Origin of the sequence: Nodosilinea sp. AN01ver1, assembly GCF_050565655.1 — a bacterium.
In the GTDB taxonomy this organism is placed as follows: Bacteria; Cyanobacteriota; Cyanobacteriia; order Phormidesmidales; family Phormidesmidaceae; genus Nodosilinea.
This window is the reverse complement of record NZ_JBNXVS010000001.1, coordinates 391827-449497: the sequence shown is the minus strand read 5'-3', so window position 1 is coordinate 449497 and position 57671 is coordinate 391827. Positions and strand designations below refer to the sequence as shown.

Annotated in this window: 42 protein-coding genes (1 of these 42 only partly in view); 23 read left to right on the top strand and 19 right to left on the bottom strand. The window is 60.1% G+C overall.

The window, feature by feature from the left end:
* From aroB to ACQ4N7_RS02160, 3 genes are all read right to left on the bottom strand, one after another.
* A protein-coding gene (gene aroB, locus ACQ4N7_RS02170) for a 3-dehydroquinate synthase (RefSeq protein ID WP_430709974.1) crosses the window boundary here: on the bottom strand, nucleotides 1-351 show its 5' end (the start). It extends 747 nt beyond the left edge of the window; the window shows 351 of its 1098 coding nt (coding positions 1-351); its start codon is at nucleotides 349-351; the stop codon falls past the left edge of the window.
* A 203-nt stretch (nucleotides 352-554) separates the two neighbouring features.
* Nucleotides 555-1439: a helix-turn-helix domain-containing protein gene (locus ACQ4N7_RS02165; protein WP_430709973.1), complete on the bottom strand. Its 885-nt coding sequence runs from the start codon at nucleotides 1437-1439 to the stop codon at nucleotides 555-557.
* A gap of 50 nt (nucleotides 1440-1489) precedes the next feature.
* Nucleotides 1490-2227 carry a DUF554 domain-containing protein gene (locus tag ACQ4N7_RS02160; protein WP_430709972.1) on the bottom strand — a complete coding sequence of 246 codons (738 nt, stop codon included), beginning with the start codon at nucleotides 2225-2227 and terminating at the stop codon, nucleotides 1490-1492.
* A gap of 217 nt (nucleotides 2228-2444) precedes the next feature.
* Between ACQ4N7_RS02160 and ACQ4N7_RS02155 the strand changes: the two genes are divergently transcribed.
* Nucleotides 2445-3410, top strand: a complete 966-nt coding sequence (locus ACQ4N7_RS02155; protein WP_430709971.1) for a DUF362 domain-containing protein — start codon at nucleotides 2445-2447, stop codon at nucleotides 3408-3410.
* A gap of 66 nt (nucleotides 3411-3476) precedes the next feature.
* Here ACQ4N7_RS02155 and ACQ4N7_RS02150 read toward each other — a convergent pair whose 3' ends face one another.
* Together ACQ4N7_RS02150 and hemC are read right to left on the bottom strand one after the other, a co-directional pair.
* Nucleotides 3477-4832: a S41 family peptidase gene (locus ACQ4N7_RS02150; RefSeq protein ID WP_430709970.1), complete on the bottom strand. Its 1356-nt coding sequence runs from the start codon at nucleotides 4830-4832 to the stop codon at nucleotides 3477-3479.
* Nucleotides 4833-5251: 419 nt separating this feature from the next.
* Entirely contained in the window at nucleotides 5252-6229 is a 978-nt protein-coding gene (hemC, locus tag ACQ4N7_RS02145; protein WP_430709969.1) for a hydroxymethylbilane synthase, read from the bottom strand.
* A 198-nt stretch (nucleotides 6230-6427) separates the two neighbouring features.
* Between hemC and ACQ4N7_RS02140 the strand changes: the two genes are divergently transcribed.
* The 6 genes from ACQ4N7_RS02140 to ACQ4N7_RS02115 all read left to right on the top strand — a co-directional run bounded on the left by ACQ4N7_RS02140 (nucleotide 6428) and on the right by ACQ4N7_RS02115 (nucleotide 10741).
* Complete coding sequence (locus ACQ4N7_RS02140; RefSeq protein ID WP_430709968.1) at nucleotides 6428-7690, top strand: hypothetical protein; 1263 nt, start codon at nucleotides 6428-6430, stop codon at nucleotides 7688-7690.
* Nucleotides 7690-7998, top strand: coding sequence for a TIGR03792 family protein (locus ACQ4N7_RS02135; protein ID WP_430709967.1), 309 nt, complete (start codon nucleotides 7690-7692; stop codon nucleotides 7996-7998). Before ACQ4N7_RS02140 ends, ACQ4N7_RS02135 begins: the two co-directional genes overlap by 1 nt.
* Before the next feature lie 97 nt (nucleotides 7999-8095).
* Entirely contained in the window at nucleotides 8096-8932 is an 837-nt protein-coding gene (locus ACQ4N7_RS02130; RefSeq protein WP_430709966.1) for a hypothetical protein, read from the top strand.
* 244 nt (nucleotides 8933-9176) lie between these two features.
* Nucleotides 9177-9806 (top strand): flavin reductase family protein, encoded by a 630-nt coding sequence (locus tag ACQ4N7_RS02125; RefSeq protein WP_430709965.1) that lies wholly within the window; start codon nucleotides 9177-9179, stop codon nucleotides 9804-9806.
* A gap of 36 nt (nucleotides 9807-9842) precedes the next feature.
* On the top strand, nucleotides 9843-10013 hold the full coding sequence (locus ACQ4N7_RS02120) for a hypothetical protein (RefSeq protein WP_430709964.1): 171 nt from the start codon (nucleotides 9843-9845) through the stop codon (nucleotides 10011-10013).
* Nucleotides 10014-10033: 20 nt separating this feature from the next.
* Nucleotides 10034-10741 carry a hypothetical protein gene (locus tag ACQ4N7_RS02115; protein WP_430709963.1) on the top strand — a complete coding sequence of 236 codons (708 nt, stop codon included), beginning with the start codon at nucleotides 10034-10036 and terminating at the stop codon, nucleotides 10739-10741.
* Here the strand turns inward: ACQ4N7_RS02115 and ACQ4N7_RS02110 are convergent.
* The 3 genes from ACQ4N7_RS02110 to ACQ4N7_RS02100 form a co-directional block, all read right to left on the bottom strand.
* Nucleotides 10738-11019 (bottom strand): YiaA/YiaB family inner membrane protein, encoded by a 282-nt coding sequence (locus ACQ4N7_RS02110; protein ID WP_430709962.1) that lies wholly within the window; start codon nucleotides 11017-11019, stop codon nucleotides 10738-10740. The genes ACQ4N7_RS02115 and ACQ4N7_RS02110 overlap by 4 nt on opposite strands.
* A 272-nt stretch (nucleotides 11020-11291) precedes the next feature.
* Nucleotides 11292-13523: a PhoX family protein gene (locus tag ACQ4N7_RS02105; protein WP_430709961.1), complete on the bottom strand. Its 2232-nt coding sequence runs from the start codon at nucleotides 13521-13523 to the stop codon at nucleotides 11292-11294.
* A 566-nt stretch (nucleotides 13524-14089) separates the two neighbouring features.
* The gene (locus tag ACQ4N7_RS02100; protein WP_430709960.1) at nucleotides 14090-14278 is read right to left on the bottom strand and encodes a hypothetical protein; all 189 of its coding nucleotides are present in this window, start codon (nucleotides 14276-14278) and stop codon (nucleotides 14090-14092) included.
* 8 nt (nucleotides 14279-14286) lie between these two features.
* Here ACQ4N7_RS02100 and ACQ4N7_RS02095 point away from each other — a divergent pair, with 8 nt between their 5' ends.
* The 5 genes from ACQ4N7_RS02095 (at nucleotide 14287) to bchB (ending at nucleotide 23406) form a co-directional block, all read left to right on the top strand.
* On the top strand, nucleotides 14287-17967 hold the full coding sequence (locus ACQ4N7_RS02095) for a response regulator (protein WP_430709959.1): 3681 nt from the start codon (nucleotides 14287-14289) through the stop codon (nucleotides 17965-17967).
* 142 nt (nucleotides 17968-18109) lie between these two features.
* A complete protein-coding gene (locus ACQ4N7_RS02090) occupies nucleotides 18110-18934 on the top strand; it encodes a CheR family methyltransferase (RefSeq protein ID WP_430709958.1) in 825 nt (274 codons plus the stop codon).
* Nucleotides 18934-19506: a chemotaxis protein CheB gene (locus ACQ4N7_RS02085; protein WP_430709957.1), complete on the top strand. Its 573-nt coding sequence runs from the start codon at nucleotides 18934-18936 to the stop codon at nucleotides 19504-19506. Before ACQ4N7_RS02090 ends, ACQ4N7_RS02085 begins: the two co-directional genes overlap by 1 nt.
* A gap of 2 nt (nucleotides 19507-19508) precedes the next feature.
* Nucleotides 19509-21668 carry a response regulator gene (locus tag ACQ4N7_RS02080; protein ID WP_430709956.1) on the top strand — a complete coding sequence of 720 codons (2160 nt, stop codon included), beginning with the start codon at nucleotides 19509-19511 and terminating at the stop codon, nucleotides 21666-21668.
* A 208-nt stretch (nucleotides 21669-21876) separates the two neighbouring features.
* Complete coding sequence (bchB, locus tag ACQ4N7_RS02075; RefSeq protein WP_430709955.1) at nucleotides 21877-23406, top strand: ferredoxin:protochlorophyllide reductase (ATP-dependent) subunit B; 1530 nt, start codon at nucleotides 21877-21879, stop codon at nucleotides 23404-23406.
* Nucleotides 23407-23583: 177 nt separating this feature from the next.
* On the opposite strand, the gene ACQ4N7_RS02070 is transcribed toward bchB, so the two are convergent.
* The gene (locus ACQ4N7_RS02070) at nucleotides 23584-24117 is read right to left on the bottom strand and encodes a hypothetical protein (protein WP_430709954.1); all 534 of its coding nucleotides are present in this window, start codon (nucleotides 24115-24117) and stop codon (nucleotides 23584-23586) included.
* A 298-nt stretch (nucleotides 24118-24415) separates the two neighbouring features.
* Here ACQ4N7_RS02070 and ACQ4N7_RS02065 point away from each other — a divergent pair, with 298 nt between their 5' ends.
* Complete coding sequence (locus ACQ4N7_RS02065; protein WP_430709953.1) at nucleotides 24416-25033, top strand: hypothetical protein; 618 nt, start codon at nucleotides 24416-24418, stop codon at nucleotides 25031-25033.
* Between the two features lie 89 nt (nucleotides 25034-25122).
* Here ACQ4N7_RS02065 and ACQ4N7_RS02060 read toward each other — a convergent pair whose 3' ends face one another.
* The gene (locus ACQ4N7_RS02060; protein WP_430710064.1) at nucleotides 25123-26385 is read right to left on the bottom strand and encodes a glycosyltransferase; all 1263 of its coding nucleotides are present in this window, start codon (nucleotides 26383-26385) and stop codon (nucleotides 25123-25125) included.
* A gap of 304 nt (nucleotides 26386-26689) precedes the next feature.
* On the opposite strand from ACQ4N7_RS02060, the gene ACQ4N7_RS02055 reads away from it, so the two are divergent.
* Nucleotides 26690-26821 (top strand): hypothetical protein, encoded by a 132-nt coding sequence (locus ACQ4N7_RS02055; RefSeq protein WP_430709952.1) that lies wholly within the window; start codon nucleotides 26690-26692, stop codon nucleotides 26819-26821.
* Between the two features lie 133 nt (nucleotides 26822-26954).
* Here ACQ4N7_RS02055 and ACQ4N7_RS02050 read toward each other — a convergent pair whose 3' ends face one another.
* The gene (locus ACQ4N7_RS02050; RefSeq protein ID WP_430709951.1) at nucleotides 26955-28130 is read right to left on the bottom strand and encodes a quinone-dependent dihydroorotate dehydrogenase; all 1176 of its coding nucleotides are present in this window, start codon (nucleotides 28128-28130) and stop codon (nucleotides 26955-26957) included.
* Nucleotides 28131-28605: 475 nt separating this feature from the next.
* On the opposite strand from ACQ4N7_RS02050, the gene ACQ4N7_RS02045 reads away from it, so the two are divergent.
* Nucleotides 28606-31452 (top strand): GAF domain-containing protein, encoded by a 2847-nt coding sequence (locus tag ACQ4N7_RS02045; RefSeq protein WP_430709950.1) that lies wholly within the window; start codon nucleotides 28606-28608, stop codon nucleotides 31450-31452.
* 87 nt (nucleotides 31453-31539) lie between these two features.
* Here the strand turns inward: ACQ4N7_RS02045 and ACQ4N7_RS02040 are convergent, their stop codons facing one another.
* Nucleotides 31540-33093 (bottom strand): NAD(P)H-quinone oxidoreductase subunit N, encoded by a 1554-nt coding sequence (locus ACQ4N7_RS02040; protein ID WP_430709949.1) that lies wholly within the window; start codon nucleotides 33091-33093, stop codon nucleotides 31540-31542.
* Nucleotides 33094-33552: 459 nt separating this feature from the next.
* On the opposite strand from ACQ4N7_RS02040, the gene topA reads away from it, so the two are divergent.
* Nucleotides 33553-36348, top strand: a complete 2796-nt coding sequence (gene topA / locus ACQ4N7_RS02035; protein ID WP_430709948.1) for a type I DNA topoisomerase — start codon at nucleotides 33553-33555, stop codon at nucleotides 36346-36348.
* Nucleotides 36349-36447: 99 nt separating this feature from the next.
* Here topA and ACQ4N7_RS02030 read toward each other — a convergent pair whose 3' ends face one another.
* On the bottom strand, nucleotides 36448-37251 hold the full coding sequence (locus ACQ4N7_RS02030; RefSeq protein ID WP_430709947.1) for a hypothetical protein: 804 nt from the start codon (nucleotides 37249-37251) through the stop codon (nucleotides 36448-36450).
* Nucleotides 37252-37657: 406 nt separating this feature from the next.
* Between ACQ4N7_RS02030 and ACQ4N7_RS02025 the strand changes: the two genes are divergently transcribed.
* The 4 genes from ACQ4N7_RS02025 (at nucleotide 37658) to ACQ4N7_RS02010 (ending at nucleotide 45253) form a co-directional block, all read left to right on the top strand.
* Nucleotides 37658-38461: a WecB/TagA/CpsF family glycosyltransferase gene (locus ACQ4N7_RS02025; protein WP_430709946.1), complete on the top strand. Its 804-nt coding sequence runs from the start codon at nucleotides 37658-37660 to the stop codon at nucleotides 38459-38461.
* A 130-nt stretch (nucleotides 38462-38591) separates the two neighbouring features.
* Nucleotides 38592-40058 carry a sugar transferase gene (locus ACQ4N7_RS02020; protein ID WP_430709945.1) on the top strand — a complete coding sequence of 489 codons (1467 nt, stop codon included), beginning with the start codon at nucleotides 38592-38594 and terminating at the stop codon, nucleotides 40056-40058.
* Entirely contained in the window at nucleotides 40055-42667 is a 2613-nt protein-coding gene (locus tag ACQ4N7_RS02015) for an O-antigen ligase family protein (protein ID WP_430709944.1), read from the top strand. The genes ACQ4N7_RS02020 and ACQ4N7_RS02015 overlap by 4 nt, the downstream gene beginning before the upstream one ends.
* A 27-nt stretch (nucleotides 42668-42694) precedes the next feature.
* The gene (locus ACQ4N7_RS02010; protein WP_430709943.1) at nucleotides 42695-45253 is read left to right on the top strand and encodes an O-antigen ligase family protein; all 2559 of its coding nucleotides are present in this window, start codon (nucleotides 42695-42697) and stop codon (nucleotides 45251-45253) included.
* A 131-nt stretch (nucleotides 45254-45384) separates the two neighbouring features.
* Here the strand turns inward: ACQ4N7_RS02010 and ACQ4N7_RS02005 are convergent, their stop codons facing one another.
* The 4 genes from ACQ4N7_RS02005 to ACQ4N7_RS01990 all read right to left on the bottom strand — a co-directional run bounded on the left by ACQ4N7_RS02005 (nucleotide 45385) and on the right by ACQ4N7_RS01990 (nucleotide 50809).
* Nucleotides 45385-46221, bottom strand: a complete 837-nt coding sequence (locus tag ACQ4N7_RS02005) for an ABC transporter ATP-binding protein (protein WP_430709942.1) — start codon at nucleotides 46219-46221, stop codon at nucleotides 45385-45387.
* 82 nt (nucleotides 46222-46303) lie between these two features.
* A complete protein-coding gene (locus ACQ4N7_RS02000) occupies nucleotides 46304-48304 on the bottom strand; it encodes a nitrate ABC transporter ATP-binding protein (RefSeq protein ID WP_430709941.1) in 2001 nt (666 codons plus the stop codon).
* Nucleotides 48305-48545: 241 nt separating this feature from the next.
* Nucleotides 48546-49391, bottom strand: a complete 846-nt coding sequence (gene ntrB / locus ACQ4N7_RS01995; RefSeq protein WP_430709940.1) for a nitrate ABC transporter permease — start codon at nucleotides 49389-49391, stop codon at nucleotides 48546-48548.
* A 110-nt stretch (nucleotides 49392-49501) separates the two neighbouring features.
* On the bottom strand, nucleotides 49502-50809 hold the full coding sequence (locus ACQ4N7_RS01990; protein ID WP_430709939.1) for a CmpA/NrtA family ABC transporter substrate-binding protein: 1308 nt from the start codon (nucleotides 50807-50809) through the stop codon (nucleotides 49502-49504).
* A gap of 791 nt (nucleotides 50810-51600) precedes the next feature.
* Between ACQ4N7_RS01990 and ACQ4N7_RS01985 the strand changes: the two genes are divergently transcribed.
* Nucleotides 51601-52365, top strand: coding sequence for a hypothetical protein (locus ACQ4N7_RS01985; RefSeq protein ID WP_430709938.1), 765 nt, complete (start codon nucleotides 51601-51603; stop codon nucleotides 52363-52365).
* Nucleotides 52366-52497: 132 nt separating this feature from the next.
* Here ACQ4N7_RS01985 and ACQ4N7_RS01980 read toward each other — a convergent pair whose 3' ends face one another.
* Both ACQ4N7_RS01980 and ACQ4N7_RS01975 read right to left on the bottom strand, forming a co-directional pair.
* Nucleotides 52498-52935 carry a hypothetical protein gene (locus ACQ4N7_RS01980; protein ID WP_430709937.1) on the bottom strand — a complete coding sequence of 146 codons (438 nt, stop codon included), beginning with the start codon at nucleotides 52933-52935 and terminating at the stop codon, nucleotides 52498-52500.
* 148 nt (nucleotides 52936-53083) lie between these two features.
* A complete protein-coding gene (locus ACQ4N7_RS01975; protein WP_430709936.1) occupies nucleotides 53084-54739 on the bottom strand; it encodes an FAD-binding domain-containing protein in 1656 nt (551 codons plus the stop codon).
* A 401-nt stretch (nucleotides 54740-55140) separates the two neighbouring features.
* Here ACQ4N7_RS01975 and ACQ4N7_RS01970 point away from each other — a divergent pair, with 401 nt between their 5' ends.
* Both ACQ4N7_RS01970 and ACQ4N7_RS01965 read left to right on the top strand, forming a co-directional pair.
* Entirely contained in the window at nucleotides 55141-55728 is a 588-nt protein-coding gene (locus ACQ4N7_RS01970) for a hypothetical protein (protein WP_430709935.1), read from the top strand.
* Between the two features lie 123 nt (nucleotides 55729-55851).
* Nucleotides 55852-57648, top strand: a complete 1797-nt coding sequence (locus ACQ4N7_RS01965) for a DUF3352 domain-containing protein (protein ID WP_430709934.1) — start codon at nucleotides 55852-55854, stop codon at nucleotides 57646-57648.
* The last annotated feature ends 23 nt before the right edge of the window (nucleotides 57649-57671 follow it).

Here is a 57671-nt window from a genome sequence, read left to right as displayed (position 1 = left end):
CATGTCGCCAATCACGCCGCCGCCCAGGGCCACCATGGCCGACTTGCGCTCCAGGTGAAAGCCCAGGGCCGCATCGTAGATCTTTTGAATGGTTTTCAGAGTCTTATAGCGTTCACCAGCGGGCAGCAGGCAGGTTTCGACAGCGTAGCCAGCCTGGGTGAGGGCGGCCAGGGCGCGATCGCCATACTGCTTAAAAATTGCTGGGTTCGACACCAGCAGCAGCTTCTGCCCCGGCTTGACCAGCGGCATATCGCCTCCCGCTAGCCAGCTGCCCAAATGGTCGATGCCCCCAGTGGCAACCACCACCTCGTAGGGATTGTTCGGCAGCAGCACAGGAATGACAGATTTCATGGAGATAGCCAGGCGACAGAGACTCTTGCTTTAAAACTGTAGCGGTTTGGCAGCCAGAAACGTGCAACTAGAGGAGTGAGCGCATAGATTTAATGCACTGCTTTGAGCGCTTGCAGAAATAGAGCAACCCTTGCTGGGAGTTCAAAGGCTGAGTGCCAGGGCTGAGGAACAGTTGGCCAACGTTCACCGCAGAGCATAGAGGCTCAGCGCTGTCGCCACTGACCAGGGGTGACCCCCAGCAGGCGCTTGAAATGACGATTGAGGTGACTCTGGTGGGCGAAACCGGTTTGGCAGGCAATATCGGCGATCGCCAGATCGGGTCGCGCCAGCAGCGCTTTGGCCCGCTCGACCCGGCAGCGAATGACGTACTGGTGCGGCGCAAACCCGGTGGACTGTTTGAACAGCTGAGCAAAGTAGTGGGCGCTCATGCCCGCCAGAGTAGCCAGCGTGTCAAGGCTGAGGTCGGTGTCTAGGTGGCTGTGAATGTAGTCAACGACCCGTCGCAGCTTGGCCTGAGATAGGCCATCGCCATAAGTCGTCAGCCGGGGCTGGCGGGTGGCGTAGGTTTGCAGCAGATGCACCGCCAGCGTGGTTGTCAGCGACTCGGCATAGAGGCGGTTTGGAGTGCCCATCTGCAACAGCCGCCGCAGGGCCAGGCCCAGCTGTAGCACCAGCAAATCTTGGGTAGCGAAATGCGGCACCAGTTCAAAGGTAGTGCCGTCGGCGGCCTCATCGAGCGATCGCCCCAGGGCAATCGGGTCAAATACCAGGTTCATAAACTCACCGGGCACGTTCCAGCGCGATCGCTGCCCCACCCCGGCCGGCAGCACCAAAATATCGCCCGGATGCACCCGCTCAATCTTGAACTGGCCGTCAATGCAGCGCTCGGCCACCGCCGTATCGGGCAGCTGGGTAAAAAGCACAATGGCGTGCCAGGGGGTCGCGACCTCGGTCGGGGTTTCCCCCGGCGGCTCCCAGCGGCAGTCGACATAGGTATCGCGCCAGCAAAAATCGACCGTAGACAGCAGCGGCGGGGCCGTAAACACGGCGTCTACCTGGGCTGGGGTGGAAAGCAGCTGAGGGGCCATGCTGTAGCTCGACGGGTACACGCTAACCCGGACAAGTCCAGCTTATCCTATTACAACCGCTGGGCCAGGGCGATCGCCAGCGGGCTGAGCAGCAGCGCCGGTAAAAACGAGGCCACCCGCACCTGACCAATCTCCAGCAAATTGAGGCCAAGACCTAAAATCATCAGTCCGCCCGTGCCGGTAATCAGCAAAACATGGGGGCTGGTGGTGGGGTCTGAAATGATCGACCCCGAGACGCTGGCCAGCAGCGACAGCCCCCCCTGGACCACCAGCACGCTCAGGGCCGAGAAGCCCACCCCAACCCCGTAGGTGCCGGTCAGGGCGATCGCGGCCAGCCCGTCCATCGTCGCCTTGAGCGTCAGCAGGGTATTGTCGCCGGTCAGACCATTGTTGAGGCTGCCCACAATAGCCATCGGGCCAATGCAAAACAGCAGGCTAGCCGCCACAAACCCCTCGGTAAAGCGCCCGCCACCCCTCACCCTGGCCTTGATCCAGGCGCCCAGCACCGATAGGCGCTGCTCGATCTGCCACCATTCGCCCAGCAGCCCCCCCGCCGCCAGCACCAGCAGCGCCAAAATAATCCCATCGATGGGGCCAGCGTCGATTGCAGACAGACCCGTCGCCATCGATACGCCAATCACCACCGTCATCAGCCCCACCGCCTGGGTAATGATCTGCTGCATTGACTTTGGCAGTCGGCTGCGCAGCATCAGCCCCAGAGCCGTGCCCAGCAAAACGGTAGCTACGTTAATCCAGGTGCCGCTGGTGGTCACCCACAGGTTGAGCATAGAGAGTCCTCATGACGAACTAAATAAAGTGCAAAGTGCAAAATTCAAAGTGCAAAATTTTGCACTTTGAATTTTGCACCCATCCCCATCCACCCACTCACCCACTCGCCTACCCACTCCCTTCGACTCCGCTCAGGGATCATCACTCATCCACCCTCCCACCCCACCCCCATCCGCGTTATTCTCCAAACAGACCTTATTTCCCCTGGAGACTATCATGGCGGTGCCCGTTAGCCTTGTGCGTGCCCAGTCTTACGATCGCAGCAATCTGGCGCGGTCGCTCACTCAAGTCCTAGAGCCGCTGGGGGGCATGACGGCCTATGTCAAACCGGGCGATCGCGTGCTGCTCAAGCCCAACCTGCTGACCGGCTCTCGGCCCACCCAAGAATGCACGACCCGGCCTGAGCTGGTCTACGCCGTGGCCCAGCAAGTGCAGGCCGCTGGCGGCCATCCTTTTTTGGGCGATAGCCCCGCCTTTGGCAGCGCCTATGGAGTAGCCAAGGCCAACGGTCTACTGCCCCTGGCCCAGGCACTCGACCTGCCTATCGTGGAGCTACACGGCCACCGCTACCCCACCGACAACCCTGAGTTTGACCATCTGCGCCTCTCGAAAGAAGCGATGGAGGCCGATGTGGTGATCAACCTGCCCAAAGTCAAATCTCATGTGCAGCTTACCCTGACCCTGGGGGTGAAGAATCTGTTTGGCTGCGTACCCGGCAAAATGAAGGCCTGGTGGCACATGGAGGCGGGTAAAGACGTGCAGCGCTTTGGCACCATGCTGGTCGAAACCGCCCGCCTGATCGACCCCGAACTCACGATTGTCGATGGCATTGTCGGCCACGAGGGCAATGGCCCCAGCGGCGGCGAACCAAGGGAGTTGGGGGTTCTGGGCGCTTCTGGTAACGTGTTTGCCCTCGATCGCGCCCTGGTAGCGGTGCTGGGGGTCGATCCCCTGACGGTGCCCACCGTAGCTCAGTCGCTGCGCCTACAAGCCTGCCCCCATTGGGACGAAATCACCTTTCCGCTGCTGACTCCCGACGAGGTGCGGGTGGCCGACTGGCAGCTCCCCGCCGAACTGGTGCCGATTGATTTTGGCCTGCCTCGGGTGGTGCAGTCAACCTTCAAGCACCTCTACATTCGCTTTATCAAAGAGCCTATGGCCGCCTACGCCGGACGGCTGTAGGGGCTAGGGGCATTGCATGCAATGCCCCTACAAACCGGATGTAACCAGATCGGAATTCGGTACTACCTATTCCGCTGGCTCTAGGCGGCCCAAGCGGCTGGCACCGGTAGTGGCCGGTTGCCCCTGGTTGGCCAGGATGGTTTGCTCTAGCACCTCGGCGGCGCGGAGGTACTGGGTGTCAGCCTCGGTGCCGAGCAGGGCGGGGTTGCTGAACAGCTCGCGGCGCTGGCGATCGCTCAGGCCGACCTCGACATCGGGAGTAATGCCCCGGCTGCTGATATCAGTGCCGTTGGGAGTGTAGTAGTGGGCCACGGTAACGGTGAGGCCAGAGCCATCGGTGAGACCGTGCAGCGACTGCACCAGGGCTTTGCCGTAGGTGGTGTTGCCGACGACGGTGGCGCGATTGTTGTCCCGCAGAGCACCAGTCAAAATTTCGCTGGAGCTGGCCGACCTGCCGTCTACCAGCACCGTGAGCGGCAGATCGGTCAGTGCGGTGCGGTTGGCCGAAATCGCCTCATCGTTACCGCTGCGATCGAGGGTGCGCACAATGGGGCCGTGCTGTAGCCACATACGGCTAATGTCAATGCTGGCCAGCAGTAGCCCACCGGGGTTGCCGCGCAGGTCGAGCACAAACCCTTCCACCCCGGCATCGCTCAAACTGCGAATGGCCTCAGCCATCTGCTCGGCGGCGTGGGCGTTGAACTCAATCAGGCGAATGTAGCCAATAGGGCGACCGCCAACCGTTTTTTGAGAGTATTCAACGGTGGGCAAATCCATTAGGGCGCGGGTCAAGATAACGGTGCGTTGCCCGCCGCCGTCGCGAGAGATGGTCAGCGTTACCTGAGACCCCTCGTTGCCCCGCAGCTGTTGCAGCACCCCCTCAGCGGTAAGGCGCTCGGTGCTTTGGCCATCGACCAGCAAAATGCGATCGCCCGTTACAATGCCCGACTGCTCTGCCGGTGAACCAGGAGCCACGCTGGTGACCAGCACCGCCCCGGTTTGACTGTTGCGCTCCAGCTGCACCCCAATACCCGAAACCTCCCCGGAGGTTTGGTCGGTAAGGTCGGCATACTCTACGGGCGACAAAAACCGGGTGTAGGGGTCGTTGAGTCGCCGCAGCGCCGTCCGCAGCGCACCGTAGGCGGCATCTTGAGAGGTGTACTCCCGACTTAACAAGTCCTGGCGCACGGCCTGCCAGTCGAGCTGATTAAAGCTGTTGTCGACGTATTCCCGATTGATAATCTGCCAGGCTTCATCAATGACAACCTTAGGACTGTCTTCATACTCCGTCAGCGGGGTGGCGGCTAGGCTCATCTCTGCCGCCACGGAGGCCAAAGCCAGCGGCGCTAGGGCCAGTATGGAGGGTCGTAGCAAAGACAAAAGTTGGGAAACAGGAGGCCTGGGAAAAAGGGAAGTCAACATTGTAGGAATACCAGCCTGGGCAGGGGAGGAAGGCAAGTTGAGGACCATATGCACCGGCCAACCTTGGCCTATTGTGACCGATGCTCTATTGCTTTGGACAGACACAGAGACTACTTTTGGTGATTTTAGGCTTTTCTTTAGTTCAGCTGGGTAAACAAGGCCAATTTTCAAACTGTCCCCCCGGTAGCTAGTTCAGCGTCGCCCGACCCAACCCACAGGCTTACCCAGGGCTCTCGGCACCTGCTGATCGTCCTGGCTCCAGCGCACTAGCGAGTGGCAGACCTAGAGTGCGCCATCAATGCAGGCCAAAATCCTCAGGAATCGGGCATGGCCATCCCAATTTCAAAAACCAGGCTGTGGGCTGCGGCGACTGCTTTTGGAGCCGTCACGCAGCTGATGAATAAGCGTCTCAAGCGCCCCTAGGCTCGGTTGGTGGCGTTGATTTCGTCCAGAATAGCCTGGGCTCCCTCCGCCCGCAGGTGCTGGGCCAGCTCGGTTCCGAGCGCCTCAGCCGTGGTCGTTGGCCCCTGCACGGTGTTTTTGATCACTCGCTGGCCGTCGAGACTGGCCACCAGCCCGGTCAGGGTCAGGGTATCGCCCTCCAGGGTTGTGTTGACGCCAATGGGCACCTGACAGCCCCCCTCTAGCTCGCGCAAAAAGGCGCGTTCGGCCAGACAGCGGGCGGTGGTGGGCGCATCGGAGAGGACGCTCAGCAGCTTGAGAATTTCGGCGTCGCCGGTGCGGCACTCAATGCCCAGGGCTCCCTGGCCAACGGCGTGGAGGGAGATGTCGGCGGGCAAAATTTCGTGGATGCGATCGCCCATATCCATGCGCTGGAGGCCAGCTACCGCCAGAATAATGCCGTCGTAGCCGCCCTCGTCGAGCTTACGCAGGCGAGTGTTGAGGTTGCCGCGAATGTCTTTAAAGGTCAGGTGCGGGTAGTGGTGGCGTAGCTGAGCCAGTCGCCGCAGCGACGAGGTGCCAATCACCGCGCCCTCGGGCAGGGTGGCCAGGGTTTTGTCTTTATTCTTTTCGTGCACGACCAGGGCATCGGCGGGGTCTTCGCGCTCGGTGATGCAGCCCAGCATCAGCCCCTCGGGCAGGCGGGTCGGCAGATCTTTCAACGAGTGCACGGCAAAATCGCTGTCGCCCCGCAGCATGGTGTCTTCGAGCTCTTGGGTAAACAGGCCCTTATCGCCAATTTTGGAGAGCGAGACATCGAGCACCTTGTCACCCTGAGTCTCCATGGTGACAATTTCGAAGGTGAGTTCGGGGAAGTGCCGCTGGAGTTCATCCCGTACCCAGTGGGTTTGAATCAGCGCCAGCTGGCTCTTGCGAGACACGATGCGAACGGTGCGCTGGGGGGTCGAAACAGTCGGGGATGCGGTGGAGTGCATAGTCTGAAACGAGGCTTGCAAAGGGGTTGGTGATGGCTCTAGACAGGACGATTTAACCGCCGTCGAATCTCCAGGTTACAGGATGGTGGCTACCGCTATGGTGGGTCTCTGGGAGATGTTAAGGGGTTGTCACATTAGGGCGCTGGCGGCGTTTATGATAGGTGAGCAGCTTGGGAAAGATCGTTGCCCCGTCAGTTTTTGAAACCCCAATTTTGGCTTTGCGAGGGTACGCTGCAGCGCTCCCTACGGTGCCCTCTGCAGCGCTTAGGGGGGCCGCTGATCCTAGCGATCGCGCTCACCCTCGGCACCGCGCCCCAGGCGCTGGCCCAGGCCCTGCCGCCAGCGGTGCGCTTTCCCTTTTTGGCCGACCCGCTGCAAGACGACCTCCTCGACCCGCTGCTGCCTCGGCCCACTGTGTCGCGCCCCCCCAGCCCGCTGGAGCTGTACGCTCTAGAGCAAGCGCTCGATCAGCTGGCCCTGGAGGCCGAAGCCCTGGCCGGGGCAGGGGAGCTAGAGCAGGCCCGCGACATCTGGCGGCGGGAGATTCGCCTGCGCCGACTGCTGGGGGTTGAGCCCGAGCTAGCGGCCATTAACCGGGTGGGGCAGTGGCTGCGCGACAGCACCGCCACTCAAGATCTGCAGCTCTACGCCGTGCGGCTCGACGAAATTCGCGCCGATCTGGTGCTGCCAGAAGACCGCGAGCGGCTGGAGCGCCTGGCCGAGACCTATGTCGTATTGGGCGCGATCGACGCCGCCGCCGACATTCGCCGCGACCTGGCCGATGCGGCTAGACTGGCCGACAACACCGCCGACTACCGCCGCCAGCTCGAAATCTTGGCCGCGCTGCGATCGGAGTGGTTCTACTTTCCAGCCGCCGCTGAGGCCTATGGTGAGCTGGTGGCGCTGAACCAGGTTGAGGCTAACCCCGACGACGAACGGCGCTACCTGACCCTTGAGGCCGAGAACCTGGAGCAGGCGCAGGATTTTGCCGGGGCGATCGCCCTGCAGCAGCGCCTGCTGACCCTTTACCAGAGCGACGAGAGCCTGTGGCCAGAAATTGCCCCCCTGCAGCAGCGAGTGGCCCAAAACTACCTCGCTTTGGGGGACGTAGCTACCGCCGCGCGTCAGTTTCAGGTGGCCTACACCAACGCCATCGACCTGGAGCAGTTTGAAATCGCCGCCAATGCCATCAACGACCTAGCCAACGTCTATAAAAGCCTGGGCCGCTGGGCCGATGTCGGCTACCTCTACGAACAGCTGCTGGTGGTTGCCCAGCAGTCACACAGCGCGTTTACCATGATGGCGGCCTACGACGAGCTGGGTCAGGTGCATGAGCAGCTGGGGGCAACCCCCTCAGCCCTGGCGGCCTACCGCGAGGGGCTGGTGCTGGCGCGGGTGCTGGGCACTCGTCAGGCCTACTTTGAAGCTCAAATTGCCCGCTTAACGAAGGATGCAACCTGATGGTGATTGAATGGCTGACCTTCGCGGTCGCCCCCGAAAACCGAGAAAACTTCATTCGCCTGGACAACGACATTTGGACGGCGGCCCTGAGCCAGTATCCCGGCTTTATTTCTAAGGAAGTGTGGATTTCGCCTGACTTGCACGACCAGGTGGTGTTTATGGTGCGCTGGCAAACCCGCGAGCAGTGGAAGTCGATTCCCCAGGAGGAGCTAGACGCCGTTGAGCAACAGTTTGACGAGGCGGTTGAGTTTGATTACCGCATGATCGACGCCCGCGAGTACCAGGTGCGGCGCTATCCTGCGACCTGAACAAGCGAATAGTGAGCCCAGAGCTGGATGGACGTGGGTGACGTTGGCTGCGATCGCATCCGGGCACTCTAAGCGCCATAGCATTCTGTCGCACGGCATGGTCCTAAACTTTCGACAACCGCTGCACTGGGGCACTGGGGCAATTTTGCTGGGCTTAGTTGAGGTGGGCGGGGCGATCGCGCTTCCGGCGCAGGCCCAGGTAGGCCCATCTGCTGAGCTGCCCTCCGGCTATTGGCAAGCCGTTGAGGATGCCAGAACGCCAGAACCCAACGAAGTCTTTAGCGACCTGACCGCCATTACGCGCCACAACAGCGCCCTCACCTGGAACGAGCAGGGCCATGTCCTGGTTGCGACCTGGGCTGACTGGGTGGGCTATAGCCAGAATGTGGGCAGTCAGCTAATCGTGACCCGCGATGTCTGGGTTACAGCCGTCCCCGACTTGCAGCGTTTTTGCCAAGCCTATACCCCAACGCCAGACATTCCTTTGGCGGCTCGCCTGGGCCAGGTACTCGGTTTGCCGCCCGAACCCGCCGATCGATCGGCCCAGCGCCAGGTAGTTGAGATCTGGGTCGATCCACAATTTCTTTTTCGCCCTAGCCCCGACCCCGAAATTAGCGACCATGAGGCCGAGCTGAGCTTCCGCACCGCCAGCGAATTTATCGCGGTGCCGATCGCCTACCAGCACTGGTTTTATGCCCAGTACGACCAGCGCTACCAGCACCAGGGCCAGCCGATCGCCATCGGCGCAGCCCCCAGCGCCATACCCTACCCCTGGACTCAGCTGGGCTATACCTATGACTGGGGCAGTAGCGCCGACTGGGCCACGCTTGATCGCGATCGCCCAGACGATGTTGGCCTCAGCGAATTTGTCATTCGGCAGTGGTCACCGATTGCAGTGCGGGCGGCGCACCCGACCGATGACTACTGCCGATAGGGGACAAGGCTCAAGTAGTGCCGCTGCGCGGAGTGCGCAGTGCAAAGTTCAAAATGAAAGTTCAAAATGAAAATTGTTAGCGCACCAGGGTTTCCGGGTTCCTAACGGCAGGCTTAGTTCTGCTTTGCTGTATTCGTCACCGTTAAAAGGAGGGGGGCTAACGCAAATTATGGCTCAGCCTCGGCCACACTCGGCGAAACGTGGCAGAATTCGTGGCATTGCCCACACTTATCCCTAGCCCCCAATGGAAATTGACCCAGAGCTGTTAGACCCCTCAACGCGCTACAAGCTGCTGATTGGCAGCGTTGTGCCCCGCCCGATCGCCTTTGTCTCCAGCCTGTCGCCCGAGGGCGTGGTCAACCTGGCTCCTTTTTCTTACTTCAATGCCGTGGGCCACAAACCCCTGGCGCTAATGTTTAGCGTTAGCCGCAAGCCCGACGGCAGCGATAAAGACACCCTGCGCAACGTGCGCCCGCCTGGCGAGGGCGGCACTGGGGAATACGTGATTAATTTGGCGATCGCGTCCTATGCCCACCAGGTGGCCGAATGTGCCGAGCCCTTGCCCTACGGCGAGTCAGAGTTTGACTACGTCAACCTATCTACGGCCCCCAGCCGCGTCATTCAGCCGCCTCGGGTAGCGGAGTCGCCGGTTGCCTTTGAGTGCCGCACCCTGCAAGTTGTGCCGGTGGGCGAGTTCTCGATGGTGATTGGTCAGGTGGTGCACCTGTTTGTGCGCGACGACGTGCTGGGCGAGAACAACCGCATCGACTCTGACAAACTGGGGGCCATTGGGCGGATGGCGGGCTATGAGTACTGCCACACGGGCGATCGCTTTGAGATTCCCAACGGCTTTCCTAAGCAACCCGAGGTCTAATGCGATGATGGTGGGCGATAAACTAGAGGGCGACCGATGGGCGACGGGAGCGAGCAAGACTGGGGCAGCGGCGGCGATCGCTCTGCCGCTTCCGGGTCCGCGATGTGCTCAAGCACGGCAGACGCCCGGTCAAGATCGCTGGCTCACTGCTTGAATGTGAAGCACTGGCAGCCTTTGAGCGCTTCTTCTGAACCTGACTATCTCTAAAATTAGCCACCGTAGGGTTTATGGATTTTTTCAAATTTGCGCTGGGGCCTTACGAGTTCTTTGCCGCAATTATTGGGGGCGTACCCCTCATCCTGGCGATTTTCTTGCTCTACAACCCGGCAGTTAGCCTGCAAGAGTTTGCTGGCCTAGCGCAAACTATCTCTCTTCAAGTGGTAATTGCCCTGGCGTTTGCCAGCTATCTCTTGGGTGGTCTGGCGCAGGGCGTGACCTGGAAGTTCTTTCTGGCCCTCTGCAACTTGTTCGATCGCGACCTGCACTATTTCCCCGCCGAAGTTCTTTTAGATAGAGGCGAATGGCTACAGGGGCTGGCCAAAGATATTGACCCCAAAACCCTCGATTTTGAGAGCCGCTTACTGCTGTTGCTGCACGACAAAGTCGGCATGCCTAAGAAGATGAATCATCTCTATTCAAGGGTTTGTTCTTATTTGAAAGAAAATAATAGACCCTCACTAATTACCGCAGACTTGTATCAGGCCACCCACATCATGTACCGCAACATCTCGTTTGGGCTGCTGATCCTGAGCGGGGTGTTTCTGGTCAACATTCTCCGCGTTGGAGCGGCATCCTTTGAGCAAGTGGCGCTGTTTTTGGCGGCCTTTGGGCTATCCTACGTTGCGTTTATTCGCGCAGTATCGTTTAAGCGGTGGCACTCCAGGGAGGTTTTGCTAGGGTTTTACTTTGCTGTCTGCGCCGAGCGATCGCCCTAGCGCAGCGGGTGGTGGTCAGCCAGCAGTTTTTCGACCTTGGCCTCATCAATGCGAGCCGTCACCTGCTTGGCCTCGTGCAGGTCGCGCACGGTCTTCGACAGGCTGGCGGTCGAGCCCAGCGCGAACATGGTGCCCATGCCCATGTAGCCCTTCACCCAGGCATCGACCGGCAGGCAAAAAATGCCCAGCGACAGGCTGCCCACCGATAGCACAAAGGCGATCCAGGTCTGCACAACCCAGGCCTGGCTATGGCTAGATGGCGGCTGAATAGAACTCATAAGTTTGATTCCTCAGTGAACGTGGCTGCATCAACCCTAGGCGAGAAATTGACCGCAGGGCCAAGGAGAGAGACAGTTGCGCAAATGCCCCAGGGATGGCGAGGCAATTTCCCGGTTTTGTCGGCAATCCCTACTGCCAGCCTGTAGACAGTTGAGAGGGCTATCCCATAGAACTCAATCCAAGATTCAGGGCTTGGTGTCGCCCAAAAAAGGAGCCCAAGCTTAGCTCAGGCTCCGGTTAATCCGACAATCGTTAATCTGAGAACCGCCGCCTAGACCGCAATTCTGCCGCCGTCGTTGCGGGTAATGACCACCGTGGCCGATCGCGGTCGGGCGCTACCGCCGTCGGGCCAGTGGCTGGTGAACTGGGCTGGGTCTGTTACCGACTCGCTATTTTCGCCAGGGTGCTGAATATTGACGAACAGCACCTTGCCGTCGGGCGACTCGGTAATGCCGGTAATTTCGCAGTCGCGCGGCCCCACCAAAAATCGGCTGAGCACCGCAGGGCTAGCGGGTTGGCCCACGTAGGTCTTCACCTGCTGGTCGGCATCGCCATTGATGGGCACCGCCTTGTTGGTCACCATCTTGGCTTCGCCGTCGCCTACGGTACCCGGCAGGGCCGCCAGCATCATGCAGTTGGTGGTGTCGGTGTAGTAGCCGTCGTCGGTCTGTAGCCACAGCAGACCGGGCACCGCCTCGCTAAAGTACAGGCCATCGGGGCTGGAGAAGTCATTCTCACCAGTCAGCCCCGACAGGTTAACGTCGGCCTCGGCGTTGGCCTTGGCCCCAAACAGGTAGACATCCCAGTTAAAGCTGGTGGCGGCGTGGTTGGCCTCGGCCTCGCGCCAGCGAATCACGTGGCCGTTGACGTTGCCCTTGCTGACGCTCTCGCCCTTGGCATCGGCGTAGTAGCGGGGGTTGGCGGCATTGAGGGGGGTCTTGACGCCGCGCCCGCTGCTGCTCGATACGTTGTTGGTCAGGGTGAGGTAGACATCGCCATTTACCGGGTTCACCCCGCCCCACTCGGGTCGATCCATCTTGGTGGCCCCAGCGGCATCGGCGGCAATGCGGGCGTTGATCAGCACGTCGGCCTGGTCGGCGAAGTCGTAGTCGGCATAGTTGGCGATCGCCGGGTTATCCAGGGTCAGGGGCAGCCATTCGCCCGTGCCGTCGTCGTTAAACTTGGCGGCGTACAGGGTGCCAGCATCCAGGTACTTGTCTCCGGCAGCCATACCTCGGTTAGCATCGCGCGGATCCCACTTAGCGGCAGAGACAAACTTGTAGGTGTACTCGTTGCGAGAATCGTCGCCCGAGTAAAACACCAGCGGCTGCCCGGCTACGGCGGGGGCAGGCCAGCAGCCCTCGTGGGCAAAGCGACCGATCGCGGTGCGCTTTTGGGGCATGGCGTTGGGGTTGAAGGGGTCGATTTCTACCACCCAGCCAAAGGTGTTGGCGACGTTGCGAAAGTCCTGGTTGGCGCGGCTGGCGGTTTTGCTGGCGTCCCAGCGCTTGTAGAGGTCAGTGTTGCCCGCGGCCTCGACCCGCGACCAGTTGTAGCGACCTGAGGTTTCGTTGCCAATGCCGTAGCGCTTGAAAGCAGCGACTTCCTTAGCGGTACGCACGGCGTCGTCTTCGCGGCGGTTGAAGTATCCGGCCCAGTTTTCTTCACAGGTGAGGTAGGTGCCCCAGGGCGTGTAGCCATTGGCGCAGTTGTTGATGGTGCCACGGGTGCGCTCACCGCTGGGCGAAAAGGCCGTGGCCATCATGGGGCTGCGGCGGGCCGGGCCGCTGATCTGGCAGGGGGTAGCGGCGGTAACGCGGCGGTTCAAGCGCGAGTCGCGGTTGATCTGGTAGGTCGAGCCCTGCTTGACCACTTCTACAACGGTCACACCGTGGGCGGCTACTTCTTTATCGACCTCGATCGCGGGGCGGGCCTCGGTGCTCTCCGCACCGTAGTTGGTTGGCCCGTTGGGATGCACAAAGCCCAGGTCTTCACAGACTTCGTGGTTGATGGCGAGCAGGGCGCGATCGCTGCCGCTGGGGTCCCAGCCGTTGCCCGCCCGGTTTAGGCCAAAGTAGTGCATGGCGTCGTGGTGGTCGCCCGCCCGCAGGTCAAAGTCGCTGTCGGTGCCGTCATTTTTGTAGGGGGTGACGTTGCTCTTGATCGGGTCGCCTGTGGCCAGCAGCACGCGGGCCGTGTAGCCCTCGGGCACAACCAGGGTATCGGCAATGCTTTTGGCCACGGGGTTAAAGCTGAGGCGCAGGCCGGTTGAAGCTTTGGCCGCCTGCCCAGTCTGCTTAGCCGAGTCGGCCGCAAACGCCAGGCCGGTTCCCAGCAGGGTGGCAGCAGCCAGAGATGAACTGCCCTTTAAAAACCCCCGCCGACCCAGGCGAGCGCGAGCCATCACCTGATTAAAGGAGTCGTTGCTGGAGGTGTTATGACTCTCATCCTCAGTATTGATAACTTTCTTGAGAATGGTGCGGAAGTTTTGGTTTCTTGTCATAGCAAAGCCAGCTGTAAGCTCTTTAGGTTTTCCAGAGAATAATATGAGACTGAGGTAAGGAAAGCTTTAATAGCCGATTAGCGATTATTTAAGGAGCGATGAAGAAACGACAAAACTACGGCTAAATCCTGGCATTCAGCCGCCCTAGGTCGTCAGGGTGAACCAGCACTGGCGCGTTTTTAGCTGGGCCAGAAAGGGGGCGATCGACACGATAAGACTTGGACTCAACACCACAGTCCACCGTTTGAACCAATCCGCAGGGGCAATGGCAGTCAAATGTTCTAAGTTTTGTAGTTAATCTCGCCCCTGACTATAACACTCTGCAACTGGCAGCGACATGAACAAATACCAGGCTCCATTATTGCGCTTTTTGTTAGCAAAAAAGCCGTTTTATAGCGACGATCGCCATAGCCCTTGAGCCAAAAAAGTAGGCTTAACCTAACTCAAGTTGCGAGTGGTCTAAAGAATTAAAAGATAATTTATTTCAAACCAAGTTCACACAATTAATGTTGCGTGATTGATGTTGCGCGATCGCTCAAAAAATTGCGCCAAATTAGCCCAGTTGATTAGCTTATAGGGCTTAAAACCCTGGCCGCATGCTCGCGGCACCAGTCGCCGCCAGGCCAGAACGGTAGCTGCCCCAGTGCCCCCTGTAGACCGGGCTCGGCCTGCCCCTCAGCGATCGCCCCAGCGACAGCAGCAGCACCAGGACGGCTCCCGCTGGGGTAAGATTTTGGTTGCGTCAGCTCATCCATGAAACTCCATGCTAAACCGCTTCAAAATTGGCACCCGAATTGGCGCTGGGTTTGCGCTAGGGCTGACGATCCTAACGCTGCTGGGGGCCGTTGCCTATCGCACTACCACCAGCCTCATTCGCAATGCTGAGCGAGAGAAGACGTCGTACCAGGTGCTGGGCTACCTCGATGAGCTAGAGGCTGAGCTAGCCAACGCCGAAACCGGGCAGCGAGGCTATTTAATTACCGGGCAGGCCCAATATCTAGAACCCTACAATCAGGCTGTCGCTCAGGTCGATGCTTTGTACGACGCGCTGGGCCAGCTCACCCGCGACGACCCTGCTGTATACGACCGTCTGGTAGAACTCAGGCCGCTCATCGACGCCCGCATGGACAGGTTGCGGGAGGGCATTCAGCGCCGCAATACCGGCGGGTTTGCGGCAGCGCAAGCGTTTGTCTTGACCGATCAGGGGCGACAGCTGATGCAGCAGCTCCGCGAGCAGATCACCGCGCTGAGGATAGAAGAAGAGGACCTGCTGCAGGAGCGGGCCGAGCAGGCGCAGCTGGCAGCTCGGCAGACGCTCTACACAATCGGCTTTGGCATTCCGGCCTCGTTTATTTTGCTAACGCTGGTGGGCTGGGCGCTGTCGCGCAACATCTCTCGCCCCCTGCGGGAGCTTTCCGATACGGCTGAGCGGCTGGCGGCGGGCGATCTGTCACTCGATTTACCCGAGAGCACCTCCCAGGATGAAACCGGCACGCTGACCCGCACCTTTAACCAGATGGTGACCAACCTGCGGCAGACCATTCGAGCCAACGAAGAGCAGCGCTGGCTGAAGTCTAACCTGGCCGATCTATCGCAGCAGATGCAGGGACAGCGCAGCCTCGAAACCCTGGCCAGCCTGGTGCTGACCTACATTGCTCCGCTGGTCGAGGCGCAGCAGGGGCTTTTGTACATGATGGATGCCGACAGCGACCCACCCCGGCTCAGGCTGCTCAGCAGCTATGCCTACCAGGAGCGCAAACACCTCTCGAACGAGTTTGCCCTGGGCGAGGGGCTGGTGGGGCAGTGTGCCCTAGAACAGCAGCGCATTTTGCTGACCGAGGTACCCGGAGATTACATCCGCATTCGCTCAGGCCTGGGCGCTGCGCCACCGCTCAATATCGTGGTGCTGCCGGTGATGTTTGAGCACCAAATTCAAGGGGTGATCGAGCTGGCCTCGTTTCAGCGGTTTACCGACCTGCAGCTCACCTTTTTAGAAGAGGCCAGCGGGGTGGCGGGGGTCATGATCAATGCGATCGCCGCCTACCTGCAAACCCAGCATTTGCTGGAAAAATCGCAGATTTTGACCGAAGAGCTGCGCCAGCAGCAGGAAGAACTGCTGCACAGCAACCAGCTGCTGGAAGAGCGCACCCAGTCGCTACAGGAGTCAGAATACATTCTGCAGCAGCAGCAGGAAGAGCTACAGCAGTCGAACGAAGAACTGCAGCAGCAGCAGGAAGAACTGCAGCAGTCGAACGAAGAGCTACAGCAGCTCAACGAAGAAATGGAAGAAAAAGCCGAGCTGCTCGAAACCCAGAAGCAGCAGGTCGAGCGCAAGAACCAAGAGATTGAGCTGGCCCGCCAGGCGCTCGAAGATCAGGCGGCTCAGCTGGCCCAGTCATCGCGCTACAAGTCAGAATTTTTGGCCAACATGTCCCACGAGCTGCGCACGCCGCTCAACAGCCTGCTGATTTTGGCCCAGATGCTCAGCACCAACAGCGACGGCAACCTGACCGAGAAACAGGTTGAGTACAGCCGCACGATTCACGCCGCCGGGGCCGATCTGCTCGATCTGATCAACGACATTCTCGACATGGCCAAAATCGAGTCGGGCACAATGCAGGTGTCGGTCGAGTCGCTGCCCTTTACGGCCATTCAGATGGAGCTGACCCGCACCTTTGAGCCGCTGGCGGCTAGCAAAGGACTGCAGTTTGAGATTGTGCTCAACGACGCGCTGCCCCCCAGCCTCTCAACCGACCCCAGGCGGCTGCAGCAAATTCTCAAAAACCTGCTCTCTAACGCCATCAAATTTACCGATCGCGGCGAAGTTACCGTACACATCTCCCCGGTTAACGATGGCCAGGTGGCCTTTGCGGTCAGCGATACCGGCATTGGCATTGCGCCCGAAAAACAGCAGACTATTTTTGGCGCGTTTCAGCAGGCCGACGGCACCACCAGCCGCAAGTATGGCGGCACCGGCCTGGGGTTGTCGATCAGCCTGCAGCTGGCTCAGCTGCTCGGCGGTGCCCTAGAGCTGCAAAGTCAGCCCGATCGCGGCAGCACGTTTACCCTCCGCCTGCCCCTGCACTACGTGCCCCCTACCCCCGATGAGCCGACGTCGCCTGTGCCAGCGGCTCTGCCCACCGCCCCCGCACCGCCGCCGGTCGTGCCGGTGGTCGATCGCCTGGAGCGATCGCTGCCGCCCTTGCCCGACAGCCTGACGGACGACCGGGCCCAGGTACAGGCCGATGGCAACGCCCCTGGGAAAGCCTCTGATCAGGTCTTGCTAGTGATTGAGGATGACCCCAACTTCGCCCGCATTTTGCTCGATATGGCGCGGGGGCAGGGGTTTAAGGTGCTGGTGGCCCTTGAGGGCCAGACCGGGCTGGCGATGGCGCAGCGGTTTGTGCCCAACGCCATTACCCTCGACATGCACCTGCCCGATATAGACGGTTTGGCCGTGCTGGAGCAGCTGAAGCACGACCCCATGACGCGCCACATTCCGGTCCACGTGATGACGGTGAATGACCAGCAGCAGCGGGAATTTCAGATGGGGGCGATCGCCCATATTCAAAAACCCGTGGCCCCCGAAGTGCTGACGCAAACCCTGCTCGACATCAAGCAGTTTGTGGAGCGGCGGGTGCGCTATCTGCTGGTGATCGAAGACGACCCAAACCAGGCCCAGAGCATTATTGAGCTGATTGGCGGCCCGGAGGTGACCAGTACCGCCGTACACACGGGGGCGGCAGCCCTGGCGGCGCTGCGATCGCAGCCCTGCGACTGCATCGTGCTCGATCTGGGCCTGCCCGATATGAACGGCTTTGACCTGATCGAGCAGATCAAGCAGGACCCGGCACTGGGGCGGCTGCCGATCATTGTCTACACCGGCAAAGACCTGACCGAGGCCGAAGAAACCCAGCTGCGCCGCCTGGCCGAAACCATCATTATTAAAGATGTGCGATCGCCCGAGCGACTGCTGGATGAAACCGCGCTGTTTTTACACCGCGTGCAGGCCAATTTACCCCCCAGTCAGCAGCAAATGCTGGAGCGCCTGCAGCAGAGCGATCCGGCCCTGGCGGGCAAAAAGGTGCTGATTGTCGATGACGATGTGCGCAACGTGTTTGCCCTCACCAGCCTGCTCGAACAGTACGACATGGACGTGGTGTTTGCCGAAAATGGCCGCGACGGCCTCAAAACCCTGCAGGCCAACCCCGATGTCGGCCTGGTGCTGATGGATGTAATGATGCCCGAGCTGGACGGCTACGAAACAACCCGCCTGATCCGCCAGCAGGAGCAGTTTCGATCGCTGCCGATTATTGCCCTCACCGCCAAGGCCATGCAGGGCGATCGCGAAAAGTGCATTGAGGCCGGGGCCTCCGACTACATCACCAAGCCCATCGACACCGAGCAGCTCCTCACCCTGCTGCGCCTGTGGCTGTACACCTAATTGCGGCCTAAAATCCTCTGTTTGGAATACAGCTTAGCCCAAGGATTAAGCGACAATAGATCTTAAGCACGATGGGTTTTGGCTTAAACCTGTGCATCGCACTACGCCTTTAAACGTTGCTCGAACAAACTGTGCAGGATCAGTGGGTATCTTAAAACCAGACGATGTGGATATTCACTTGCTAATTGAGGGGCTATATCATCGGTATGGCTACGATTTTCGTAACTATGCCAAGGCCTCTCTCAAACGCCGCATTCACAACTTTTTGAAGGCTGAACGGCTCTCCAGCGTGCCCGAACTCCAGGCTCAAATGCTGAGCGATCGCGCCTGCGCCGATCGCCTGCTGCTGGGGCTCACGGTCAATACCACGGCCATGTTTCGCGACCCCAGCTTTTATGTTGCCTTTCGGCAGCAGGTGGTGCCGCTGCTGCGCACCTACCCCTTCTTTCGGATCTGGCACGCGGGCTGCTCTACCGGACAAGAAGTGTATTCGATGGCCATCCTTCTGCAGGAAGCAGGGCTCTATCATCGCTGCCGCATCTACGCCACCGATGCCAACGACAAAGTTTTACAGACGGCCAGGCAGGGCATTTACCCGTATAAGCAGATGCAGGAATATACGCATCTATATCTAAAAGCAGGCGGCCAGCGCACCTTTTCTGAGTACTACACGGCCCACTACAACAACGCTATGCTGCGGCCTTTTTTGCGCGAGAGAATTGTCTTTGGCGAGCACAATCTCGTCACCGACGGGTCCTTCAATGAATTCAACGTGATTATCTGCCGCAACGTGCTGATTTACTTTAACCAGACGCTGCAAGACCAGGTGCATGAGCTGTTCTACAACAGCCTGTGTAAATTTGGCATTCTTGGCTTAGGCAAGCAAGAAACTATTCGCTTTACCAAGTATGAAACCGCCTACGACGATCTGGCCAAAGCTGAAAAGCTATACAGGAGGCGGAGTTAGTGGCTTACGAACTGATCGCCATAGGCACCTCCTTAGGGGGGTTGTCAGCTTTAAAAACTTTGCTAAGATCGCTGCCTACAGCGTTTCCGGCTGCTTTAGCGATCGTTCAACACCGCCACAAGGAGTCTGATCAGGGCCTGAGTTCTTTTCTGCAAAAGTTTACGGTTTTGCCTGTGCATGAAGTCGAAGACAAAGAGCGTATCCAGCCTGGCCACGTTTATTTTGCCCCCCCTGACTATCATCTGCTGGTAGAATATGGGTATTTTTCGCTCTCTGTCGATGAGCCGGTTTGCTACGCGCGCCCGTCAATTGATGTGTTGCTAGAGTCGGCCTCAGATGTCTATAACGAGCGAGTGATTGGCGTTCTTTTGACGGGGGCCAATCATGACGGGGTGCAGGGGTTATTGTCGCTCAGAGCGCGGGGGGGAACGACAATTGTGCAAGCGCCAGACACCGCAGAAAGCCCAATTTTGCCTGAGGCGGCGATCGCCGCCGTCAACGTTGACTGGGTTTTGCCGCTGGCCGATATTGCGCCTCGCCTCATTCACCTTTGCGCCGCAGCGGGAGTCTAGGCATGCCAACCGAATCTCCGGTCAACATTCTGCTAGTGGATGATCAGCCCGAAAACCTGGTGGCGCTGGAGGCTATTTTGGGTGATTTGGGAGCCAATCTGGTCAAGTCAACCTCGGGTAAAGAAGCGCTGCGCTGCCTGCTACAGGATGACTTTGCGTTGATTTTGCTAGACGTGCAAATGCCTCAAATGGATGGCTTTGAGGTGGCGACTTTAATTCGGCGGCGACCGCGATCGCAGGATACCCCAATTATCTTTTTGACCGCCTTTAGCAGCAGCGAACAATTTATGTTTAAGGGCTACGCCCTGGGCGCGGTTGACTATCTAATTAAGCCCATTGCGCCCAACGTTTTGCTGTCGAAGGTGGCCATTTTTATTGAGCTATTTAAAAAGACTGAGGCGCTGCGCCAAAAAACAGAAATCCTGCAGCGCCAGACCACCCAGCTTGAGGCGATCAACACCGAACTGCAAACCAGCGAAGAACGGTTTCGCCTGCTCAGCAGCTGTTCTCCCGTAGGCGTATTTGTCACCGATACCGAGGGCCGCTGCGTTTACACCAATCCGCGTTTTCAAACGATTTGTCAGGGTGCTGCAACGACCTCAGAGTCAACTGACGGGGCGAGATTGGGCTCAGGTTCTGGCCAGAGCTGGTTAGACTCGGTCTACCCCGACGACCTGGCGGCGGCGCGATCGACCTGGGCCGCCTACCTGCAAAACGGGCAAAACGACTACGCGCAGGAGTTTCGGCTGCGGCCCAGCGGCGAGGTAGAGCGCTGGGCCGCCGTTCGCTCGGCTCGGATGGTGTCTGAGCAAAAAACCTTTTTGGGCTACGTCGGCACCGTTGAAGACATTACCGAGCGCAAGCAGGCCGAAGCCGCCAATGCCCAGGTCATTCGCGAGCAGGCGGCCCGCAAAGAAGCCGAAACCGCCAACCGCATGAAAGATGATTTCATTGCGGTGCTGTCTCACGAGTTGCGCACGCCGCTCAACTCGATTTTGGGCTGGGCCAATCTGCTGCAGGCGGGCAAGCTAGACCCGCAAAAAGTCGAGTACGCCATCGACACCATTGAGCGCAACGCCCTGGCCCAAAAACAGCTGATTGAAGACATTCTGGATGTTTCACAGATTGTGCGGGGCAAGCTACAGCTGCACCGTCTGCCGGTAGACCTGGTTGCAGTTGCTCAAACGGCCCTAGAAACGGTAAGACCCGCCGCAACGGCCAAGGCGATCGCCCTGACAACCAATTTTCACGACTGCGATCGCCTGGAGGTGACAGGCGATGCCCTGCGGCTGCAGCAGGTGATCTGGAACTTGCTCACCAACGCGATCAAGTTTACTCCCGACCAGGGGCGAGTCGATATTCGTCTCTCGGTGGTGGCCAGTCTGCCCAAAGAAAGGCTGATCACCAGCACCTGCGCTGAGCATGGCCCTAGCGATGGGGCTCCGGCCTATGCCCAGCTGCGCGTCACCGATACCGGCCTGGGCATTGCCGCCGACTTTTTGCCGCACATCTTCGATCGCTTTCGGCAGGCCGACAGCAGCATTACGCGCTCCCAGGGGGGCCTGGGGCTGGGGCTGGCGATCGTGCATCACCTGGTCGAGCAGCACCAGGGCTGCGTTTGGGCCGAAAGTGCTGGCCTCAACCAGGGGGCCGCCTTTACCGTTGCCCTGCCGCTGGCGCAGTCGACCTCGCCGTCGCCGCCTGCCCCCAGCCTGCTGCCCGACGAACCCTCGACCCACGCCCTCGACGGGCTGCCTATTTTGGTGGTTGAAGATGACACCGACACCCGCGACCTGCTCGCCTTTCTGCTAGAGACGCAGGGGGCGGTGGTCACGACGACGGCCTCGGCCAAAGAAGGGCTGCACCTGGTCAACTCAATGCGGCCCGCCGTTTTGCTGTGCGACATCAGCATGCCCGACATGGATGGCTATACGCTGGTGCAGACCATTCGCACCCAGCTATCCGCCCCCCAGGCCAACATTCCGGCGATCGCCATTACGGCCCACGCTCGCCTTTCTGACCAGGCCCAGGCGCTCTCTAACGGGTTTCAAAGCCACCTGCCCAAACCCATTGAGGCCGAAACGCTAGTGCGCACAATTTTGCAGGTCACCCGTTCAGCGCGTGACCTCTCCAAACCGGGGTCAGCGCAAACCGTAGATTAAGAGACTTGTTTTGGGCTCTGACCGGTAGCTCGACTTGTTTATCTCGCAGTCGGCAACCCGGTTTCTACCGCCAGGTAAAGAATTTTCTCAGAGCCCCCCATCTACCCGCTGCGTTAGCGACAATTTAAACCGATGGGTCACCGGCCTGCGCGGCTCAGGGTGTTTCGGCAAACTCACGCTGACCACCGCCACCAAGGAGACTCACCCGATGAAACTGGCCTACTGGATGTATGCCGGCCCGGCGCATATTGGCACCCTGCGCATCGCCAGCTCGTTTAAAAACGTGCACGCGATCATGCACGCGCCCTTGGGAGACGACTATTTCAATGTCATGCGATCGATGCTGGAGCGGGAGCGCGATTTTACCCCCGTCACCGCCAGCATTGTCGATCGCAATGTTTTAGCGCGCGGCTCCCAAGAAAAGGTGGTCGACAACATCGTGCGCAAAGACAAAGAAGAGCGCCCCGACCTGATTGTGCTCACCCCCACCTGCACCTCCAGCATTTTGCAGGAGGATCTGGCCAACTTTGTGCAGCGAGCCAGCCTCGATGCCCAGAGCGATGTGCTGCTGGCCGATGTCAACCACTACCGCGTCAACGAGCTGCAGGCCGCCGATCGCACCCTCCAGCAAATTGTGCAGTTCTACACGGCCAAAGCCCGCAAGCAAGGCACTCTGCCCGAGGGCAAAACCGAGAAACCTTCGGTCAATATTATCGGCCTTACCACCCTGGGCTTCCACAACAACCACGACTGCCGCGAGCTGCGCACCCTGATGGCCCAGCTTGGCATTGAGGTCAACCTGGTCATGCCCGACGGGGCCAGCGTCCACGACATCCAGAACATGGGCCGAGCCTGGTTTAACCTGGTGCCCTACCGCGAAGTGGGGCCGCTGACGGCGGAGTATCTGAAAGAAGAATTTGACATGCCCTACGTCGACATCACCCCCATGGGCATTGTCGAAACCGCCCGCTGCATTCGCGCTATTCAGGCGGTGCTGAACGCACAGGGGGCCAATGTCAACTACGACGAGTTCATCGACGAGCAGACCCGGTTTGTGTCTCAGGCGGCCTGGTTTTCGCGATCGATCGACTGTCAAAACCTGACCGGCAAAAAGGCGGTCGTATTTGGCGACAGCACCCATGCCGCCGCCATGACCAAAATTCTGGCGCGGGAGATGGGCATTCACGTAGTGCTGGCGGGTACCTATTGCAAGTACGATGCCGACTGGTTCACCGCCGAGGTGGGCGAGTACTGCGACGAGATTTTGGTCAGCGAAGACAATGGCGAAATCGGCGATCGCATTGCCCAGCTTGAGCCCGCCGCCATCTTCGGCACCCAGATGGAGCGCCACGTGGGCAAGCGACTGGATATTCCATGCGGCGTAATTGCCGCCCCTATCCACATTCAAAACTTCCCGGTGGGGTATCGCCCGTTCATGGGCTACGAAGGGGCCAACCAGATCGTCGATCTGGTGTACAACTCCTTCACCCTGGGCATGGAAGACCACCTGCTGGAGTTCTTTGGCGGCCACGATACCAAAGAGGTACTGACCAAAACCATGAGCGCCGACGCCGCTGGTCTCGACTGGAGCACCGACGGCCTGGCGGAGCTGCAAAAAATTCCTGGTTTTGTGCGCGGCAAAGTGAAGCGCAACACCGAGAAGTTTGCCCAGTCCCAGGGCATCAACAGTATCACCGCCGAGGTGCTCTACGCCGCCAAGGAGGCCGTTGGAGCGTAGGGTTCGACTTCGCTCACCCACCGAGTTATCGGTAGGTGAGCGGAGCAAAACCGCCGAAGATGCCGTCGACCCGATAGGTGAGCGGAGTCGAACGGTAGGTGAGCGGAGTCGAACGGTAGGTGAGCGGAGTCGAACGGTAGGTGAGCGGAGTCGAACGGTAGGTGAGCGGAGTCGAACCTAGCTGCCCTGGCAGCCAATCCAGGTGCCCTGGTCTTCATAGACAAAGGGAGAGCCCGTCTCGCAGAGCACCGAAACAGCGCTCTGGGGACCGGGGATAGTAACTTGAGAGACCGTACCGCCTACAGGGCTGGGTACATCAGACAGCTCAGGCTCGGTCAGGGTAGACTCTAGTGCTGCGGTGTCGTCAGGGGTAGTGGTTTCGCAGCCCACCCAGTCCATGCCCGTATCGCTGTAGGCAAAGGGCACAAACCCCTCCTGATCACAGGTGACGAGCACCGCACTCTCGGGGCCGGGCAGTCTGAGCTGTTTTACGGTACCGCCAGCAGGGCTTTCGACATCGCCAAAAAATACGTCAATAGTAGCGCCGGGTGCTTCGGTAGCGGGGGTCTCGGTCTCAGGGGCGTCTGGATCCAAAACTTCAACTGGGGTAGTGCAGCCCACTGCCCCAACCAGGCAGAGCGCCGCGGCGACGCCCAGGCGACCCCAGGTCGCTACAGACACTTGAGTACCGGGTAGACGAAAAAAAGCCATAGCGAAACTACCTATTGAAGGAACATTTTTCAGCATTGAGCATTATAAACACTCCTGCGGCAGGTTTCTTAAGTTGCTAAAGGTAGATTTTGGGTCAACTTACTGCTTTTTTGCCCAAAATTCTTGGTTATCGCGGCGGGGTTGGGGCCGACTTGGCGCTGCGCTCTCCGTTTGGGTAGTGCAAATGTGAGCCGAATAGCGGCTAGCTGCGACCGGGCGATCGCAACGTTTCATGACTCGGCGGCAGTGTCCACTGGCTCCGGCGACCTATCATGGCACTACTGCTGTTTGTCGAGCGATGTCCCAGGCCGACTTTACTCCTCCCCCACCCGCCAAGGGCGGCAATACGGCTAAATGGCTAGCGGCGGGCTGTGGCGGCTGCCTGGGGCTAACGGTGCTGGCTGGGTTAGCTCTGGCGTTTTTTATCAACCGCACGCTGCGGTTCGCCGTTGGCCCTGACCAGCCCCCTAGCGAAACTGAAGAGCTGTTTACCTACGCCATTCCTGGCGAGAGCCAGAGCATTTTTAACCTGGGTCTGTTTGGTCTACAGGTGACTCAGGTAGCCAGTACCGACTCGCCGCCGTCGATCTTGCTGACGATGGGGCAGCTGCCCAGCTACCTGCAGGATCGCCGGTCGCAGCAAACCTTTGTCGAGCAGTTTCAAGACAGCGTTTCGACCCAGGGCAACTACCAGCTCAGTGAGCCACAGCTAGAAGATCGCACGCTCTGCGGCCAGCCCGTATCAGTAGCGATACAGTCGGGAAGCTTTACCCAGGGGACGACAACCTACGACGCCGCTAGCCTGCTAACGTTTGTGGAGTACAACAACGACGCTCGCTTTGTGTGGGTGCTGGCCCACGGTGAAGCGCCCCAGACTACCGCTGAGCAGGTGTTTGCCACCCTCGACTGTCGTTGAAAGGCCGGTTTAAGGTACAAGGGTTTAAGGTCACAGGTAGAAGGTGTAAGGGATTGGCCTAAGACCCTACACCCCAAACCCTATACCCTCTATTTCACCTGAGTGACTCGCCAGCTCAGCTTCAGGTTGAGCCAAAAGTTCCAGAAGGTAACGATCGCGATCGCCACCAAATTGGCCAGGTAGGCCCAGCGCTGGCCAAACACCAGGTTGTAGACCACATTCAGCACCAGCACATTTAGCACCAGCCCCGCCAGACAGACCAGGTTGAACTTGAGCAAGCGCTTCAGCCGGGCCGACCAGCCCTTTTGCAGCTGGCTGACATCGGCAAAGGTCCAGGCGTCGTTCCAAATAAAGTTGTTGAGAATGGCGACCTCAGCCGCCACAATTTTGCTGCGGGTCAGGGGCAGACCCAGGGTACTGTGCAGCAGGTAGAGAATTACCATATCGACTACCACGCCGCTCAGCCCTACCAGGCCAAAGCGCACAAACCGCTGCATGGGGAAGCGCTGGTGCAGCCGAGACATGCGTCCCCCTAGCCGCAGCCGCAGCAGGTGATGAATATAGTCAACATACTGTCGCCAGGTGACTTTGCTAGCCCCCTCCTGGCGTTCCTGAAACACATAGCCCACCTCAGCGATGGTGTCGATGCTGCCGCGCCCCAGCACCTCCAGCAAAATTTTGTAGCCCTTGGGGTTGAGCAGCGGGCCTGCGATCGCCTCGCGCTGCACCATAAAATAGCCGCTCATAGGGTCACTCACCCGGCCCACCACTCGCGGCAGCAGCAGCAGCCCCACCGTCTGCGCCCCCCGCGACAGCACCCGCCGCATCAGGCTCCACTCGCTAACGCCGCCCCCCTCCACATGGCGGCTGCCCACCGCCAAATCGGCCCCCTGCTGAATGGCTTCGAGCAGCCCAATCAGCACCTCCGGCGGGTGCTGCAAATCAGCATCGATCACCCCCAAAATGCGGCCTCGGGCCACCTGCCAGCCGCGAATTACCGCCGAAGACAGGCCGCGCTCGTCCTGCCGCCGCAGCACTCGCAGCTGCGGGTAGGTCGCCTGTAGCTCCAGGGCCGTATTCCAGGTCAGGTCAGGGCTGTTGTCATCGACCACAATCAGCTCGTAGTCCTGGGGCAGGGCGCGATCGAGCAGCGCGGTCAGCCGTTCGACCAGAGGGCCAATGTTTCGACCTTCATTGTAGGTCGGTATGGTCAGCGATAGGGTCAGGGCTTGCAGCGCCGGGGCACCGTCCGCAGGGCTAGCGGTTACCTCAGGTGCCGCTGCGGCCAAAGGTAAAATCTGCAGGGGGCCGCTGGGGCAAGACTCAAGCTTTTGCAACTGGGATGGGGGAATTAGGGCCACGGCGCAACATACCAACGACTGCGGTAGCCTAAGCCGAAAGCGCCCTGTGAACTTAGCGCCGATGCCCAGACCCAACCGAAATTTTACACAGGCAACCATCCTACAGCAGGCAATCCCCCACCGTAAATAATGTCGTGCTCAGGCAGAAAGCGATCTAAGCAGGTTTCACAACATTCAAATTCTGTGCTAAAGATCGCGGATCACGCGGTAGGGGCAGAGAGTATACGCCCGAGCCAGCTCGGGCATAACTCACTCCATCGAATGTGCCCGGGGGAGGAGAGGGATAGCCATTGGGTTGCGTACTAACGGAGTACAAAAAACCTATGAGGAGAACCTGAAGCAGTACCGCCAGGAAAACCCCGACCAGGGTGGTGTTGTCGAAGGCGCTAAAGAACTGGTCGAAAAAATCACGCCCGGCCGCAAGTAGAAGGCATTGCCCCTAGTCCAGTGGGATAGGCGTCTCACCGTCCGCTTAGAACAGGCGAGATTTCTATCCCACCAGGCCACCAAAACTGACTAATTCACTGACTAATTTCATAGACACAAACTTGCCACCAGCCTCAGCGTGAAGGCCGCACATTAGCCAGATCATCGACCTGCGATCGATGACTCAGCCCCACAGCGGCGCTGATATTGGGCAGCTGGTGCTCCTCTAGCTTGGCTAGCAGCCCTTTCAGCACTCGCGGCACCATCCAGGGACCTTCGTAAACCCAGCCGGTGTAAACCTGAAGCAGCGCAGCTCCGGCGGTAATTTTCTCCCAAGCGTCAGCGGCGGTAAAGATGCCGCCCACCCCTACAATCGGCAAGCTGCCTCCGGTGCGCTGGTAGATATAGCGAATCACCTCAGTCGATCGCGGGCGCAGGGGAGCCCCACTAATGCCGCCCGCCTCGTCGGCAACCCGGTTGCCGGTCTGGAGCAGGGTTTGGGTTTTGAGCCTCTCTTTGGCGATCGTGGTGTTGGTGGCAATCATGCCCGCCAGCCCATGAGCCTGGGCCAGGTCGATCACAGCATCAATATCAGGCCAGGCCAGGTCGGGAGCAATTTTGACCAGCAGAGGTTTGCCAGCGCTATTCTCTGCCTGCAAGGCCGCCAGAATTGGGCCTAGCTGGTCGGCGGCCTGTAGCGACCTCAGCCCTGGCGTGTTGGGCGACGAAACATTCACCACAAAGTAGTCGCCGTAAGGATACAACCGCTGAAAGCTAGTTCGGTAGTCGTCAGCCGCATCGGCTAGCTCCGTGACTTTCGATTTGCCCAGGTTAATCCCGATTGGAATGCTGGGGCGATGGCTGGCCCAATAGGCGGCCAGGCGATCGGCCAGGGCCGCAGACCCTTGATTATTAAAGCCCATACGATTTAGCACCGCCTCATCCTGCAGCAGGCGAAACAGGCGGGGCTGGGGGTTGCCCGACTGAGGGTAGCAGGTGACTGTGCCCAGTTCGGCAAAGCCAAAACCTAGCAGGGGCCAGGCTAAAGCCGCAGTGCCATCTTTGTCGAAACCTGCCGCCAGACCCAGGGGGTTGGCAAAATCTAGCCCCCAGCAGGTTTGGGCCAAACGCGGGTCGCTAAAGCAAAACTGCTGCCGCAGCCACAGCCGGATGCGAGCCGCTAACGGCGATTGCCCCGGCTGCCCCAGCCAGGTCAGCAGGTTCATCGTGCGGTGGTGAAGAAATTCTGGGTCGAGCGTGACGCCACGAAACAGGAGGGGGCGCACCAGCTGGCGGTAAGGATCTTTCACAGACTGTAGTGGTGAATGCAAACGGCGGTCAGGGTAAACTGATATTCAGGCTAAAGGTACATTCTGGCTGCCAGCGGCCTTTGCGCCTTTGCCAATTATGGAGCACGCCAGGTGAGCACAGCGGTTAGCGGTCTTAGGGGAAGGAGGTACTGCAATGGTCAAAGACCCGTCCCAGCGGCGATGACCAAAGCCCCACCCCCAGGGCGAACGCCTGCCATACCCTATTAAAGCAGCCCGCAAGGCTAGCTTGAGACCGTTTGATAGATCTAGTACAGATCTTGGGTGGAGTCTACAGCAATCAAACCGCGATCGCCTGGTTGGACGTAGTTCTAGCTAAGAACTGCCGCCGAGTGGGTGAAAGCCGGTACGATAAGCGCCCTAGGCATTTCTGGGGGGCTGACATTGGGTTAGCTTACCCAGGCCAGCCGTTTTTTAACGGATTTGTTCTCTGCACCCAAAGCGAGTGTTGACGCCAATGGCGCAATCCCAACCCCACGACTCGTCCTCCGACCGGCACGACCATCAAATCATGGCTCTGTCGCGCATTCTCAAGGCGCTGCGAGGGGCCATGACGGCAGAGGAAGTTGTGACCCTGGCCATCGACCACGTGCACCAGGAGTTTGCCTTTGAGGTGGCCTGGATTGGTCTATACGACCGCATCAACCATCGCCTAGTGACCAAAGGGTGCCATAGCCCCCGCCAGATGCGCTCTATTCGCACCATGATCAACCTCACCCCTGGGGATGTGATGGAGCAGGTGGTGGTGCAGCAGCGGCCCCTGATTGTGGCCGACCTGCAAAACGAAATTCGGGCCGGCGAGTGGGGCACCATCGCCAAGCAGCTGGCCCTACAGAGCGCCATTATTTTCCCGATCAAACGCCAAGAGGTTTGCTTTGGCCTGCTGGTGCTGGCCTCCCCCGCCTGGGGCAAGAGTGCCTCTCTGGGGGAGCGCTCTTACCTGGCGATTGTGATGGGCGAGCTGGCTGAAACCCTGCACCAGTTTGAGTCTGAGCAGCAGCGTCTGCGGACCAAGCGCCTAGAGCAGCCTCTGCTGGCGTTGATTGGCCGCCTGGGCAACCTGCCCGATATCGACAGTCAGCTCAAAGAGATCGTGCGCGAAACCCAGCGGTTTATTACCCCCCAGCGCACTCGCATTTTCTGGTTTGAGCCCAAGGGCAACTATTTTTGGCAGCGCACGTCAGGGCCAGCGGCTCGCTCTGCCAGTGCTGAGGACGAGCGATCGCTGCACATTGCCGTCGATGAGGTGCGCGGCCTCTACCAGGCGTTGGGTAATCAGCAGCTCGTGGTCGTGGGCGAAAGCCGGGGCGCACTCAAGACCATCGTCTCCGATCGCCTGATGCAGCAGCTTCAGGCCCAGTCGCTGATGGTCGCCCCCATCAGCCGCCAGGGCGACCTGATGGGGTTTGTGTCGGTAGAAGGCACCGTACCGCGAATTTGGGAAGAGTCTGAGAAACAGTTTTTGATCGGTGCGGCCCAGCTGCTGAGCGTGGCCCTGCCCGCTGCCGTCGCCAAAGAAACCGGACGCCAAACCGAGCTCGACCAGCACCTCACCACTGGCGTAATTCAGGGTATTCATGGCGACGTTGACTGGCAGCAAACCCTGCAAACCTGCTTTACCGTTCTGCAAGATCGGCTGGGCATTCAGCAGTTTTTTGTGCTGCTGTTCAATCCCGATCGCAACGGCTACGACCTCTGCTTTCAAAGTCAGGCCAGCCGCCCTCGGGGGGTGCCCATGCTGTGGCCCTGCCTTGACGATGTCGATTGGCAAATGCTAGAGCGCAGTTCGTCGGCTATCACCATCGACAATCTTACCCACGAGCTCAAGCTGATGGCCTGGCGACCCCACCTGCTAGATCTGGGGGCCCAGGCGGTGCTGGTGGGCAATGTCGCCCCCGGCAACGCCCCCGAAGGCATGGTGCTGATCTGCGACAGCATCAGCCGCCAGTGGACTACCACCGAGCAGTCGCTGTTTGAGAGCGTGGCTCGCCAGATCGGCGTCATTCTGCATCAGTGGCAGCTACAGCGACAGCTCGATCAGCAGCAGCAGATTTACGAGTCGATTCAGTGGGGCCTGCAGGCGCTCCACCAGGGGCTCAACCCCGACCAGCTGGAGCAGACCACCCTACAGCACGTCATGCAGCTGCTGCACGGGGCGGCAGTACTGCTGGTGAGCTGGCCGCCGGGCGGCGCTACCGCTACCGTGACCCAAATGGTGAGTCAAGACACGGGCGTAAGCATCGATACCCATCACTCAATTCCGGTAGGGTCTGATGCGCTGATTAACTGGGCGCTGCAAACCGACGGTATGCTGCCCCTCTGCGTGGATGAGCTGCCCGCCGATACCAAAGCCTGGCTGAGAACAACTGCGGGCCGGCGGCTCTTAATTACGGCACTCAGAACGGCCCCGTCCCATGCGGTAACGGGCATAGCCGTAGCGGTGTCTCAGCCCCATCGGCAGTGGGCCAACCACCACTTCACCATTTTTAAGCTGCTGACCAGTCAGCTGGCCTGGTCGCGGCGACACCTGACCACGACTACCATGCTCATCCAGCAGCGCCAGGATCTCGAAAACCTGAACTGGTACAAGCACCACCGACTAGAAGACCTCTACCGCACGCTGGGCAAGCTAGCCCAGGATTTGGCCCACTTACAGGGCAAGGATACGGCGATCGCAGGCGAACTACAGCTCCTCTACGACCAAACAGCCGCCGTAATGGAAAATGCTGAGGCGGTCCTGGTGGGCGAGCGCTGGCAGCTCCACCGTCAGCACCAGACCATGCCGCTGATTAGCCTGCTCAACCGCCTGGTAGAGCGCGTCAACCCCATTCTAGAAGCCCGTCAGCTCTGGTCTAAGGTACATAACGAGAGCAACGTGGTGCTCGGCGGCGACATGCTCAAGATTGAACTCATCCTTTACGAGATCATGGCGGCCGCCTGCAACCGATCGCCCATTGGCGGGCGCATTGATCTCTGGTGCCGAGTGCTCAACCTCGACTGGGTCGAGCTTTCGGTGACCGACGACGGGCAGTGCTCGCCCCGGCTGCTGGAAGAACTTAGCCAGAGTCAGCCGCTAGACGTGCTGGCCCCTTCATCCCTAGACGGCCCTCCGGGGCTGCACCTGGTTATTTGCAAACTGCTGATCGACCAGCTCGGGGGCGAGATCAGTTTCTCGACCCTCGACGATGGCCGTACCCACAGCCGAGTGCTGCTGCCCCTGGCCGCCTACCCTGAGCAGCATAAGGTTAAACCCTTGGTAGACTCGGTATTCCCTCCTGAAGCTAGTTACCCTAGCCCTACCTAGGCCCTGCTAGGCGATTGGGAAAACAGGCCAAAAAAGAAATTAGGGCAGGCTCAAGGCCTGCCCTAATTTCCAAATACCGGATTTAGGCTAATTCTGAGCTGTACCTGGCAACGGCCGAACCGCGACCTGGGCAGCGGGGCTTTGCAGCATTGGGGTCTGGGTGACGGCGTTGTTGGCGATCGTAAACAGCGGATTTGAGAGAATCCCCGCTAGCGAGGTGGCCACCACCGCCAGAATCAGGCTAATCTGCATGGGGCGCAGACCGGGCAGATCCCAGCGAATGGCGGGATAGCTCTTGACGGCGTCAGACATTTCCTGGGGCTCTTTGACCACCATCATTTTGATCACGCGGATGTAGTAGTAGATCGAGATCACGCTAGTGACCAGGCCCACTAGCACCAGCCCGTAGGCCCCGGCCTGCCAACCAGCCCAGAAGATGTAGATTTTGCCAAAGAACCCAGCCATCGGCGGAATACCTCCCAGCGACAGCAGACAAATGCTAAGGCCCAGAGTGAGCAGCGGATCTTTTTGATACAGACCGGCATACTCGCTGATCTGGTCGGTGCCCGTGCGCAGCGAGAACAAAATTACGCAGGTAAAGCCGCCCAGGTTCATAAACAGGTAGATAAACAGGTAGAAAAGCATGCTGGCGTAGCCCGCGTCGGTGCCCACCACCAGGCCAATCATCAGGAATCCGGCCTGACCAATGGAGGAGTAGGCCAGCAGCCGCTTCATGCTGGTCTGGGCCAGGGCCACCACGTTGCCCAGCACCATACTGAGAATGGCCAGGGCGGTAAACACAAAGTGCCACTGCTCCGACACCAGCGGAAAAGCGGTGACCAGCAGCCGAATCGCCAGGGCAAAGCCAGCTGTCTTAGAACCCACCGACAAAAAGGCGACGACCGGGGTCGGCGAACCCTCGTACACATCGGGCGTCCACTGGTGGAAGGGCACGGCGGCGATCTTAAAGGCGATGCCAGCAATCACAAACACCAGGGCCACAACCAGACCAATGGGGGCATCGGTGCCATCGCTGACAATGCTGGTAGCGATCGCCGCCAGCCGAGTTTCACCCCCCGACAGCCCGTACAGCAGCGACGACCCGTACAGAAAAATCGCTGAACTAGCGGCACCAATCAGCAGGTACTTGAGCGCGGCCTCATTGGAGCGGGGATCGCGCTTCATATAGCCGGTCAGCAGGTACGACGAAATACTCAAAGTCTCCAGGGAGACGAAAATCATCACCAGCTCGCTGGCCCCCGAGAGAAACATGCCCCCCAGGGTAGCGGTGAGTAAAATCACCAAAAACTCGGCCAGGGACGTACCCGACTGCTCGACGTAGCGAATCGCCATCGGCACTGTGACCACCGCCGACAGGACGATAATGCCGCGAAACACGATGCTCAAGTCGTCGGCATTAAAGGCTCCAAGAAACCCAATTGGGTTGGCCATCGACCACTGCACCACCAGGGCGGCGGTGGCCCCTAGCCCCCCGGCGATCGCCGCATAGGGCGTCCAGGCCGACGATGAGCGCCCCTGGATCAAGTCGCCCACTAAAATCACCAAAATCGTGGCCAACAGAACGGCCTCCGGCCAGATGGTGCCAGCGTTGAGCTGCGCCCCGAGGTTGACGAGATCCATGGATACCTTTTCTCTGCTTGACGGGATTACTACTAACCGTACCAGGTCAATTGCGCCGTGACCAGGGGCAGTCGCGTCGATGCACTGTCCTCGCGACGGCCCGGTCTTGGCCAGATAGTAACGCGATCGCCGCCCCTTGACCAGGTTCGCTGCTGTCGAAGGACGGTTTGCCAATGGGTTAACTAGAACAGCAGGTGAGCTACAACAGTACTGGACGATAGCCAGCGGAATGATCTATTTATTTAGCGTATAGATCGCTGGGGAAATTTCCAATGGTTAAGTTTTCATAGCCAAGGGTATCAGCAGTTCGGCAAGTGTGCAGTACAGTGTTGATCAACTGGCCCTTACCCCTGCGAACTCTATAGACGCCATAGATTAAAACTCTATTGAATTAGTCTCGTAGACTAAAAGAGCCCGATCGCGATTGCTACTGAATATTACCCAAGCGCCAGCAGCCCTATGTCAACCCTTGTTATTGTCGAGTCACCTACCAAGGCCAAGACGATTCGCAACTACCTGCCGTCAGGATATCGGGTTGAGGCGTCCATGGGTCACGTGCGCGATCTGCCGCGATCGGCGAGCGAAATCCCGGCCAGCGTCAAGGGCGAAAAATGGGCTCAGCTGGGGGTCAACCCCGACGCCGATTTTGAACCGCTGTACATTGTCCCCAGCGACAAAAAGAAGGTGGTCAAAACCCTCAAAGATGCCCTGCGCGAGGCCGATGAACTGGTCCTAGCCACTGACGAAGACCGCGAAGGCGAAAGCATCAGCTGGCACCTGCTGCAGGTGCTCAACCCCAAAGTGCCCACCAAGCGCATGGTGTTCCACGAGATCACCCAGGAGGCCATTCAGTCGGCCCTCAGCAACTGCCGCGACATCGACAGCCAGCTGGTTCATGCCCAGGAGACCCGCCGCATTTTAGATCGCCTGGTGGGCTACACGCTGTCACCGCTGCTCTGGAAGAAGATTGCCGGAGGGCTGTCGGCGGGCCGAGTGCAGTCGGTAGCGGTCAAGGTGGTGGTAAAGCGCGAGCAAGAGCGCCGCGCTTTTCGCAAAGGCTCCTACTGGGATCTCAAGGCTACCCTGCTGAAGGATAAGAACGCCTTCGAAGCCAAGCTGTACTCTCTGGGCGGCACCCGCCTGGCCAACGGCAGCGACTTTGACGAGGCCACCGGACGCGTGTCCGAGGGTCGCGAGGTGGTGCTCCTCGACGAAACCCAGGCCCGCGAACTGCAAGCGAGCTTGCAGGCTGGGGTGTGGACCGTCAGCAACCTGGAAGAGCGCCCCAACACCCGCAAGCCGTCGCCCCCCTTCACCACCTCTACCCTGCAGCAGGAGGCCAACCGCAAGCTGCGGCTGTCGGCCCGCGACACCATGCGAGTCGCCCAAAACCTCTACGAGCAGGGCTATATCACCTATATGCGTACCGACTCGGTACACCTGTCAGAGCAGGCGATTTCTGCCGCTCGGGCCTGTGTCACTACCAAGTACGGCACCGACTACCTCAGCCCCAAGCCCCGTCAGTACGCCACCAAATCTAAGGGTGCTCAGGAGGCCCACGAGGCGATTCGTCCCGCTGGCAGCACCTTTAGAACGCCCAAAGAAACCGGACTGACCGGGCGCGAAGCCGCCCTTTACGACCTGATCTGGAAGCGCACCGTGGCCAGCCAGATGGCCGAGGCCCGTCAAACCAATATCACCGCTTCCATTGAGGTGGAGAATGCTATTTTCCGCGCCACCGGCAAGCGCATCGACTTCCCCGGCTTCTTTCGGGCCTACGTAGAAGGCTCTGACGACCCTGACGCCGCGATCGAAGATCAGGAGGTGCTGCTGCCTAACCTGGCCACGGGCGACGCGCTGAGCTGTACGGATCTGGAGGCGATCGGCCACGAAACCCAGCCCCCCGCCCGCTACACCGAAGCCACCCTGGTCAAGACCCTTGAGAGCGAAGGCATTGGTCGTCCCAGCACCTACGCTACCGTGATCAGCACGATCATCGATCGCGGCTATGTCAATCTGGTCAACAACAGCCTGATCCCCACCTTCACGGCCTTTGCCGTCACCAAGCTGCTAGAGCAAAACTTCCCTGACCTGGTAGATGTGCATTTCACCGCCCGCATGGAGCAAACCCTCGACGACATCTCCACGGGCGAAGTTGACTGGCTACCCTACCTGAAAGCCTTTTATTCTGGCGATCAGGGCCTAGAGACCATGGTGCAGGAGCGAGAGACTCAGATCGATCCCACTGCGGCCCGTACCGTTCTGCTCGACGATCTCGAAGCCAAAATTCGCATCGGCCGCTACGGTCCCTACGTTGAAATTGGCACCGGGGAAGAGTCGGTGAAGGCCTCCATTCCGGCGGATGTTCCCCCCGCTGACCTGGATGGCGAGCAGATTGAGCGCATCATCAAGCAAAAAGTCGAAGGCCCCGACAAAGTGGGGCTGCACCCGGATACTGGGGAACCCATCTTCATGCGGATTGGCCCCTACGGCCCCTACGTGCAGCTGGGCGAACCTACCGACGACAACCCCAACCCCAAGCGGGCCTCCCTGCCCAAGGGCACCCAGCCTGAAGCCGTCACCCTAGAAATGGCGGTGGGGCTGCTGCGGCTGCCCCGTACCCTGGGTGCCCACCCAGAATCGGGTAAGTCTATCAAGGCCGGGCAGGGCCGGTTTGGGCCATACATCGTCCATGACCAGGGTAAAGAGGGCCGCGACTACCGATCGCTCAAAGGTGACGACGATGTGCTGACGGTGACGCTAGAGCGTGCCCTAGAACTGCTGGCTCAGCCCAAAGCCGGGCGCGGGCGTAAAAAGGTCGATCCCCTGAAAGAGCTGGGTGCCCACCCTGACGATGAAGAACCCGTAGCGGTGTTTAACGGCCCCTACGGCCTCTATGTCAAACATGGCAAGGTCAATGCTTCGGTGCCGGAGGGCGTAGAGGTCGATGCCGTTACCCTAGAGGAGGCGATCGGCTGGCTTAACGCCAAGGCTTCGACCAAAAAAGGCAAAGGCGGCAGGGGCAAATCGACGGCCTCGCGCACCACAAAAACCGCAGCGACCAGCAAGTCTAGCGGCGCTAAAAAAACCGCCAAAACCGCAGCGGCCAGCAAGTCTACTGGCACCAAGAAGACAACCAAGTCTAGTACGGCTAAATCTACAAAAGCTACAGGCGGGCGATCGACGACTAAGTCGACGGCTAAAAAGTCTACGGCCAAGAAGGCCAGCGACCCCTCTCCTGAAGCCGAAACCTAACAATAACTGCCAGAAGTAGTTGATAAACAAGAGAGGCTAGGCTTTCACAGGCCTAGCCTCTCTCACGATGTACTTGGCCAGAGCTGGTGCATCTCAACGCTAGTACACAACGCCTCGGTAACGGCGAACGGTGGTACCGTCGGCCAGCTTTTTGTCGGCTGGCTTGGGCAAAGCGTTCGATTTAACGGCTGGTGGGGGAGGTGTAAACGACTCTTTTGCGGCTTTACGGGCTTTGCCGCTGCCTAGAGCCCGTAGACCGGAGGTGACCCAGTCAATGTCGTTAAGCGGGTCTGGAGTCACCGCCTCGGCAGCGGGTGGGGAATCGGCTGAGGCGGTGGGGCTGGCGGCTAGCGATAGCCCAGGCAGTACCCCCTCTCTGGGGATAGGATCTGGACGCTTGACCTGACTGGGCGAGGCCGCCTGGGTAGTACTTAGCTGGCGGCGAATGTTGAGCAGCACCGTCAGCAGCGCCTTTTCGTTCAGAAAGGGGTAGTCGAGGTTGGTGAGAATACGCTTGACGTTCTCGGTGGCGCTAGACATCAGGGTGTCGCGATCGAAGCCGCTGAGAAAATCGGTTGCCCCCTGCTGCTTGGCCCAGCGCCGTTCGGTATCGGAAACGTGAAGCTGACGGCAGCGGGTCAGAAAAACCTGCATCTTAGGAAACGCAGCCCGGCACCAGCGGCAAAATTCGTAGGGGTTCAGCTCTGCCGCTTCGGCATCAAGCACAATCACATCGGGTAGAGTGAGTCCGGCACTGGCAATCTGGCTGATGCAGTCGGCTAGGTCACCCTTGGCGGGTTCTAGAATGACGGCTAGCTTCTGGGACTTGAGCAGCGCCTGCCACATCAGCCCCTGTAAACGGTTAGATTGAACAACAAAAGCCAGCTTCTGCGGTGCGTCCACGATGTGTAAAATCCCCTAAACGTGCATCCCAAAAATTGATACCAAGGCTTAGCTGCAATGCCTATCAACTCAAAACTATCGGTCAAATCAAGCCCAAGCTAGGTAATCTAAAACCGCGCACTGCTGCGGCCTCGATTTCAACCACGCTCAGCTGGGGGATACTAGCTAGGTCTTGAGCTCTGAACCATTCTGCTGGAACCCGCAAGTCAACACCCTGGTCATTGCGGTCCCCCAAAGAGCTTAGGTGGCGGAATCAGGAATTAACCAAATGTAAGTGCGATTTGTTTCCCAAAAAAGACAAGCGCGCTACATAAATGGAAAAAATTCATCCAAAATAACGCTCAAACGGCCACAATCAAACGTTGTTTTGCTATGCAGCTGCTTTTTCATCCCCAGGGTCACTACCATGACAGAGCCAATCCTTGAGGCCAGGCGCATTCTGAAAACCCGCGTAGATGCCACCAGCTACGGCGATGCCTGCGACCGCATCCAAACCTGGGCCAAGGCAGGGCGATCGTGCTACGTAGTCGCAGCCAATGTGCATGTGGTGATGACCGCCTACTGGGATGCCCATTACCAGCGTATTCTCGAAGAGGCGGCGCTCGTCACCTCAGACGGCATGCCGCTGGTAATGGGGCTGCGACTGCTGGGTATACCCAATCAGAGCAGGGTTTATGGGCCAGACTTGATGCTGGTCTGGTGCGATCGCGCCGCTCAAACCGGTATTCCTATCTATCTCTATGGCGGCACCGATTCCATGCTGGAGAAGATGGCAGTCTACCTGCGATCGCAGTTCCCTGGTTTGGCGATCGCGGGCACCCACGCGCCGCCCTTTCGACCCCTTACCCTTGAAGAAGCCGCTGCCGACATCGACCGCATTAATCGGTCGGGGGCGAGGGTGGTGTTTGTAGGGCTGGGCTGCCCCAAGCAAGAGCAGTGGATGCACCGTCATCAGGGGCAGGTTCAGGCCGTCATGATTGGTGTGGGAGCAGCATTTAGCTTTTTCAGCGGCGACGTTGCCCAGGCTCCCCGCTGGATGATGCGCCTGGGACTGGAGTGGCTGTACCGTTTTGCCCAGGAACCGCGTCGCCTGTGGCAGCGTTATTTAATCAACAACCCGGCGTTTGTGCTGCTGTTTGGGGCGCAGGTGGCCAAGTATCGGCTGCTGAGGGTGCGGGGTAGAGAACAGGGTTCAGAGTTTAAGGTCTAGAGCTGGTGTACACCCTGGAACCCGTCACCTTGAACCTTAAACCCATTTCCAATGATGGTTTCTCAGCACAATTGCGGAATACTAGGGGCAACGTGATCCCTTGCCGCTGCTCTCTGCTATGGCCCCTGCTATGGATTGTCATCGTGCTGTACCCGCTGTGCTGCATCAGCGGCCCCGCCACCGTCAAGATATTCGCGCCCCGCGGGGGCTGAAGCTGCAGCTGCGCGATGCGGTTGCCGGACCGGGGCGACGGGGTCTGGTACTGCTAGCGACGGATGTTTTAGCCCTGGGCCTGTCGTGGCATATTGCCGGGTCGCTCAATCAGTTCTTTTCGCCAATTCCGCCGCAGCTGGTGTGGTGGACCTGGCTGGGGCTGCCCAGCCCCTTTTGGGTGCTGGTGGCCTGTAGCGTCGGGCTGTTTGCCTACGGCGGCCTCTACGACAACACATCTCAGGGGCAGCGGCACCTGCGGGCGGGCAAGCTGCTGAGTTTGGTCTACCTGGGGTCGCTGGTGGCCATGTATTTTTATGACCCCAAGCTGGATTTGCCGCGATCGCTGTTTTTCTCAGCCTGGTTTAGTGGGGTAGCTCTGGTCGTGGGGCTGCGGCTGGTGGCGACGCTGCTGCTGCGTCCCCTGACCCAGGCCAAGGTACCGTCTTCTGTATTTTTGATTGCCCCGGCTCCTCGGCTCAAGCGCCTGGCCGACGTGCTGTCGCAGCGGGCCAACGTGCCCGTGATTGGCGCAGCGCTGGCCACCACCGCCAACTCCGCCACCACCTACCAAGCGATCTTGGCCTCGGGTGCAACCCTGGTGCTGGCCGAGAGTATTCCCTCCGCTGATCTGGCTTCGGAGCTGTACTGGAAATTGCGGCGGGCGGGCATTGGCATGCAGCTGCTGCCCACCAGCCGCGATATGCTCTATCGTCGGGGCACCCCTGAAACCGTGGCCGGGCTGCCCACGCTGCGCCTTGATGCGCCCCTGATGGGGGGCTGGGACTATCGCCTCAAGCGCTGGATGGACTATTTGGGCGCGGGGCTCGGCGTTTTAGCGCTAGGCCCGCTCCTGATGGGCATCGCTCTGGCTATTCGACTCGACTCGCCGGGGCCGATTTTCTTTCGCCAGGAGCGGGTGGGGCTGCACGGCAAGCGCTTTCAGGTGTGGAAGTTTCGCACTATGGTGGCCGACGCGCCCCGGCTGCAGGCGAAACTGGAGCAGCACAACGAGTCGGCAGACGGCGTGTTGTTTAAAGTCAAACACGATCCCCGCGTGACTCGCGTGGGCCGACTGCTGCGCCGCACCAGCTTAGATGAGCTACCCCAGCTGTTTAATGTGCTCTGCGGCCAGATGAGTTTGGTGGGGCCGCGCCCCCTGCCCGTGCGCGATGTGGCTAAATTTGACGGCTGGCACAACATTCGCCATCAGGTGCTGCCGGGGGTGACCGGCCTGTGGCAAATTTCGGGCCGCTCTGACATTGATACCTTTGACGATGTGGCTCGCCTCGACCTGCACTACATCGACAACTGGTCTTTAAATTTGGATTTGGAAATTCTGACCGCCACCCTGGGCATTGTGCTGTGGGGCAAGGGGGCCTATTGACCGCCGATCCGGCCTCGACTCCGGCAGCCGCAAAATTCCGAGGTGTGGCTGAGCGCGGGGTAAGCTTTTTGCGCCACCGTTTGAGCAACGTGCCGCTCTGGCTGGCCGGAGGGCTGGTGCTGCTGGTGTTCAGCTGGCTGCCGCTGAGCTACTACCGCATGGTGGGCTGGGCCTGGATTGTGCTCTGGCAGATTGGCGCGGTGGCTCTGCTGGTGGCGCTGGGGCGGCAGCTGCGAGGGGCACGTTCTGCGATCGCGGGTTCAAACCAGGCGGTTAATTTAGACTCGAAAACACCGTTCTACGGTTTGGGCTACGGGCTGGACTGGGTGGCGCTGGGGCTGGGAATTGCTGTGCTGGTATCGGCGCTGGTGTCGCCCTTTCCCCGCGTGGCGCTATGGAACATGAGCCTGGTTGTGACCTACGGCGCAGTGCTGTACGTCTATCGCAACGCCGTCGAACGCACCTGGTTGACCCGCCTGCGGCTGTGGTGGGGCCTGGTGGTGGTGGCCGCCGGTACAGCGGTGGTCAGCCTAGGACTGTGGCGGCCCGATGCAGCCATGTGGGCCTCGGAGAACTTTTTGACGGCCCTACGCAACCATCAGCCCCTGGGGCACCACAATTTTGTCGGCGGCTATTTTGTCCTGATGGTGCCTTTAGCGGTAGCGACGGCGATCGCCGCCCAGGGCTGGCTACGCAGGGTTTGGATCGTAGCCACCGGGCTGCTGCTGCTGGCCCTGTACGTCAGCGGTTCACGCGGGGCCGTGGTGGGCCTGGTGGTGTGGCTGGGGGCGACCTGGCTCAGCCGCCTGAACCGGGTTAAGCCAGCCCATCGCTGGCGCTGGGGGCTGGCTGGGCTGGCTGGGGCAATCGCAGTAGGACTGATTTTGGCCAGCAATCCTCGCATTCGCGCCTGGTTTAGCGCTGGCGGCCTAGCTGACAACCCCACCCTCGATCGCTGGTTTATGCTGCGTCTGGGGGGCAACATTCTGCGCGATCGCCCCCTGGTGGGCGTGGGGCCTGGGGTGATGAGCCGGGTGTCTAACCTCTATCGCCCGATCGAGGCTGGGGCCGGTCTTGACCACATTCAGCAGCTGCACAATACCCCGGTGCAGATCGCCGGAGAGCTGGGCCTGCTGGGGTTGGCGGTGGTGCTGGCCGGTATGGTGCTGGTACTGCGTCTGTGGATTCGTCTGTGGCGACAGCCGCTGGAACCGACCGATCGCGCGCTGCTGGGCGGCATTGGCGGCAGCCTGCTGGCCTACGGGGTCTCTAGCCTGAGCGACTATCAGCTCGAAAATATCCCCATCACAGGGGTGCTGTTGGGACTGATGGTGCTACTGCTGGCATTGGGCGATCGCTATTTGCCTCAAGCGGTGCCAGTCGGGGCGGACGGGCGGCAGCGCGGCTATCTGGCGGTGGCCCTGTGGCTGGGGCTGCTGCTGACGATCTGGCTGCCCTTTACCCTCACGGTGGCCTATGGTGCCCTGGCCGATCGCGCCTTTTATAGCCAGCAGCTTAACCTGGCCGACACCCGCTGGTACAAGGCCTATCGCCTCAGCCCGTGGGATCCGACTGCTTCAGCGGTAGCTACAGAGGCGCTGTGGGGCCTCGACCAGGTGCTGGGCGACTCGGAGGCGCAGGAAAATGTGCGATCGCTGATGCTCGACTACGCTCACCAGACCCAGCAGGCAGCCCCCAACGACGGCTGGTTTAACCACAACCTGGCGGTGCTGCACCAGACTACCGACCCCGCTACCGCCCTACCCTACGCCGCCTACGCTGTACAGCTGATGCCTCGCCACGAACATTACGGCTACTGGCTGCTGGGCGATCTGCTGCTGAGGGCAGGAGAGTCTAGGCAAGCGATCGCCGCTTTTACCCTGGAGGCTCTGGTCAACCCCGCTGCCCTCACCTATCCCCAGTGGCAGGAGGAACCCTACCAGTCGATCTATGCCGCCGTGGCTCGGGCCACCCTGGCGGAGTACGACACCCTGCTGGCCGAAGTCTCTCCTTCAAGCCTCGGCTACAACACCCTTTATGAAACCCGCGCCCTGCTGGCCTGGTGGACAGAGCAGCCGGTGGTTGAGGTCGATCCGGCCCTGCTGCGTCCAGTAGTGGCGGGGATTCTGCTGGCTGACGCCGATCCCAAGGCTGCCCTGGAGAGCGTAGAGCAAAACCTTAGCCTGGGGCAACCATCCCCTGAGCTTCGGCTTCTGGCCAACTGGCTCGATCCGCAGGCCCATCCAATCCCGCCCCAACCCCCAGATGCACCACCTGACCTCGATACGTTGCTAATTGAGGAAAGCCTGGCTATTCGTTCCCTGCGCCCCTGGCTCACGTCTATGGTCACCCGTCCGGACGAAGGCTACCGGGGGTCGTTAACCTTTGCCTACCGCAACTACCAGGCCAAGCAAATTACGCTCATGCTGACGCCGCAAAACCTGCAGCGCTATACCCTGGTAGCCAAGCTCGGCCTCTTTCCGGCCTGGCCGAGAGAATTTCCCGCCCTCGATCGCTGTATCGAAGCCCTGCGTACCAAAGCGTTGGGCCTGCCCCATCCCACCTACAACGGCTTTCGCCTCTCAGCGTTAAACTTGTCCGCCCCCTAATTTGTCCACCCACTGACCCCCGCCGCCATGATTGAGGATGCTCTGTCCAAGCCCAAACCCATCGCCCAGGATCCCAGTGATGGTACCCTGCTGGCCCTATTGGCGGCGGCGTTTTATATCGTTTTTACCCTGCTGCCGGGCAGCAGCACCCTGATGGTGTCGTGGCCCTGGGTGTTTTTGTGGCAGGTGGGGCTGACGCTGCCAATTCTGTGGCTGCTCTGGCAGCTGTGGCACCGGCCCGTGGAGCGGCTGGGGAATGGATTGGATTGGGTGGCGGGGCTGGCGATCGCCGCCCTAGTCATCTCCACCCTGGCGGCAGGCTTTCCGGCCCAGGCGCGGTGGTACGGGTGGGCGGCGGTGGGGGCGATCGCTGCAGTCTATGCTCTCGGCGGCTGGCTGCGGTACCCTCAGCGCCTCTATGCGCTGCTGCGGTTTCAGGGGTACATCGCCCTGGCGTTTATTCTGCTCAGCCTGGGTCTATGGCTGACTCAGATCTATCGGCCTGAGCTGGCACGGCTGGCCGAGCTACAGCGCTATGGTGTAGATCAGTCCTTCAGCTTCGCGCTGACAAGCCTGCGCAACTGGCAGCCCATTGGCCACCAAAACTATGTAGCGGGCTACCTGGTGCTGGTTTTGCCCCTGCTGGCGGCGCTGACCTGGGTGGAGCGAGGCTGGCGGCGCTGGCTGTGGCTGGCTGGCCTGGGTCTAGGAATTCTCAACCTCTACACCACCAGCTCGCGCGGGGGCTGGCTGGCGCTGATGCTCACCGGGCTGTTAGCCGTCGGCATTTCTCTGCTCTACAGCCGCTTGCCTCGATCTATAGCCCTGCCGTTGGGCAGTACCGTCCTGGGTTTGCTGGTGTTGGGCCTGGTAGCCAACCCGCGCCTGAGAGCGGTCTTGAGCAGTCTGAGTCAGGGCAATTTTGCGGGCGGTGAGCTGTCTTACCGGGTGGTGACCAACACCGTGGGCTGGCGCATGGGCCTGAGCCAGCCCTTTGCCGGGATGGGGCCGGGCAGCGTGCCCCTGGTCTACCAGCAGTATCGGCCTCACTGGGCCGGGCGCGACGCCGAGCTGCAGTTTCAGCTGCACAGCACCCCGGCTCAGCTCTGGGGCGAGTTTGGCCTGTGGGGCGTGGTGGTGCCCCTGGCGCTGGGGCTGGCGCTGGTGCTGCTGACCGTGCGGTGGATGCGGCGGGGTGCCCAGGAAACCCCAGCCGGACTGCCCCCGGTGCTGGTGTGGGGCCTGCTGGCGGGGCTGTTTGCGTTTGGGCTGATGGGTCTGACTGACTACCAGCTCGACATTCCTGCGATCGCAGGCGCTATCACCCTCTACCTGGCCGTGCTTGCCCGCAGCTTTAATCCCGTTTCCACAGCCGAGGACGGTGCCGCATCGCCGCGCCGTCACCGCTGGCTGGCTGGAGCCGGTCTGGGGCTGACCCTGGCGATGACGCTCTGGCTGGTGCCCGCTCACCGCGCCTGGGGCACCGCCAGCAGCGGCTTTTCGGCCCTTACCGACGAACCTGCTGACTTCGATCGCTTTGCCAACCAAGTGACGCAGGCCCACGAGCTGGCCCCCTGGGAGCCCTACTATCCCTACCAGCTGGGCTACCACCTGGGCGAATTTGCGCTCCAGTCGAGCGACAACCCGACCCTGCGCCAGACCCTGCTCACCGATGCGATCGCCTGGTTCCAGACAGGCAACCAGATTGTGCCCTACCAGGAGTTTGGCCAGTCGAACCTGGGCTGGCTGCAAATTGAGAATGGCCAACCGGCTGAGGCTCAGGCATCGTTTACCAAGGCGATCGCCCTGGTGCCCGCCAAACGGGGCGTGTTCTTTGGGCTGGGGGTGGCCTGTCTGCAAACCGGCAACTTCAACTGCGCCACTGAGGCGCTGACCCTCGAAATTCTGCGCCACCCCGCCCTGCTGACCAGCTCGCTGTGGCAGATTCCGCCCTTCGTCACCCTGTATCCAGCGGTGCTCGATCGGCTGGAGGAGCGCTACAGCGAGCTGATTGCGGAAGCTGACGACCCTGAGTTTGAGCAATTTTTGCGCCAGGCTCGCGGCAGTCTGCGCTGGTGGCGCGGCGACCTGGAGGCCGCCGCCGAGGACTGGCCCGCCGAGGACGAGCTGCGGCAGGGGCTGCTGGCGCTGGCCGCAGGCGAAACTGTCGATGCCTCTTCCTGGCCTGAAACTCCGGCCAAATATGCCGTTTTGGCCTGGCAAACCCCCGACCAGCGCCAGGAACTCCTGCAGCGGGCCTGGGTCACTCAGACTGAGGATCTTGACGACCTGAGCCAGGCGCTGCCGCCGCCCCAGGTCGTTGACCAGCTGACGGCCAGTATGGCGAACGCCAACAACTTTACCGACTGGCTACGCACGGCCCCCAGCTGGCAACCCCGCAGCGAGCGCCTGGGGTTTGGGGTGCTGAGCCGCCACATCGACGGCCCCAACCCGTCAGACTTCTTCCCCCGAGTTGAGAATATTCCCGTTGTGCAGTTCTTTGAGCCGCTGTTTCCGTCGCCAATCTTTGCTCCGGCCCTGGATAACGCCCTGGAACCCTATCGGGCCAGGCTGCGATCGCAGTAGCGCTCCTTACTGCCGTGTCGCTAAATTATTTTAGCGAGTACAGGAATTTTGCATTCGGCAGGAGCCCGTTGTAGGGGCGCACGGTTGTGCGCCCAAGGCAGGGTTTGCAGCCAACCTGAGAGAATGTCTCCCTAGGTGTCGTCGTGGGCGTAGCGGTGGTAGAGGAAGTCGAGGGCTTCGTTGCGCAGTTCGTAGAACTTGGGATCTTCCATCATGCGGGCCCGATCGCGGGGTCGGGCGAAGGGCACCTGCATGACTTCACCGATTTTGGCGGCGGGGCCGTTGGTCATCATCACTACGCGATCGCTCAAGAACAGCGCCTCGTCGATGTCGTGGGTAATCATCAGCACGGTGATCTGATGGTCTTGCCAGATCTTGAGCAGTTCTTCCTGCAGTTCTTCTCGCGTAATGGGGTCGAGGGCACCGAAGGGTTCGTCTAAAATCAGCACCTTGGGGCGCAGGGCCAGGGCGCGGGCAATGCAGACCCGCTGTTTCATGCCGCCAGACAGGGCGCTGGGCTTTTTGTTGGCCACATCGGCCAGGCCCACCATTGCCAGGTGCTCCATGACGATGTGCTTCTTCGCGGCCTCGGGCTTGTTGGGGAAGACCGAGTTGACGCCCAGGTAAATGTTTTCGTAAGCGGTCAACCAGGGCAGCAGCGAGTAGTTTTGAAACACCACCATGCGATCGGGGCCGGGTTCGCTGATGGTTTGGGTTTGCAGGCGCACTTCGCCCTCGGTGGGCTGACGAAACCCGGCCACCATGTCGAGCAGGGTCGATTTGCCGCAGCCGGAGTGGCCAATGACGCAGACAAATTCACCTTCGTTGACCCCCAGACTGATGCCGTCGAGGACGACAAAGTCGCCCGTGGCCGTGGGGTAAACCTTCGAGAGGTTGTCGATCACCAGAAAGGGTTCCTGAGTCTGGAGAGAGTTGGTGGATTGGGTGGGAGTGTTGAGCACTTGCATGGTCTTGGGTGGGTGTGTGGATGTTGGGTAGGGGCTGAGCAGTGCTCAGCCCCTACAGCAGGTTCGTTGCACAGAAAGAGGATTAGTAGACAATCACGGCATCCAGGGGTACTTCTTCGATCCGCAGGTCGCGCTTGATGGCGAACTGATCCAGATATTTCAGCGGATCGTCGGGGTCAAACTCGATGCCGTCAAACAGATGGCTGGGGCGGCGATCGCGGCCAATGTCCAGCATCCCCAGTTCGCGGGCGGCCTGGCCAAAGATATCGGCCCGCTTCACTCGCTCGGCCACTTCTAACCAGTTACGCGGAAAGGGGGTAATGCCCCAGCGGGCCATCTGGGTCATCATCCACACCGCCTCCGACACATCGGGACAGTTGGCCTTGCCCGTAAAGAACTGAATGTAGTTGAGCACCGACTCGGGAGCGTCGCCGTCACCCCGGTTGTAGGGGTCAACAAAGCCCTGGCGAATGTGGGTTTCGTCGGCCCCAACGTACTCGGGCTGGGCCAGCAGCGCGGCAATTTCTTCGCGGTTGCGGCGATCGTCGCAGTACTCGCAGGCCTCTAGCAGCGCTTTGACCAGCGCCACGTGGGTTTTGGGGTACTGGTTGGCCCAGGCTTCGGTGACGCCCAGCACTTTTTCAACGTGGCCCGGCCAGATCTCATTGTCGGTGGCCATCACCACGCCCAGCCCTTCGGCTACGGCGCGCGCGTTCCAGGGTTCGCCCACGCAGTAGCCGTCGATGGAGCCCGACTTCAGGGTCGAAACCATCTGAGCGGGCGGAATCACCGTCACGCTGACGTCGCGATCGGGGTCGATGCCGCCTGCGGCCAGCCAGTAGCGCAGCAGCAGGTTGTGCATTGAGGTGGGGTGCACCGCCGCCAGAGTGTGCACCTGGTCGGGACGGCGATCGATCGCCGCTTTGAAGTCGGCCAGCGATCGCACCCCGGCATCAAACAGGCGCTTGCTAAAGGTAATGGCGTTGCCGTTGCGGCTGAGGGTGAGGGCGCTCACCATCGGTCTGGGTCGCTGGCTACCGTAGCCCATGGTCATGCCCAAAGGCATACCCGCCACCATCATGGCGGCATCCAGGCGGCCGGTGGCCACGCCATCGGCGATCGCGTTCCAACTCGGCTCTCGGTTCAGGGTCACGTGGCTGAGGCCGTGGGCCTCAAACAGGCCCTTTTCTTTGGCCACAACTAGGGGCGCGCAGTCGACCAGGGGAATAAAGCCCAGCTCCAGGTTGACCTTCTCCAGGCCGTTGGCGGCCATCGCCACCACAGGCTTGGCCTTGTGCAGCTTGGCCCGCTTCTGCTGATTGAGGAAGTAGACGATCTCGTTACGCAGGCTGTAGTAGTTGGGGTGCTTGACCACCTCCATGCGCTCGCGGGGCCGGGGAAAGGGCACATCCACAATCTGGCCGATGTGGGCTTCGGGGCCGTTGGTCATCAGCACAATGCGATCGCTCAGCAGCAGCGCCTCATCCACGTCGTGGGTGACCATCACACAGGTGACGTCGTTCTCCTGGCAGATCTGCATCAGCTGCTCCTGCAGCCCGCCGCGCGTCAGGGCATCCAGCGCTCCGAAAGGCTCATCGAGCAGCAGCAGCTTGGGGCGAATGGCCAGGGCGCGGGCGATCGCCACCCGCTGCTTCATGCCGCCGGAGATTTGGCCAGGGCGCTTGTGGGCCGCCTTTTGCAGCCCCACCATCTCAATGTGGTGGTCAATCATGCGATCGCGCACCGCCTGGGGATGCTTTTTCATCACCCGGTTCACGGCCAGGGCAATGTTTTCGCGCACCGTCAGCCAGGGCAGCAGCGAGTAGTTTTGAAACACCACCATGCGATCGGGGCCAGGTTCGGTCACCTGTCGCCCTTCCAGCACAATGCCGCCCGCGCTGGGCTGGTCTAGCCCCGAGAGAATGTTGAGCAGGGTCGATTTACCGCAGCCCGAGTGGCCCACCAGCGAAACAAATTCGCCCTGGTGAATTTGCAGGTCAATATTTTTGAGGGCAATGTATTCGCCCCCGGTCGGTAGCTTGAAGACGCGATCGACGTGGTCAACTTCGACAAAGACAGCCATGGTGCGACAGAGATAGAGTGCAGGCGAACAGAAAGTTTTGAATTGGCAATTTTGGCTTTTGGAATCGTAGGGGCACCCGCGCAGCAATGCACCGCTAGAGGATAGTTACTAACCAAATTTCGACGGCCAGAAGTTGGGGGTAGGGTGGGCACCGCCCACCACAAACCTCGGCAGAATCACAGGTTGATTTTTTGGGAAGCGCGGGGAGATGGTGGGCAGTGCCACCCTACGGGAAACGGTTTTACTGTTTTTGTTCTTCAGGCAGTACCAGGCCACCGACGAACACAATCAGGCGATCGAGCAGCAGACCGACAATGCCCACGTAGACAATGGCAATGATGATGTCGCTAATCCGCGAGCTGTTCCAGGCATCCCAAATAAAGAAGCCGATGCCCACGCCGCCAATCAGCATTTCTGCCGCCACGATTGCCAGCCACGAGAGGCCAATGCCAATTCTGAGGCCGGTAAAAATGTAGGGCACCGTCGCCGGAAACAAGATTTTGAAAAAGTACTCAGACTTAGAGAGCCGCAGCACCCGCGCTACGTTGTTGTAGTCCTGCGGAATTTGCCGCACGCCTTCGGTGGTGTTAATAATAATGGGCCAAATTGCCGTAATAAAAATGACAAAAATAGCGGAGGGATTGGCCTGCTGAAATGCCGCCAGCGAAATCGGCAGCCAGGCCAGGGGTGGCACCGTCCGCAAAATCTGAAATAGCGGATCTAGGGCACTGTACATTAGCGAACTGGTGCCCACCAAAATGCCCAGGGCAATACCCACCACGGCAGCCAGAGTAAAGCCTAAAGCCACCCGTTGCAAACTAGTGAAAACTTGCCAAAATAGCCCTTTGTCGGTGCCGCCGTAGTTAAAGAAGGGATTGATAATCAGTTCCCAGGTGTCAGATACGGTGCGGATTGGGGTGGGCAGGTTGGCGTTTGGCCCCATAGTGAGCAGTTGCCAGATGGCCAGAAAAATGAGAATGGCCACCGCTGGCGGAATCAGCCCCTTGAGCCAGTTCACAGCCTGACCACCGAGGTGCGGCAGGTTAACGCGCGATCGCGCCGGACGAATATCGAGAGGAGCGGTCATCGAGTTGTATCTCCAGACTTGACAGAGGATAGAAGAAGGGGAAAGTCAGCAGAGTTGAGGAAGCTGTTTAGCGCTCCTCTCCGCTGGGGAGAGGAGCCAGAACGGAGCAGTTACACGCGCTTGATGGTCAAGCTATCCAGGTAGGCCTTAGGGTTTTCGGGGTCGAAGGTGACGCCATCGAAGAAGGTTTCAACCCCGCGAGAGGTGCTCTTGGGAATCATCGCCTCTTGGCCCAGGGCGGTTGCCGCCTCGCGCCACAGATCTTCGCGGTTGACCGCATCGACCATGGCCTGAATATCGGTTTCGGGAGGCAGGTAGCCCCAGCGAATGTTTTCGGTTAGGAACCACAGGTCGTGGCTCTTGTAGGGGTACGAGGCATTGTCGTTCCAGTACTTTTGCATCAGGTCAGGCAGTTCCTGAACCTGGTCAAGGCCAAAGTCATACTTGCCCTGGGAGCGATCGATAATGTCTTCAAAGGGCACGTTAAACCAGGCCCGCTCCGCCAAAATCTGGCACATTTCTTCTTTGTTCTCGGGCTGGCTGCACCACATCTGGCCTTCCATCGTGCCCATCAGCAGCGCTTTGGCCGCCTTCGGGTTGGCATCGACCCAGTCGGCCCGCATGCCAAAGGCTTTTTCGGGATGGTCTTTCCACAGCTGGCCGGTGGTCAGCGCGTTGTAGCCCAGGTCCTGGTTCACCATTTGCAGGGGCCAGGGCTCGCCCACGCAGAAAGCATCCATATTGCCCACTTTGACGTTGGCTACCATCTGGGGCGGGGGCACCACAATGGTCGAAACATCCTGGTCGGGGTCAATGCCGCCTGCGGCCATCCAGTAGCGAATCCAGAGGTCGTGAGTACCGCCGGGAAAAGTCATGGCGGCCTTTAGCTCTTTGCCCTCTGCTTTGCGCTTGGCAAAGGCTTCTTTGAGGGGCGTGCTATCGACGCCGACCTTTAGATCGGTGTAGTCGTTGGATAGGCAAATCCCCTGGCCGTTGACGTTGAGGCGGGCCAGAATATACATCGGCACCTTGTTGCCGTCGGTCACAATGCCCTCAGAAATCAGGTAGGGCATGGGGGTGAGAATGTGCGCCCCATCGATGCCGCCGCCGCCAGACCCCAGCACCAGGTTGTCGCGGGTGGTGCCCCAGGAAGCCTGCTTCTCGACCGACACGTCGGTCATGCCGTACTTATCGTAGAACCCCTTGACCTTGGCAATAATCAGCGGAGCCGAGTCAGTCAGGGCGATAAACCCCAGCTTGGCGCTGGGGGTTTCGGGGGCATCGGCAGGGTCAAGCGCTACTGCCGTCGACTCTGAGGCCTGGTTAGATCCACCCTGACTACAGGCGTGGAGCAGCACAGTACCCACGGCGGCGGTGCCAGCGGTGGTCAAAAATCTACGGCGATTGAGTCGAGTCATGTTGCATTCACTCCAGGGTTATGCAAAGTGGTAAATACAAAACGTGATCAGGATATCGGCTGATCGCCGCTGGGCTAATTTCTGTGCTAATTCCACAGAAGACTTGCAGCTCACCTATTTTTTGTTCCGCCGTGGCTTTGTTGTGCTGGAGTCAAGCTTTTGTTTTCCATAAAAACAGAGATTGCCCAGCAAAAATGTGGCAACGTTGGCAGAACAAATGAAAGATAGGTGATTACTTGAGCGAACTTCGGCCTAAGACAGGTCTTAAAGCAGCACCGTTCTCAGGTCAACACTGAGGCAGGCAGGATATTCTTACGAGAGGGGCAAATCGTTTGACGAAGTAAAGTTTGAGTTTTACAGAACTATAGCTCCGCATTTTTTACTTGTTTTTGCTTGCCAAACACCGAATCAAAAACCACATCTCTGTGCTCTTTCACTCCGGTATTTGAGGTTAAGTTATTCAAACTTTGCGATGGGTTTTGTATTTATGGTTACGCTTTGCAATCGGCCATCCTTTTATCGCATGATCAACATGTAAAATTTGCATAAGCTTCCGGATAGTTGGCGATCGCAGCCCCATCAAGTCCCCCAGTCGCGCCCCTGAAAGCCCTGAGCCAGCTCGCCGCTGAGGTCAGCCATGACACCAGCGGCCTGTTGAGCCTGGTGATTGCGCGTCAGCGAGGGCCCCAGCCTCTGAAAGACCTGATCCTGTCCTAAAACTGGCCGACCAGCGCTATAAAAAGCGCTACAAAAGGGGCGATCGCCGCGTTCAGATAACGTGCAAAGAAAGAATGGCGAATTTCTTGAGCCTGGCTAAATGGCGTATTTTGCTGACGGTGCTGCCGCTAACGGGGCTGTACGGGGCGACTAAGCTCGCTCTGCATCGTCTGGGGTGGGAGCCCTGGGCCTTTGACTCCCTGACCGGGTCGCTGTTTGGGGCCGCCACCTTTGTGATTGCCTTTGTGCTCAACGGCACCCTGGGCGACTTTCGCGCCAGCGCCGACATGCCGGTGCAGCTGGCCAACGCCCTAGAAACCATTCAAGACAGCAACCAGCTGGTGGCGCAGGCCCATGCCGACTACGACCCCCAGCCCCTGAGTCAAGACTTAATTGCGATCGCCGAGGCGACCCTCGACTGGCTCCAGGCCGAAAAACCTCAGGCCGAGACGGCGATCGCCCTCGATCGGCTCAATATTTCCCTGGCCGCCATGCTGCTCTACGCGGGTGCTCCCATCGTGAGCCGCGCCCAGGCCGAGCAGGCTAAAATGCGCCTGCTAATCACTCAGATTGGCATTAGCCGCGACACCGATTTTGTGGGGCCAGCCTACGCCCTGCTGGAGGTCTTTGTGATTGGGGCGGTGGGGGCGCTGCTGCTGATTGGGGCCGACAACTTTAGCGAAAACCTGGTAGTGTCGTGCCTGCTGTTTACGTCGTTTGCCTACCTGCTGCTGCTGATTCGCGACCTGGATAACCCCTTTCAATACGATGGCCGCACCAGCGTCGACGCCGATCTGTCAACGCTGGTGGCTTTCTGCGATCGGCTGAGGCAGGCTTAGTCAACTCAAAAGGAACCCAAGTCCCTCACAATTCGAAGTCGTAAATCCAGGTTCATGGTTAAAAACACCGTAGGGGCATAGCATGCTGCGCCCCTACAGATTGCGGGTATTCATTTCAGAGTTGGAATGAGTCTACAAAAACTTGTTGGCCATGCCGATCAGCCCCGCCATCTGGCCCAGGTCGACCTCGCCGGAGAGCACCTTTTGCAGCAGCCCACCGCCCCTGGCGTTCGAACCCTTGACCAAAAACTGGGCAATCAGCGGGGTCACGCTCTTGACCATCGCCGGGTCAGCCCCCACTCGCTGGGCGATCGCGCTAATTTGCTCATTGGCCAGCAGCTGCTCGACTGCGCCGGTCGCCGCTACCGTTTGCAGCACGTCCATCAGTCCACCGGCATTCCCCTGGCCCTTGGCCTGGAGCACGCCTTGAAGGTTACTGGCAATACCGCCAATTTTGTTGTTCTCCACGGGGGCGTTGTTGAGGTTGCCCAAAATTGACCCGATCAGGCCGCCGTCGGCCTCGGTATCCTGGCTGGCGATCGCCTGGTTAACCATGCCCATTAAATCCATCACGTCACCCTCAAATCACGTTTCTCGAATAGGCTAAGCGCTTTCCCCCTTGGCGGCAAGGTCAGGGCGGTAGAGAACTCAGACAGACCGTAGGGCCGCACTATTAGTCCCTTTGGCAGTAACCCTCAATCTCGTGCTGTGGCGCGGGCTACACATCCAGCAGGCTGAGCTGGCGAACCGTGGGGTCAGCCGCGACTGCTTTGGGCTTTCGCCGCCGCGATCGCGGTGGCTGAATGGCGACGTGGGCCACGAACCAGGTGCGCAGGGCCGTCGCCTGCTCAGGGCTCAGCTCGACCAGGGGCAGCGCCGCCGGAAACAGCTCGTCAATCGGGGCTGCGGCCCAGGCCACCTCACCGCCGTAGATCTCGGTGCCAAAGGGCGTGAGGTCTGAGGGCATGGGGGCCAAAAACGGCAGCAGATTACTGGTATTGAGAAACTTACCGCGCTGGGCTTCGAGCTGTTTGACCCGACGCTGGCGAGCGGCCTTGTAGTTGAGGATGGGGGCCGGGTAGCCTGAAAGCGTGGGCGGGCTGCCAAGCTGGCGGGCGGGCACATCGGCCAGCTCGGGCACCCAGCGCTTGATAAATTCGCCCTCGGGGTCGCAGCGGTCGACGGCCACCTGACCGGGGTTGTAAATGCGGGTCCAGGTTTTGTCGACGCAGTGGGTGACGCCCGACTGCATGGCCCACTGATAGTGGTCGATGGGGCAGTCGCCGTCGATCAAGTGGCGCATAAAGTGCAGCGCTCCGTAGCGCCAGTCGATGCCGCCCAGGTTGCTCAAAAAGCTGGCGTAGATCGCCCGCGTGCGAAAATTGAGCGCCAGGTAGCCGCCGGTGGCCATGAGGCAGCGAGCGGCAGCATCCACAATCGGAAAGCCAGTCTGCCCCGTTTGCCAGGCGTGGTAGAGATCGCTATCGAAGGCCCAGCCCTCCTCGTCGAAGATGCTGTAGAGCGATCGCAGCTCTAGCTGGGGCAGGTAGCGAAACCGTTGGGTAAACCCGTTGCCCCAGCGCAGCCGCGAAATGAGCTGCTGGTGGCTGCGGCGCAGGCGGCTGTCGCCCAGATCGGGGGCCTGGCGAACGATCTGCACGCACTCCCGCACTGAGATGACGCCAAACTTGATGTGCGGGCTCAGGCCCGTGGTGGCCTCGGCACTGGGGTAGGAGAGCTGCCAGTAGTAGCGATCGGCCTTGTCGGTCAAAAAGTCTCGCAGCAGGGCGCGGGCGGCAGCGGTGCTGGCCGGGGGCAGGGGCTTGGCGTCGGCCTGGTGACCCAGGGCGGCCAGATTCGGCAGCGAATCGGTGGGAAGTTCAGGGGGCACTGAAACCTGGGTTGGGGTGGGCACCAGGGGCTGGCCCATCTCGCGGTACCAGGTTTCGCGATACTCGGGGTAGGGCACCAGCTCAGCCACGCTGGCGGCGGGCTCAAACCAGCGAATTTTGAGGCTCTGCTGGGCCAGCGCCCGGTTGAGGCGGGCGTCGCGCACCCGACCGTAGATGCGCTCAACATCGGTGTGGGCATAGATGCCGTCGGCCCCGGTTTCTTTGACCAGCTCGGGCAGCACCTCTACGGGGTCGCCCGCCCGCAGAATCAGCCGCCCCCCCAGTGCCTTTAAATCGGCATTCAGAGCATTCAGGGCCGCCAGCATAAACGCTACCCGCGCCGACCCGGTTTCGGGATGGTGCAGCAGGGCGCGATCGAAGACAAACACAGGCACCACCAGGCCCCGTCGAGCCGCTCGCAGCAGGGGCTCGTGGTCGGAAACCCGCAGGTCGCGGCGAAACCAGACGATGGTTGTGTTCATGGCGGTTGAGACGGGGCGACGGCTCGGGCGAGCTTTGGGTTGCTGGGGGGCAAGGGGCAATCGCGCTTTTCAAACCGTAACAAAAAACCAGACTGATCTACTTGTCTAATAGTATTTTTGTACTATACTTGTACTCAGAAATTACGCCTGCTCTCTGCGCTGCCCACTGCCGCCTTTTTAGATCATACGCACCGGCAGACCGTCTTCAACCCTAGTCTGCTGGCGCTGCTGGCGCTAGATTCTGCTGCCCCAGTTTGCTGAGGGTTGCGTTTCTTGCCCGAGGGAAACTTGGCTAGCTCAGGTTCAGGTCGCTGAGCCTGGCTGCACCCCGGCAGAGTTGGGAGCATTCTCAGGTTCCTCTTCCCAACCCTTCCCCAACAGTGACAGCAAAGGTCAACGCCATGGTTCAACGCTCTTCCTACCCCGTTTCGTCACACTATCGGCCTCAGCAGCCGCCACCAGGGCAGCCCCAGGGTGCTTCGCCCAGGCCGTCACAACAACCGTCGCCCCGATCGCCGCAGGGGTCGCGGCAGGCCTGGCCTACGCCCCAATTGGGGCCGCGTCCCTGCCCTGCGGCGCGAACCAGCGGCAGAGCGGTCCATGGCGGGTCTACACCCCGGCCTCAGCCTCGCCAGGTACTGGTGGCCGGTGGGTCGGTGCTGGCGCTGGCGGCGCTGCTAATCTCCCCCAATATCAACCCAGATCAGGCCCAGGAGGCCGAGGCCTTTACCTGCATTCGCCAGGAGCAGCCCAAGTCGCTGGTATCGCGGGATCAGGTTAAAAAACTGCTAGAAACCGATCTCCAGGCCCCCAAGGCGACGGTGCAGGAATTTCTCAACGCGCCCTACTGCGTGCTGTCGCCCGGTAAAACCGAGGCCGGTCTGCCAGCTGAGCGTGAGGCCTACCCCCTGGAGTTTGACCCCCAGACCTGGCTGGTGGTGCTCTACGACGGCGATCGCTACGTCGGTTACGACTTTAGATTTCGCTAGGCCGTCTTCAACCGTAAGCTAATGGCTGCTGATGCTGGGCATACCTGGCGCATGGTTCGTCTGGGAAGTTCTTTGCTAAAGTGTCAGGGCAAATTCGCTTAGTCGCCCAGGGGTGTTGCCAAAGTGGTGCAAAACAAGCTGCGGTTGAAGAAACCCCCGCTGCCCCTGGTTGTGGCAGCAGCGCTGCTGTTCTTAGGCGGCGGTATTCTCAGCTTTTGGGTCGCGGCCCGCCGGGGTCAGCTGGCTAAAACCCTGCCTGCCGGGGCCAACGCCATTCCGGCTGACGCGCTGATGGTGGTGGCGCTCTCCAGCGATGAGGCCCAGTGGCGGCGGCTGCGCCAGTTTGGCACCGAGGCCACCCAGGCCCAGTTTGATCAGCTATTGGTGCAGTGGCGCGATCGCCTGCTGGCCGACCAAAACCTGACCTTTGCCCGCGATATTCAGCCCTGGGTTGGCCCTGAAATTACCCTGGCGGTGCTGCCCGATGTCACGCCTGCCACCGACGACCTGCCCCCCTCGCTGCCCGCCCCCGAGCTAGCCCTGAGGTCTAACGTGGTGATGGTGCTGCCGATTGCCGATGCCAATCGGGCCCAAAACGACCTGGGCGAGCGGCTGGGCCAGGCCGAGCAGGCTGAAGACGCCCCCTACAGGGGAGTGACCCTGCAACAGCTAGAGGGCGAGGCCGAAGCCCCCCTCTACGCCGCCGTGCTGAGTGCCGAAACAGCGGTGATCAGTCCTCAGCTACCGCTGCTCAAGCGGGCGATCGACGCCTATCGCGGCGGCGAGTCGCTGGTGAATCGGCCTGGGGTGGGCAAAGCCTTTGAACAGCTGACCGAAACCCGCCCTTTGGCCCGCTTCTACGTCGATGTGCCCGCCCTAGCCGAAACCGTAGCCGAGGCCGCCGATCCGCCGATTGCTCCCAGTCGATTGCGGGCCTTTCAGGCGGCTCGGGGGCTGGTGGGGGCTGTGGCGGTTAAAAATCGCGGCGTGGCCCTACAGGGGGTGAGCTGGCTAGAGCCAGGGGCGCAGACCTTTGCCACCGGCAACCAGGCTGACCAGATGCCCCAGCGATTGCCCACCAGTACGCTGCTGGCCGTCTCTGGCGGAGACTTTCAGCAGTTTTGGGAAGATTTTCAGGCGGGAGAACAGTTCTCGGCGCTGTTTCCGCTGCAGGCCGACGAGGTGGCTCTGGGGCTACAGTCGGCCACCGGCCTCAGCCTGGAAGAAAACCTGCTGCCCTGGATGGCAGGAGAGTTTGCGGTGGGCCTGCTGTCGCCTCCGGCCGGGCCGAGCGATACTCCGCCGCTGCCCAACCCGGCCCTGGTGCTGATGGTCAAAGCCAGCGATCGCGAGGCTGCCACGGCCACCTTTGAGCAGCTCGACGCCGTCATGACCAGTCGCTACCGCTTTGCCGTCGATACGGTAGATATGGGCGGTGTGCCCGTCACCCGCTGGACTGCCCCCTTCGACTCGCTGGTCATGGCCCACGGCTGGCTGGAGGGCGATGTGGCCTTCTTTACCGTGGGCCAGGGCATCGCCGATCTGGTCGCCCCCTCGCCGGGTCGCCGCCTGGCGGAAAACAATTTGTTTCAGGCCACCACAGGAGAAGCCCCACGCCCCAACAACGGCCATTTCTTTGCCAACCTAGAGGCTCTCAGCGAGGCGGAAAACAACCTGCTGCTGCCGCCCCTGCCCCAGGAGGGACTGCTGGGTTCTGAGGCGATCGAGGCGATTGGGGTGACGGCAACAGTGCTCAGCGATCGCCAGGTGCGGTACGACATGACGGCCATTCTCAAGCGCGGCGAGCGCCCCGATGACCTGCCCTCGACTGCCGAACCCGCCGAACCCGCCCCTGACCCGACTCCTGCCCCTCAGGCGACTCCTACCCCTGAAGCAGCGCCCCCCGCCGCGGGCGAGTAGGCGACCAGGTATTGGGGCTAGCC

What these genes read in the sequence shown, in the direction of transcription:
- ACQ4N7_RS02165 (WP_430709973.1), bottom strand. Translation starts at nt 1,439, where the DNA reads ATGGCCCCTCAGCTGCTTTCCACCCCAGCCCAGGTAGACGCCGTGTTT.
- ACQ4N7_RS02160 (WP_430709972.1), bottom strand. Translation starts at nt 2,227, where the DNA reads ATGCTCAACCTGTGGGTGACCACCAGCGGCACCTGGATTAACGTAGCT.
- ACQ4N7_RS02155 (WP_430709971.1), top strand. Translation starts at nt 2,445, where the DNA reads ATGGCGGTGCCCGTTAGCCTTGTGCGTGCCCAGTCTTACGATCGCAGC.
- ACQ4N7_RS02150 (WP_430709970.1), bottom strand. Translation starts at nt 4,832, where the DNA reads ATGTTGACTTCCCTTTTTCCCAGGCCTCCTGTTTCCCAACTTTTGTCT.
- hemC (WP_430709969.1), bottom strand. Translation starts at nt 6,229, where the DNA reads ATGCACTCCACCGCATCCCCGACTGTTTCGACCCCCCAGCGCACCGTT.
- ACQ4N7_RS02135 (WP_430709967.1), top strand. Translation starts at nt 7,690, where the DNA reads ATGGTGATTGAATGGCTGACCTTCGCGGTCGCCCCCGAAAACCGAGAA.
- ACQ4N7_RS02130 (WP_430709966.1), top strand. Translation starts at nt 8,096, where the DNA reads ATGGTCCTAAACTTTCGACAACCGCTGCACTGGGGCACTGGGGCAATT.
- ACQ4N7_RS02125 (WP_430709965.1), top strand. Translation starts at nt 9,177, where the DNA reads ATGGAAATTGACCCAGAGCTGTTAGACCCCTCAACGCGCTACAAGCTG.
- ACQ4N7_RS02120 (WP_430709964.1), top strand. Translation starts at nt 9,843, where the DNA reads ATGGGCGACGGGAGCGAGCAAGACTGGGGCAGCGGCGGCGATCGCTCT.
- ACQ4N7_RS02115 (WP_430709963.1), top strand. Translation starts at nt 10,034, where the DNA reads ATGGATTTTTTCAAATTTGCGCTGGGGCCTTACGAGTTCTTTGCCGCA.
- ACQ4N7_RS02110 (WP_430709962.1), bottom strand. Translation starts at nt 11,019, where the DNA reads ATGAGTTCTATTCAGCCGCCATCTAGCCATAGCCAGGCCTGGGTTGTG.
- ACQ4N7_RS02105 (WP_430709961.1), bottom strand. Translation starts at nt 13,523, where the DNA reads ATGACAAGAAACCAAAACTTCCGCACCATTCTCAAGAAAGTTATCAAT.
- ACQ4N7_RS02100 (WP_430709960.1), bottom strand. Translation starts at nt 14,278, where the DNA reads ATGGATGAGCTGACGCAACCAAAATCTTACCCCAGCGGGAGCCGTCCT.
- ACQ4N7_RS02095 (WP_430709959.1), top strand. Translation starts at nt 14,287, where the DNA reads ATGCTAAACCGCTTCAAAATTGGCACCCGAATTGGCGCTGGGTTTGCG.
- ACQ4N7_RS02080 (WP_430709956.1), top strand. Translation starts at nt 19,509, where the DNA reads ATGCCAACCGAATCTCCGGTCAACATTCTGCTAGTGGATGATCAGCCC.
- bchB (WP_430709955.1), top strand. Translation starts at nt 21,877, where the DNA reads ATGAAACTGGCCTACTGGATGTATGCCGGCCCGGCGCATATTGGCACC.
- ACQ4N7_RS02070 (WP_430709954.1), bottom strand. Translation starts at nt 24,117, where the DNA reads ATGGCTTTTTTTCGTCTACCCGGTACTCAAGTGTCTGTAGCGACCTGG.
- ACQ4N7_RS02065 (WP_430709953.1), top strand. Translation starts at nt 24,416, where the DNA reads ATGTCCCAGGCCGACTTTACTCCTCCCCCACCCGCCAAGGGCGGCAAT.
- ACQ4N7_RS02045 (WP_430709950.1), top strand. Translation starts at nt 28,606, where the DNA reads ATGGCGCAATCCCAACCCCACGACTCGTCCTCCGACCGGCACGACCAT.
- ACQ4N7_RS02040 (WP_430709949.1), bottom strand. Translation starts at nt 33,093, where the DNA reads ATGGATCTCGTCAACCTCGGGGCGCAGCTCAACGCTGGCACCATCTGG.
- topA (WP_430709948.1), top strand. Translation starts at nt 33,553, where the DNA reads ATGTCAACCCTTGTTATTGTCGAGTCACCTACCAAGGCCAAGACGATT.
- ACQ4N7_RS02025 (WP_430709946.1), top strand. Translation starts at nt 37,658, where the DNA reads ATGACAGAGCCAATCCTTGAGGCCAGGCGCATTCTGAAAACCCGCGTA.
- ACQ4N7_RS02020 (WP_430709945.1), top strand. Translation starts at nt 38,592, where the DNA reads ATGGATTGTCATCGTGCTGTACCCGCTGTGCTGCATCAGCGGCCCCGC.
- ACQ4N7_RS02010 (WP_430709943.1), top strand. Translation starts at nt 42,695, where the DNA reads ATGATTGAGGATGCTCTGTCCAAGCCCAAACCCATCGCCCAGGATCCC.
- ACQ4N7_RS02005 (WP_430709942.1), bottom strand. Translation starts at nt 46,221, where the DNA reads ATGCAAGTGCTCAACACTCCCACCCAATCCACCAACTCTCTCCAGACT.
- ACQ4N7_RS02000 (WP_430709941.1), bottom strand. Translation starts at nt 48,304, where the DNA reads ATGGCTGTCTTTGTCGAAGTTGACCACGTCGATCGCGTCTTCAAGCTA.
- ntrB (WP_430709940.1), bottom strand. Translation starts at nt 49,391, where the DNA reads ATGACCGCTCCTCTCGATATTCGTCCGGCGCGATCGCGCGTTAACCTG.
- ACQ4N7_RS01990 (WP_430709939.1), bottom strand. Translation starts at nt 50,809, where the DNA reads ATGACTCGACTCAATCGCCGTAGATTTTTGACCACCGCTGGCACCGCC.
- ACQ4N7_RS01985 (WP_430709938.1), top strand. Translation starts at nt 51,601, where the DNA reads ATGGCGAATTTCTTGAGCCTGGCTAAATGGCGTATTTTGCTGACGGTG.
- ACQ4N7_RS01980 (WP_430709937.1), bottom strand. Translation starts at nt 52,935, where the DNA reads ATGGATTTAATGGGCATGGTTAACCAGGCGATCGCCAGCCAGGATACC.
- ACQ4N7_RS01975 (WP_430709936.1), bottom strand. Translation starts at nt 54,739, where the DNA reads ATGAACACAACCATCGTCTGGTTTCGCCGCGACCTGCGGGTTTCCGAC.
- ACQ4N7_RS01970 (WP_430709935.1), top strand. Translation starts at nt 55,141, where the DNA reads ATGGTTCAACGCTCTTCCTACCCCGTTTCGTCACACTATCGGCCTCAG.